Raw genomic sequence first — 57,671 nt, forward strand, 5'->3', positions numbered from 1 at the left:
CCGCGGCCGTGCGCTGCTCGTGCCCGTCGTCGATCCGGCGCACCCAGGGCACGACGCGTCCGTAGGCGAAGCGCATGCGCAGAGCGGAGCGCATCCGCACGCGGCCGGAGACCCCTTCGACGATGCGGACCATGGTGGGGCTGCCGACGCCTTCCGTGAGGTGGCGCGGGGGCATGAAGTCGATGACCCGGACGGAGCCGCTGGGGGTGTCCCACTCCTGTTCGAGGATGAGGGAGTCGCCGCGGTAGCGGCGGCGGTCCGCGGGCGGGGCGGGCGCCGCGGCGCCCGCCGGGACGCGCCGCGCGCCGGTGTCCTCGAACAGCGCGTCGCCGCGGTGGTGCGGCTCCTCGACGGGTTCGGCGGCGGGCGAGGAGCCGGCCGGGCCGATCCTCCAGAAGCCGTGCTCATCGGTGCCGAGCAGCCCGGCGAAGACCGCCGGGGAATCGAAGCGGGGCAGGCACAGCCAGTCGACAGCCCCGTCCCGACTGACCAGGGCCGCGGTCTGCATATCGCCGATGAGCGCGTAGTCCTCGATGGGGGCTGCCACGTGGTTCTCCAGTTCACAGGGGTGTTGCGAGGGGATGCGGGGTCGGCGCGGTGCCTTGCGGTGCGCCATGCGTGCCGTGGGCACCTGTCGCCGGTGCGCCGGCTCCTACGGCACGCTCTTGATGGGCAGGACAGCCAGTGCTCCGAGTGCCGAGGCGGTCACCGCGGCGATGAACAGGGCGGTGTAGTTCGGCCCGGCGTCCCCGATGGCCAGCAGCACGGTTGCCAGCGCGGGGACGAGGAGGGCGGGCAGCTGATAGGAGAGCGCGATGACGGCCAGGCCGGTGCCGGCGTCGGTCGAGTCCGGCAGCAGCTCGGTCATCATGGCGACGTCGACGGAGACGAAGGCTCCCTGGCCCATTCCGGCGAGGGCGATACCCACGGTGAAGAGGGTCAGGTCGTGAGCGAGGAGGCTGATCAGCAGTCCGAACGCGGTGAGGAGCGCGGAGCTCCACACGATCGTCCTGCGTTTTCCGGTGCGATCGGAGATCCAGCCGAACAGCAGGGTGGTGACGACGCTGAAGGCGAAGAACACGCCCAGCACGGTGCCCTGTCTGGAGGGGGCGTCCTCGGAGGCGATGCCGAGCCGGTCCGTGAGGAAGTACAGCAGATAGGTGATCACCGAGACCAGGGACATGGTGACGAGAAGCCGGCATGCCCAGGCCCAGGCGAAGTCCTTGTGCCGTAGCGGGTTGATCCAGTAGCTGCGCAGCAGGCTGCGCCAGTCCACGGGCACGGGCTCGGTGCGCACGATGTCGTCGAGTACCAGCACCAGGCCGATACATGCGACGAGTGAGATCGCGGCCGGTATGCCGAACCAGTACAAGGGGTTGCCGGGCAGTGCCCCCACCAGGGCACTGCCGACGACCGGTGCGATGCCGGTGCTGAGGCCGAACGTCGCCGCGACGCGGGCGCGGATCCTGGTCGGGATCTGATCGGCGAGCAGCGCGTTGAGCGCCATGCTCGTGGCGGCGAACCCTGCCTGGGCGAGCCCCCAGCCGGCGATGATCACCGAGACATGAGGCGCCAGTGCGAGGACGAGCATGCCGGATGCTCCGACCAGGGCGCCGCCGAGAATGTAGGGCCGTCGGATACCGGCGCGGGCGGTGGAGACGTCGCTGAGGCGGCCGAGCGGCGCCGTGATCAGGACGACCAGTACGCCGCCCAGGGCTATGGTCAGGGAGAGCATCTGGGTCTTGTGCGCGGGGTCCAGTTCCGACAAGCGGAGCGGGATGCTGACCGTCGGCGCGGAGATGCCGGCGAGTGCGACGCCGAAGTAGGCGAACACGAACAACGGCAGGAACAGCGCGGGCTGTCGGCGGCCCCGGAACGCCACCGGTGCGGCGTCCTGGGCCTGTTCTGCTATGGGGGAGACCATCGTCCTGCCGTCCTCAGTCGTGGAGCGTGCGCAGGACCGCGGCGACGGCCGCCTGCGCGGTGCGTGCGGTCAGGGACACCCGCTCGTACAGGCCGCCCTCGTGGGGCAGGCCCACCAGCCGCAGCGCTGCCACCGGCACCCCGGCAGCGGCGAGGGCGGCGGCGTAGGCCTCGCCGTCGCCACGGAAGGGATCGCACTCGGCGGTGAGGATGTAGGCGGGCGGCAGATCGCTGAGATCTTCGGCGAGCAGCGGTGAGACGTAGGCGGTCCGGCGGTCTTCGACCCGGGGGACGTAGTCGTCGATCATGCGCTCCAGGACCGCCCACTGCTCCTGTGTGAGCTCGATGGCATCGCGGTCCGTGTGGGAGAGCGTCAGGTCGAGTCCGGGCACTTCGAGGATCTGCAGCCGCAGCGGGTGCCGTGCCCGGTCGCGGTTGACGTGGGTGAGCGCGGCCACCAGGTTCCCGCCCGCGGACTGCCCGGAGAGTGCCATGCGCGCCGGGTCGACGCCGAGCGCACCGGCCTCGCGCACCAGCCACTCCAGAACGGCGTAGCCCTGTTCGAGCGCTGCGGGGTAGGGGTGCTCCGGAGCGAGCGCGTAGGAGATCGCCGCGACAACGATGTTCGCCTCGGCGGCCCGCACGGCACAGTGGGTGGCGACGCTGGGGTGATGGATGCCGCCCTGGCGCCAGCCGCCGCCGAAGAAGTGCAGGCAGACCGGCAGGTTGAGGTCGGCCGCCGGCTCGCGCGGGTAGTACAGGCGCACGAGCACGTCCGGGTGGCCCTCCACGGGCACGATGTGCTCGCGGACCGGCAGTTCGGGCCCGCTCGCTCCGAGGTGCGGATACACCGCCTGCTCGTAGTCCAGAGCGGCCTTGCGCAGTTCCTCGATGTCGTCCGTCGCCGGGGGGCCGGGGACGCCGAGCGCGGCGAGGGCCCGGATCAGGTGGGCGTCGATGGGCATGATGTGTCTCCGATCAGGAAAGGGGGCCCGTTGTACGGCGGGCCCGGTCGTGCAGGAAGTCGATGACGCGGCGCTGCCACTCACGTGCGGTCGCGGACGTCCCGGTGATCGACGTCGAACCGTGCAGGTGCCCGGGAGCGCGCCAGGTCAGGGTCGGCACACCGGCTTCGGCGAGCCGGGCGGCGTAGCGCTCGCCGCTGTCGCGCAGCGGATCGAACTCGGCGGTGAGGACCAGTGCCGGCGGCAGCGCGGTGAGGTCGGCGATCTCGGCAGGCGCCGTCCAACGGCCGGGCGCCGGATCAGCCGTGCCCAGATAGGCCGCACGGATTTCGGAGAGGTCCCCGAAGTCGGACAGCGCGCTGAACCGGCGGTAGGAGTCGTCCTGCTCGATGTGCAGGCTCGCCCCTGGGACCTCCAGCACCTGGTGGTCCAGCGGCAGGCCGTTGTCGCGGGCGTGCGCCGCGACCAGCCCCGCGAGGTTGCCGCCCGCCGAGATGCCGCCGATCCCGATCCGGCCGGGGGCGATCCCGAACCGCGGCGCCGACTCGATGAGCCAGCTCAAGACGTCGACGCAGTCCTCGAGTCCGGCGGGAAAGGGGTGTTCGGGGGCCAGCCGGTACTCCGCGGCGAAGATTTCGGCACCGCTGGCCACGGCCCGGTGGCGGAGCAGCCGGTCGTTGACCACCTCCCGGACGCTGCCCAGGACGAAGCCGCCGCCGTGCAGGGACAGGTGGCCGAGCCGCGGCCGGTCGTCCCCCGGGGGCTGGTACCTCAGGACCGTGACCTCCCCGGCCCGGGTGGGGACGCGGTACTCCGTCACCGCGCACTGCGTGTCGCCGGTCAGCGTGAACCGTCTGGCGAGGGCGTCGGAGAGCTCGTGTGCCGCGCTGCGGCGCAGGGCCGGATCGGGCGATCGCAGCTCGGGGATGCCGCCCGCGATCTCCTCGACGGCGACGAGCCAGTCCACGACGGCCGGCTCACATCCCACGGCGCGAGCCAGGTCGGTGACATCTACCATCGAACCTCCATCGAAGTGCTTCGACGAAGACTTTAAGCGCCGGTAGAGCGCCTGGTCAACAGCCGAATCACCCGCGCCGGACTTGTTCGGCTAGGGTGCTCACGTGGGACGTAGCGACGTGACGATCTATCAGGTGGCGCAGGCCGCCGGCGTGAGCATCTCGACGGTTTCGCTCGCGCTGAACCACCCGGAACGGGTCAGCCCGAAGACCCGCGACCGGGTCATCACGGTCGCGGGCGAACTGGGATACCGCTCCGGCGCCACCGTGTCCGAGCGCGCCCGCCGCCGCAGCGGCCGGATCGCCGTGGTGGCGCCGTTCAGCAGCTATGCGACGTACCGGACGCGCCTGGTCGGCATCCTGGAGACCTTCGGTCCCCACAACATCGAGGTCGTGGTGCACGACGCCCCGCCGGCCACCGAGTCCACCTCTCCGCTGCTGGAGACCCTGCCCGTCCGCGGCGATGTCGACGGACTGCTGATCATGGGCGTCCCACTCGGCCAGGAGGGCGCCGACCGACTCCACCGCTGGGGACCGCCGACTGTGCTGGTCGACTCCGTGAACGCCGAGTTCACCAGCGTCACCTTCGACGACGAGCAGGCCGGATACCTGCTGGCCACCCACCTGCTCGGGCGTGGCCACCAGCGCCTGGCCTACCTTCACGAGCCCTACCAGGCGACGGCCTTCACCTCCGCCGGCCTGCTGAGACTCAACGGAGTGGCCCGCGCGCTGCGTGAGGCAGGCAGCACCGAACCCGGCATCGAGGAAATCGCCCTGGCGGGCAACGATGTGCCCTCAGCCCAGGCCTACGCCGCCGAGTTCGCCCGCCGTGCCGAACGGCCGACTGCCGTCATCGCCCACCACGATCTCCTCGCCGCGGGCTTCCTCTCGGGGCTGCGCGCCGCCGGGATCAAGGTGCCCGACGAGATCGCCGTGGCGGGCTTCGACGACGGACCGCTCGCAGAGGCCCTCGGACTCACCACCATCCGGCAGCAGTTCGCCGAATCCGGCCGCCATGCCGCGGAACTGCTGCGCTCCCTGATCGAGAAGCCGCAGCAGACTCCCTTGCGCACACTGCTCGTTCCGCAGCTCATTGCCCGCGAGACCACCTGACCGGGCGTTTCCCGAATCCCGGGCGTCCACGACCGGGCGTCTGGGCCGCCTACGGCACGTGGCTGACCGGCGCGGCGCGTCCGGTCAGTGGACGGAGCGGTCGTTCTGCGCCCAGTGCCGTTCGCGCAGTTCGCGCTTGAGGATCTTTCCTGCCGGCGAGAGGGGCAGGGCCCGGGTGAACTCGACGGTACGGGGCGCCTTGTAGCCGGCGATCAGACTCTTGGTGTGCTGCCGGAGCTGTTCCGCGGTGAGCGTGTGTCCTGCTCTGAGGACGATGACCGCATGGACCCGTTCGCCCCAGTCGGCGTCCGGTACGCCGATGACGGCGCAGGCGGCGACGGCCGGATGCTGGGCGATCGCGTTCTCCACCTCGGCCGAGTAGACGTTCTCGCCACCCGAAATGATCATGTCTTTGAAGCGGTCGACAACGAATACGTAGCCCTCGTCGTCCATGTAGGCGCCGTCACCGGTGTGCAGCCAGCCCTGGCGCAGGACCGCGGCGCTCTCCTCGGGCCTGCCCCAGTAGCCCTGCATGACGTGGTCGCCCCGCAGGGCGATCTCACCGACGGTTCCCCGTTCCACTTCACGGCCCGCAGGGTCGACGATCTTCACCTCGCCGTGCGCTGCCGCGCGCCCGGCCGAGCGCAGCCGCCGTCCCGCGGCGTGATCCGCCCCGGTGAGCAGGGTGGCGATGGGTGCCGCTTCGGTCATGCCGTAGGCCTGCACGAAGTCGACGCCGGGGAAGGCGTCCATGGCGCGCTTGAGGACCGGCTCGGGTATGGGGGACGCCCCGTACACGATGGACCGCATGCTCGACAGGTCGTACTCGTGCAGACTCGGGTGGTCGACGAGAGTCTGGATCATCGTGGGCACGAGCAGCGCGGACGTGGTGCGGTGCGTCTGGATCGCCGACAGCACCGCCTCGGGTGAGAATCCCGGCAGGATGACGTGGGTGCCGCCGACGAGGTTCTGCGCGTTCCACAGGGCGAGGTCGGCGAGGTGGAACATGGGGGCCGAATGCAGCATGCGCCCGCCGGAGGCGGCGATCCCGCCGCTGACCTGGCTGCCGAGGGCCGACAGCGCCATGTTCGAATGGCTGAGCATGACGCCCTTGGGCGTGCCTGAGGTGCCGCCGGTGTAGAAGATGCCGGCCAGCGTCTCTCCCCCTTCCTCGCTGCCCGTCTCGGGGGCCGCCGCGGCGTTCTCGAGCAGATCCTCGTAGCCGAGCATTCCGGCGGGAGTGGGGGCGTCGCCGCAGTGCACGACCGCGGCGACGGGGGCCTGGAGGTGGGCGACGTGGTCGGCGAACGCGTCGTCGACGAACAGGACGCGGACACCGCAGTCGCGCAGCGCGTAGTCGATCTCCTGGGTGCTCCAGCGGATGTTCAGGGGAACGACCGCGGAACCGATCCACCAGGTGGCGAACAGATACTCGTGGTACCGGTCGGAGTTGTGAGCCAACATCGCGACCCGGTCGCCCGGTTGGGTACCGAGGTCCTGCAGGGCACCGGCAAGACATGCGATCCGGTCGACCGACTCGCGCACGGTGCGGACGCGGTCACCGCACGCGGTCAGCGGGGCGTCGGGGGACTGCTGGAGCATACGGCGCAAAGGCTGAGTGAGGTGCATTGCGCCTCCCTTCTCGAGTTGAGTCATCGCACACTCCTGACCGGCAGGATGGCGAGGGCGGAGATCAGGACGAGCGCGGTGGCGAGTCACGCTGAAATCAGCCGTCCGGCCCGGTGGCGAGCACAGACAGGGACAGGCGCCGGCGCCTCGGCTGCGGGGGATCGGGCCATTTGGCTAATTACGATTAACTTATGGCCTCGCGTGGCGAGCTTGTCAAGGGTGTCGCCGAGCGCGAATCCCGATCAGTGAGCGGTCAGCATGCACGTTCGTTCCGGCTACCACTCATTAACATCTCGGGATGCTCCAAACGTCAGCAGCCCCGGAGTGGGGGCGGGCGGACGTCGCCCTCACGCTGAGTTCACCGACCTCGACCCACGGTGATGCCGCCCGCGGAGCGGCTGCGTCGGCCGGTCGTGCGCCTGGAGCTCGTCCCCTCTGCACGCCCCTTGACTCATTCTGAACCCCCACACTACAAAGTTAATGCTGATTAGCCGGAAGGGGAGAGGTGTAAGGCGAAGGGGGCAAGGCTGGAACCGTCCTCCCGCATCGTGCGGATGACCGTTGCCGACAGGGGTAACCGCCTACTCGGCCGAGGTCGATCACGCTCGACCCCAACCGACTCACCTCAGTGCTGTGAATCCGCGTAAGCGCGACGACCGGGGAGCCGCTTCAAGCCATCGTCGCGACAGCGACCGACACCGTCGAACTCGCGCGCCCACCACACCGCGCTGACCGCCTTCCGATACGCCACGCTGTCCGACCACCAGCACGCCTCAAATGTCGTTTTCTCGAATGTATGGGACGCATATGCACAAAAAACGTCGCCGCGTTGTGAGCCTCGTCTGCGCCGCAATGGTGGCCACAGCGCTGATGCCGGACCGAATGGCGGCGGGTGCGGACGAGCCGCCACCCCGTATCGCGCTCGCCTCGACTCCAGACCGAGGCCAGACCAGCGGCGGGGACGCGCTCGTGCGGATCACGACGGACGGCCATCAGGACCCGGTGGTCGTGAAGGTGAACGGTCGCGCAGCCAACGGATTCCGGCGGCAGCCGGACGGGAGTCTGCTGGGCCTGGTCACCCGCCTGAAGAACGGCAGCAACAGCATCACCGCCGAGTCCCGGGGCCTCACCTCGACTCGTACTGTCGTCAACCACCGGTCCACCGGCCCCGTCTTCTCCGGCCGGCAGGCCACACCCTTCTACTGCGAGACGACCGCGTTCGGTCTCGCCCCCGCCGAACAGCCGTCCTGCTCCGCGCCCACCAAGGTCGGCTACAAGTACCGCAGCAAACTCGGGGTCTTCCTGCCTCTCGCCGACCCGGAGCAGCGTCCGATCGACCTCGCCACCGCGACCGTGCGCGGGCGGACGGTGCCGTACATCATCCGCGTCGAGACCGGCACCATCAACCGCGCCGTCTACGAAACCGCCGCTCTCCACGACGGCTCCGACCCTTCGCCCCTGAAGCGGAACAAGAGTTGGAACGGCAGGCTGATCTACACCTTCGGCGGTGGCTGCTCGGGCGGACACCACCAGGGTGCGCAGACCGGCGGGGTGCTCAACGACACCTTCCTCTCTCAGGGCTACGCGGTCGCCTCCTCCACCCTCAACGTGCTGGAGACCAACTGCAGCATCCCGCTCTCTGCGGAGACGGCGATGATGGTGAAGGAGCATTTCGTCGAGACCTACGGACCGGTGAGACACACCATCGGCTGGGGCGGGTCCGGCGGCGGCATTCAGCAGTTCGGCATCGCTGACGCCTACCCGGGGATCCTCGACGGGATCATTCCGATCGTCGGCTTCCCGGACCCCTTCACGCTGGAGAAGAGCGTCGCGGCCGACTGCAAGCTGCTCACCCACTACTTCGCCGGTGCCGGAAGCTCATTCACCCCCGAGCAGCGCGACGCGGTGACCGGGATGCTGGAGTACGCCAGCTGCATCGGTGCGGAGAACATCGACACCCGCACCCCGACCAAGCGCTGCGACAAGTCCATCCCGTTCACGGCCCTGTGGAACGCCGAAGCCAACCCTGGCGGTGTGAAGTGCACGATGATGGAGGCCTACGCCAACCAGTTCGGCCGCGACCCTGAGACCGGCTTCGTGCGCAGCACCCTGGACAACGTCGGAGTGCAGTACGGCCTCAAAGCACTCAACAGCAAGCAGATCAGCCCGGCCCAGTTCATCGCGCTCAACTCCGCCATCGGCGGATACGACTACAAGGGCGCGTTCGTGGCGCGGCGTTCCCAGGCGGACCCGAAGGCACTGAAGGCCGCCTACCGCGACGACCTGCTCAACAGCATGCGGCTGGGGCTGCGCAGCGTGCCGATCATCGATCACCGCATCCACACGGACAGGGTGCCCTTCGACGTCCACACCGCCCACTGGTCCTACGTCACGCGGGCGCGGCTGCGGGCAGCCAACGGGACGTCGGCCAACCATGTGATCATCGAAAGCAAGCTGACCGTGGGCGAGAGGCAGACCGCTGACGCCTATGTGGTGAAGTCGATGGACCGCTGGCTGACCAACATCGAAGCCGACGGGTCCTCGCGCAGCAAGCAGGCGAAGGTCATCGCGAACAAGCCCACCGGGCTCTCGGACGGCTGCTACCTGACGCCCACCAAGCGGGTGCACGCTCCCCTCACCTATCCAGCCAGCGGGCCATGCGCGGAGGAGTACCCCATCAGCGCGGACCCGCGGCTCCAGGCCGGCGAGCCGCTGGCCGAGTCCACTCTGAAGTGCGCGCTGCGTCCGGTGGACTTCGACGACTACCGAGTGAGCTTCACCGAAACCGAGAAGGCACAGCTGCTCGATGCCTTCCCGACGGGTGTATGCGATTACACCCGGCCCGGCCCCGGCCAGAACGAGCGGCCAAGCACCTGGAGCGACTACAGCGACCGCTGAAGCAGCCACACCCACCGCAGCACGTCCCGCCGGTCCCGAAGACCGGCGGGACTGTGTCATGTGCATGGGTGCCCGATCTTCTGATTGTGAATGAGGACTAGTAAGACGCAGAACACATCCTTGGCATCTACCTTGCTGCTTCTGAAGAGCACAGTGTAAAAGTGATCCGTGACTAGCCAGGAGGGCATGATGACCGAGAGGGTTTTCGTGGCCGGGGTCGGCATGGTGCCGTTTGCCACCCCGAGCAGGAGCGCGAGCTACGACGTGCTCGCCGAGCACGCGGTGCGGGCGGCGTTCACCGACGCCGGTGTAGACCTCGCCGCGGTGCAGCAGGTGTACGCCGGCTATGTGTACGGCGACTCGACGAGCGGGCAGAACGCGGTGTACCGGGTCGGCATGACCGGGGTGCCGGTGATCAACGTCAACAACAACTGCTCGACCGGTTCTTCGGCACTGTTCCTGGCCCGGCAGGCGGTGGCCTCGGGGGCCGCGGACTGCGTGCTCGCGCTCGGGTTCGAGCAGATGCAGCGCGGTGCGCTCAAGGGGCACTGGGACGACCGGCCGAGCCCGTTCGCCCGGTTCGACGACATCGTCGACGAGGTACAGGACGAGGCCGCCCGTGAGGTTCCGATGGCGCCCCGCTACTTCGGCGGAGCGGGCGTGGCCTACAGCGAGAAGTACGGCATGGATCCGGCGGTGTTCGCGCGGATATCGGTGAAGTCGCGCAAGCACGCCGCGGCCAACCCGTACGCCGTGTTCACCGCACCCGTGACCCTGGAGGAGGTGCTGACCTCGCCGAAGATCTTCGGGCCGCTCACCCGCCTGCAGTGCTGCCCGCCGACCTGCGGGGCCGCAGCGGCCATCGTGGTCGGCGAAGAGTTCGCCCGCGCCCACGGGCTGCGTACCGACGTGGCGATCACCGCACAGGCGATGGCCACGGACACGCCGAGCTCGTTCGACGGGGACCTGATGCGGCTGGCCGGCTACGACCTGACCGCGTCGGCGGCCCGGCAGGTCTACGAGTCGGCGGGCGTGGATCCGCGCGACATACCGGTCGTCGAGTTGCACGACTGCTTCACCACCAACGAGCTGATCAGCTACGAAGCGCTCGGGCTGACCGATGAGGGAACCGCGGAGCGGTTCGTCCTCGACGGCGACAACACCTACGGCGGACGCGTGGTGACCAACCCGTCCGGTGGCCTCCTGTCCAAGGGGCATCCGCTGGGCGCGACCGGGCTGGCTCAATGCGCGGAACTGGTCTGGCAGCTCCGCGGCGAAGCCGGCGACAGGCAGGTGGACGGCGCCTCGCTCGCCCTCCAGCACAACATCGGTCTCGGCGGTGCGGCCGTCGTCACGCTTTACCAGAAGGTGGGCTGAACATGGCCATCGACGCGGACGCCGCACTCGCCTACCGGTTCGAGCCGCAGGTCGTGACCGTGGAGCGCGGCAGGCTCGCCTTCTTCGCGAAGGCCACCGGGCAGCGCGACCCGGTCTACAGCGACCTGGACGCGGCCCAGGCGGCCGGCCACCCGGACCTGCCCGTACCGCCGAGCTTCTACTTCAGCCTCGAGCTGGAACGTCCCGACCCGTTCGACTATCTCACCGCGCTGGGCGTCGACCTGCGCAGGATCCTGCACGGCGAGCAGTCGTTCACGTACCACGCGATGGCGTATGCAGGGGACCGCCTCACGCTGCGCTCGCGCGTGGTGGACCTGACCGTCAAGAAGAAGGGCGCGCTCGAAGTGCTGACCAAGTCGACGAGCGTGCTGCGCGACGATCAGATGGTGGCCGAAGCCGTCACCGTGATCGTGGTCCGCAACCCGGAGGGCGACCGATGACCGTGACCGTGACCAAGGACGTGGCCGTGGGGACGCAGCTCCCGCCGCTCACGGTCGAGCCGATCTCCCGCGCGACGCTCGCCCTGTTCGCCGGAGCGTCCGGCGACCACAATCCGATCCACATCGACATCGACGTGGCCCGCTCCGCCGGAGCGGAGGACGTGTTCGCCCAGGGCATGCTCTCCATGGCCTATCTGGGCCGGATGCTGACCGACTGGGTGCCGCAGGGGCGCCTGCGCGCCTGGCGGGTCCGCTTCTGCGCGATCACCCCGGTGCACGGCCGGCCGACGTGCACCGGGCGGGTCGTGTCGGTGAACGCCGCCTCGGAAGCCACCATCGCCCTCGAAGTCACCCTCCCCGACGGGACCGTCACCCTCGCCGGTGACGCCGTCGTCGACCTCACATGAAGGAAGAGCACACCATGGGAAAGCTGGACGGCAAGGTCGCCATCGTCACCGGTTCCGGCCGCGGCATCGGCGCCGAGATCGCGATGAAGCTCGCCGCCGACGGCGCCGCCGTCGTGGTGAACGACCTCGACGAGCGGCCGGCCAAGGAGACCGTCGCCGCCATCGAGAACGCCGGCGGGCGGGCGGTCGCCTGCACCGGCAGCGTCACCGACCCCGAGTTCGCCGAGCGCTTCACCCAGACCGCGGTGGACCGGTTCGGCGGACTCGACATCATCGTCAACAACGCCGGGTACACGTGGGACTCGGTGATCCAGAAGATGACCGACGACCAGTTCGACGCCATCGTCGACGTACATCTGAAGGCGCCGTTCCGCATCCTGCGGGCAGCGCAGCCGATCATCGCCGGGCTGGTCAGGCAGGCGACGTCCGAGGGCGCGCCGGTGCCCTGCCGGAAGGTCGTCAACATCTCCTCCATCGCTGGCCTGGGCGGCAACGCGGGGCAGGCCAACTACGCCGCCGCCAAAGCCGGCGTCACCGGGCTGACCAAGACGCTGGCCAAGGAGTGGGGGCGCTACAACGTCACCGTCAACACCGTCGCGTTCGGGCTGATCACCACCCGGCTCACCCAGGCCCCCGCCGACGGACAGGAGAGCATCGACGTGGACGGCAGGCAGATCAAGGTCGGCGTCAACCCGGAGCTGCTCGCCACGATGGAACGGATGATTCCGCTCGGGCGGGCGGGCACTCCCGCCGACGCAGCCGGCGCCGTCTACCTGCTGTGCACCCCCGAGTCCGACTACGTCAGCGCGCAGACCCTCGTCTGCGGCGGTGGCTTCACCATCTGAGACCCCGAGGCAGACCATGCGACGAGTCCTGTTCGAATCCGAGCACGAGGCATTCCGCGACAGCGTCCGCAGCTTCATCGACAAGGAGATGACCCCCAACTACGGGGCATGGGAGCGGGCCGGCATCGTCCCGCGCCAACTGTTCACCGCGGCGGGGCGCCTAGGCCTCTTCGCCTCCGTACCCGAGCAGTACGGCGGCGCCGGCATCACGGACTTCCGGTTCCACACCGTGTTCTGCGAGGAGGCGGCCCGCGCGGGCGTCGCCCCGGCCGCGGTCGGGCTGACCCTGCACGCGGAGGTGTGCATCCCCTACTTCCTCGGGCTCGCCACCGACGAGCAGAAGCAGCGCTGGCTGCCCGGCCTCGCCGACGGCACCCTGATCGCCGCGATCGCCATGACCGAACCGGGGACGGGTTCGGACCTGTCCGGCATCCGCACCCGAGCGGTGCGCGACGGCGACGAGTACGTCGTCAACGGCAACAAGACGTTCATCACCAACGGCATCAACGCCGACCTGGTGATCACCGCCGTGCGCACCGGCGAACACCCGCACAAGGGCCTCAGCCTGCTGGTGATCGAACGCGGCATGCCGGGCTTCGAACGCGGCCGCAACCTGGAGAAGGTCGGCATGCACGCGCAGGACACCGCCGAGCTGTCGTTCACCGACGTGCGCGTGCCGGTCGCCAACCTGCTCGGCGCCGAGGGCGAGGGCTTCTACGGCCTGACCCGCAACCTGCCCATGGAGCGGCTGGGGATCGCGGTCGCCGCGCTCGCGCAGGCCACCGCCGCGGTGGAGTACACCATCGACTACGTCCGCCAGCGCACCGCCTTCGGCAAGCCGATCGGCGCCCTGCAGCACACCCGGTTCCGGCTCGCCGAGCTCGTCACCGAGATCGACGTCACCCAGCAGTTCCTCGACCGCTGCGTCATCGAGGCCAACGACGGCACGCTGAGCCCGGTGGACGCGGCCAAGGCCAAGTGGTGGGCGACCGAACTGCAGGGACGCGTGATCGACGCCTGCGTCCAGATGCACGGCGGCTATGGCTATATGCTCGAATACCCGATCGCCAGGGACTGGATCGATTCACGGGTCTCCCGGATCTACGGAGGCTCCACGGAGATCATGAAGGAGATCATCGGCCGCTCCCTCGAACTCGGCTGACACTACCGAGGAGGACCCGATGCCCCAGCCCTCGCCGGCACGGCGCGGCACCCGTCCCCGCAACCGGCGCGAGCTGATCCTCGCCGCCGCGGCCGACCTCTTCGTCAAGCAGGGATACTCGAAGATCGCCATGGCGGATCTCGCAGGCGCGGTCGGCATCACCCCCTCGGCGCTGTACAGGCACTTCAAGGGCAAGCAGGAGATTCTCGCCACGGTCCTGGCGGCCGGGCTGGAGCCGGTCCAGACCCTCATGAACGCACTGGACCCGGCCGATCCGGCCGCCATGGCCGACCTGGCGAGCTGCGCACTCGACACCCGTTCCCTGAGCCTGATGTGGCAGCGCGAGGCACGCAACCTCGCTCCCGAGGCGTACCAGCCGCTCAGAGACGACATCCGCACCATCGGGCGGCAACTCACCGGCTTCGTCCACGAGGCCAGGCCCGGCCTGGCCGACGCCGACGCCGACCTGATCGCCTGGTCGGTCATCGCCGTGCTCACCAGCCCGTCCTTCCACCGCCTCGACCTACCGCGCCCGGCCTACGAGCAGTTGCTCGCCGAGCTCGCCGGTGCCGTCCTGGCCACCGACCTGCCCGTCACGCTCGCCTCCCCACCCTCCACGTCCAGCCCCGCGGGCCTCACCCCGGCCTCACGCCGCGAAGAACTGCTCGCCGAAGCCGTGCGCATGTTCGCCACGCACGGCTACGCCGAAGTCGGCATCGAAGACATCGGCAACGCCGTCGGCATCGCCGGCCCCAGCGTCTACAACCACTGGCCCACCAAGCTCGACCTGCTCATCGCCGCGCTGCGCCGGGGAGCCGCGACGCTCGCGATGGACGCCGCCTCCACCTACCGGCAGGCGACCGGTCCCGCCGACGCCCTGCGTCGGCTGCTGCGCTCCTACGTCGCGCTCAGCCACACACATCCCGAGATATTCGGTCTGCTGATCACCGATCTCGACCACCTGCCCGACACCGAGCTGCACGCCATCAAACAGGCACAGCACGAGTACGTCAGCGAGTGGGTCCACGTGCTGCGCCTCGACCAGCCGCACCTGGATCCGGTCGCTGCGCGCATCCGCGTGCACGCCGTGCTCGGTCTCGCCCACGACACCGCGCGCACCTCCCACCTGCAACGCAACCCGGCCGTGCCCGCAGCCGTCGAAGCCATCGGCGCCCGCCTGCTCGGCCTGCCGGCCGTCCGCTGACCGCGTACTGGTCCGATTGGCTCCGACAAGACTTCCGGCGTGACCACCGCTCGGCCTCGTAAGGGCTACGACCAATTCACTTAGCGAGGTCGTCTCCGCTTGACATGCCGAAAAGATGTCGTGAAACTCTGATCTCGGAGGCTAACGGTGATTCGCAAACCGCGGCCTCCCGAGGTCGGCGGGCAGCGCCGGCATGAGCCCCCCGATACCCGCCCAGCCCCCGCCAGCCTGCTGTGGCTGTGCTCGGCGGAACCAGCGGAACCGGCCCAAAACCGGGGCCACGCTCTTACCAAGCCCCCACGCATGCACGGCAACTACGTCGACAGGCCGCTGCACACCCACCGGCTCTACCCGAACCGGCCGAGAGTCCCGAGGCAATGCGGTACTGGCGTACCGCTCGAAGTACCGCTTGGAGTCTGCGATGCCCGTTGACCGCCTTCTGCCCACCTCGGAGGCCGAGGACCTGATCATGCTGACCAGGGAACTCGCCGACAAGGAGCTCGCGCCCAGGGCGGACGATCACGAGAAGGGCGAGATCTATCCGGAAGGCCTCTTCGCCACCCTCGGCCGAGCCGGACTGCTGGGACTTCCGTACCCCGAGGCGTTCGGCGGCGGCGACCAGCCCTATGAGGTCTACCTCCAGGTCCTGGAAGAGCTCGCCGCCCGGTGGGCGGCCGTCGCCGTGGCCACCAGCGTGCACACCCTCGCCTGCCACCCGCTCAACGCCTTCGGCACCGACGCGCAGAAGGAGCGCTGGCTGCCGGCCATGCTCGCCGGCGAGGCCATCGGCGGCTACAGCCTCTCCGAGCCCCAAGCCGGTTCCGACGCCGCCGCGCTGACGTGCAAGGCGGAGCCGGTCACGGGCGCGGGCGGCGAACTGACCGGCTACCGGATCACCGGCAACAAGGCCTGGATCACGCACGGCGGGAAGGCCGACTTCTACAGCCTGTTCACCCGCACCGCGCCGGGCAGCCGCGGCATCTCCTGCTTCCTGGTGCCGGGTGCGGTGGAAGGCCTCAGCTTCGGCAAACCGGAGGAGAAGATGGGACTGCAGGCAGTCCCGACCACCTCGGCCATGTGGGACGGTGCCGTCATCGACGCGGACCGCCTGATCGGCACGGAGGGGCAGGGCCTGCAGATCGCGTTCAGCGCGCTCGACAGCGGCCGCCTCGGCATCGCGGCCTGCGCCACCGGGCTCGCCCAGGCCGCGCTGGACGTGGCCGTCGGCTACGCCAACGAGCGAACCGCCTTCGGCCGGAGAATCGTCGACCACCAGGGCCTCGGCTTCCTCCTGGCGGACATGGCCGCCGCCGTCGACTCGGCCCGCGCGACCTACCTCGACGCCGCCCGCCGCCGCGACCTCGGCCGGCCCTTCGGCCGCCAGGCGAGCGTCGCGAAGCTGATCGCGACGGACGCCGCGATGAAGGTCACCACCGACGCGGTCCAGGTGCTCGGCGGCTACGGGTACACCCGTGACTTCCCGGTCGAGCGCTACATGCGTGAGGCGAAGATCATGCAGATCTTCGAGGGGACCAACCAGATCCAGCGGCTCGTGATCAGCCGCGAGCTGGCCCAGTGACCACAGACTGATCGACAGTTCCCAACCACGAGGAGCTCCATGGACATCGCCGGATCCGCCGCACTGGTCACCGGTGCCGCGTCAGGACTGGGTGCGGCGACGGCGTCCGCGCTGGCCGCGCGCGGCGCGACTGTCTACGGCCTGGACCTGGACAAGGCCGTGGCCGCTGCCGGTCCGCAGCCCGACGGCGTCACCCTGATCGCCGCGGACGTCACCGAGGAAGTGCCGGTCCGCGACGCGCTCGCCCGCGTCCACGACGACGGCGCGCGGCTGCGGCTCGCGGTCAACTGCGCCGGGATCGCCCCCTCCGCCCGCGTCCTCGGCCGTGGCGGCCCGCACGATCTGGACCTCTTCCACACCGTGCTCAAGGTCAACCTGCTGGGTGCCTTCAACGTGATGCGGCTCGCCGCCGAGGCGATCGCCCGGCAGGAGCCGGACGCCGACGGCCAGCGCGGACTGATCGTCAACACCGCGTCCATAGCCGCGTTCGAGGCTCAAACGGGCCAGACCGCCTACGCCGCCTCCAAGGCCGGCGTGGCAGGCATGACCATCACCGCCGCCCGCGACCTGGCCCAGCACGGCATCCGCGTGGTGACCATCGCACCCGGCATCGTGGACACCCCGATGATGGCCGGCTTCAGCGCCGAGGTCCGCGCCGGCCTCGGCGCGAGCGTGCCCTTTCCGCAGCGCCTGGGCCGCCCGGACGAGTTCGCCCGCCTGGTCACCATGGTGGCCGAGCACGACTACCTCAACGGCGAGACGATCCGGATGGACGGCGCCTTGCGCATGAGGAGCCGGTAGGGGCCGAGCACGGCTCCCCCCTGGCACAGCGAGCAGGTTTTCGCTGAAGCGGTCTGAGACCGTCCATGACCTGAGAAGAGACCGTCGATGCACGACCCGACACCCAACCCCCTCGACGACCTCCCGCATGCGACACCGCCCGCACCCCTGCGCGTCGTCGTGGCGGACGACAACCCGGTCGTCCGCGCCGGGCTGGGGGCCCTGCTCGCCGACCGGGCGGACATCACGGTCGTCGCGGAGGGCGTGGACGGCCGCTCCGCCTGGGAGGCCACCCGCGAACACCGCCCCGACGTGGTCCTGCTCGACATCCGCATGCCCGGCATGGACGGCATCTCCGCACTTCCCTACCTGGTACCGCTGGCCCCGGTCCTGATGCTCACCTACAGCCACGAGCCCGAAACGGTCCAAGAGGCCCTGCACCGCGGCGCGCGCGGCTACTTGGTCTACGGCGAGTTCACCACCGACCAGCTGGTGACGGCGATTCGGGACACCAAGGGGAGCAAGGCCCACCTCACGCCGACGGCGGCAGGGGCACTGCTGGCCCAGCTGCGCCGGGGTCGGGCCCAAGGCTTCGAGCAGGACCGGGGGCAGGCGCCGGGACCGGCGACGGGCCCACGACCAGGAGGACCGCACGATTCGAGAATCCGCCACCAGGCCGTCGACAGATGGAGATTCGAACTCAGCAGGAGGGAGGCCGAGATCATGGACCTCATCGCGTCCGGCATGACCAATCAGCAGATCGCCGCCACCTGCTTCATAGCGGAGAAAACCGTCAAGAACCACATCAACCACATCTTCGCCAAACTGCACAGCACCAGACGGTCCGAGGCCGTCGCGAAGTGGCTGGGCATGGCCCCCGACCCGGCGTCACGATGGCCGAGGTGACCCGAGACGGCACTCGCGGAGAGGAAGGATCCGCGATGAACGGCGACGTCAGCCCTGCCGGCCCGGCTTCACCCCGGCCCGCCGACGTCGTGTTAATCAGGAGTAGCCTACGCGGGTGAGTACACGTCCGGCCAAGCGGCCCGCCAACCGTAAAGCCGAGATCCTGCGCGTCGCCGCGGCGCAGTTCCAGGAGCGGGGATTTCACGCGGTGGCGCTCGGCGACATCGCGGGTGCGGTGGGGATCTCGGCGCCCGCACTCTACCGGCACTTCCGAGGCAAGCACGACCTCCTGGCGGCTGCGGTGGCCGACGGATTCGCCGTGATGGACGCGGCCGTCCGGGACGCCGAGTCGCTCGACGCGGCAGTGCGAGCGATGGCCGAGCTGTCCGTCGAGCGGCGGGAGTTGGGGGTTCTGTGGCAGCGGGAGGTACGGCACCTCCCGGAGCCTGTTCGTGCCGAGATGCTGCAGCGGTTCAGAGGCCTGGCCGTACGGCTGCAGGGGTTGATCTCGGACCGCCGCGGCGACCTCGACGCCTCGGACGTGAGCCTGCTGAACTGGGCGATGCTTGCCGTGCTCGGCAGCCCGTCGCACTCCAGGGCCGGTGTGAGTGACGGCCGGCTCGTCGAGCTCTTGGAGGGCGCCGCGCGGACGCTGCTCGCGGCACGCCTGCCCGCGCACTGCGGCGATCCGGGCGGGCGGGGTGCGGCGGCCCTGGGTGTTGCTTCCGCGTCTCGCCGGGAGTCGCTGGTGGCCGCGGCGACCCGGCTCTTCGGGCGGCAGGGGTTTCACGAGGTCGGACTGGGAGAGATCGGCGCCGCGGCCGGGATCGCCGGGCCGAGCGTGTACAAGCACTTCGCGAGCAAGAGCGATCTGCTGTACGCCGCGCTCAACCGGGGCGCCCAGGCGCTGCAACTGGCCCTGGCCGAGGCCCGGACGTCCTCCGACACACCGGAGGAGGCCCTGACTTCGTTGCTGCGCGCCTATGTGGGCTTGGTACAGACCCACAAGGACCTCTTCATGGCGCTGGTGACCGAGGTGATCCACCTCCCGGACGAGCAGCGGCACGACGTGCGCCGAACGCAGCATGACCACGTCATGGAGTGGGTGCGACTGCTGCGGGCCTGTCGTCCCGAACTTTCCCAGGCCGAGGCCCAGGTGCTGGTCCACGCCGTCCTGGCCATGGTCAACGATGTCCAGCGCACGAGGCACCTGCGGAGCCGGCCGCGGCTCGCGGACGAGTTGTTCGAGCTGGGCCGAGCGGTACTGCTCCCCGCACGTTAACCGGCATTGCCGTCGCACAGTCCTTGACAGTACTGCCGTGCACCCCCGTAAGTTAATGGCCATTAGCCAATTGGTCATGCTTTAGGAGAGCAGTACATGCACGTTGAGACACGTCTTCGGGCCGGCAGAGTCCGGGGGCTGGCCAAGGACGGTCACGCGGTCTTCCGCGGCATCCCGTACGCGCAGCCTCCCGTCGGCCCGCTGCGTTTCGAGGTTCCGCAGCCCGCACTTCCGTGGGACGGCGTCAGGGACGCGACCGTCCCCGGGCCCGGATGCCGGCAACCCACCGCACCGGCTGACTCCCTGGCCCGCCACTACGGCCCGGCCACCACGGGCGGTGACTGTCTGACGCTCGACGTCTGGACCCCCGACCCGAGTGGCGCGGTGACCGGTCTGCCGGTGATGGTGTGGATACACGGCGGCGGGTACGCGACCGGCGCCGGATCCGCTCCGATCCACGAGGGCTCCTCGTACGCCCGCGACGGCGTGGTCTATGTGGCGATCAACTACCGCCTCAACGTGGAGGGTTTCCTTCCGGTCGCCGACCGTCCGACCAACCTGGGACTGCGTGATCAGGTGGCCGCCTTGGTCTGGGTGCGCGAGAACATCGCCGCGTTCGGCGGCGACCCGGACAACGTCACGGTGTTCGGCCAGTCCGCCGGCGCTGTCAGCGTGATGAACCTGCTCGCGATGCCCTCCGCGCGGGGCCTGTTCCGGCGGGCCATCGCGCAGAGCGGCTGCTCGATGGCGGCCGTGCCGCTCGCCCGGGCCCGCCAGGCGACCGACCGTCTGGCCCAGCTCCTGGGGGTGCCGGCGACGGTGGACGGATTCGCCGGTGTCGATCCCGTCACGACACAGGCAGCGGTGATGCGGTTCCTCTTCGAGTTCAACGACGTGGACAAGTGGGGTGCCGAGTCGTTCCTGGTCAGCCCCTACCGGGCGGTGATCGACGGGGACTCCCTGCCGCAGGACGTACCGACCTCGCTGGCCGCGGGCGCATCCGCCGACGTCGAGCTGATGGCCGGCACCACGCGGGACGAGACCACGGGCTTCCTGGCGATACTCGGCCGACTCCACCTCGACGAGCGCTTCGCCGGGCAGGCCCTGGACGCCTTCGGTCTGACCCATGACGATCTCGACGTCTACCGCAAGGCATCCCGCCCCGACGCAGACCTGCCCGAGCTGATCCAGGCGGCCTGGACCGACTACGCCTTCCGCATCCCGACGCTGCGCCTTCTGGAAGCCCACCAGGGGCAGCACCACGCCTACGAGTTCCACTGGCAGAGCCCCGCACTGCCGGCCGGCTGGGGCGCCGACCACGCGCTGGAAGTGCCCTTCGTGCACGACAATCTGGCGAAGTTCCCCAGGGAGTCGGGCCTGCTCGGCGAAGACCCGCCGCAGCACCTGGCCACGGCCATGCACAAGGCGTGGATCTCCTTCGCCCACGGCCGCGGCCCCGGATGGGAGCCCTACGACACGAAGGACCGCGTGACCATGCGCTTCGATGCCGAGAACAGCGGCCCGGTGCCGGATCTGGCCGGTGCGGAGCGGCAGCTGTGGCAGGGCAAGAGGTCCTGACCGGGCCACCGCCCTCGGAGCGGCAGTCGCCCTGATCGCTGGTTTTCGGACGACTCCAGCCGAATCCTCCTGGCACGCGAAACGGCCCGCCACACTCGACAGGTGCCGCATCGCATGGTTCGAGGGGAGACGAGATGACCGTGTTCTTCACCCTGCTGGGCGACATCGGCATGCGGGTGGCGACACGGTCGGTGAACCTCGGCCCGGCGCTGCAACGAGCCGTGCTGGCCGCACTGCTCGTGGACGCCCCGCACGCCGTGCCCGTGGACCGGCTGGCCGAGCGCGTCTGGGGAGAGCGGCTGCCCGCCCGCTTCCGCGAGTCGCTGTACAGCTACCTGTCCCGCCTGAGAACGGCCCTGTCCTCCGCGGACGAAGCGACGCGGATCATCCGGGAACCGGGAGGCTACCGGCTCATCGTGAACCCGGACGCGGTCGACCTGCACCGGTTCCGCGCACTCGTCGCGGCAGCCCGCGCCGAACAGCACGATGACACCACCGCCGACCTGTTCGCACAGGCGTTGAGGCTGTGGCGCTCCGAGCCCTTCGCCACCATGGACACACCATGGTTCAACGCCCTGCGCGACTCCCTCGGCCAGGAGCGGATCGCGGCGGAACTGGACCGCAACGAGACCGAGTTACGCCGTGGCCGACACGCACAGATCCTCCCCGAACTGCACCGCCGGGCCGAGGAGCAGCCACTCGACGAGCGGCTGGCCGGCCAGCTCATGCTGACGCTGTACCGCTGCGGCCGTACCGCCGAAGCACTGGACCGCTACGAGACCATCCGCGTGCGCCTCGCCGAGGACCTCGGCATCGACCCCGGCGCGCCGCTGCGACGGCTGCACCAGCAGATCCTGACCGCTCACCCCTCCCTGGACCACCCGGTGCCGCGCCCGGACACCGCCGACGTACTCGTGCCGCGTCAACTCCCCGCTCCGGCCGGCATGTTCACCAGTCGCGGCCATGAGCTGGAGCGGCTCGACCGCGCCCTGGGGGAGCAGCGGAACGGCGGCATGGTGGTGATCTCCGCGATCGGGGGGATCGGCGGCGTCGGAAAGAGCTGGCTGGCACTGCGGTGGGCCCACCAGAACGCCGGGCTCTTCCCCGACGGCCAGCTCTACGTCAATCTCCGCGGCTTCGACCCGGCGTCGGCCCCCATGGCGCCGGCGGCCGCGGCACGCCGGTTCCTCGACGCCCTGGGCGTCGACCCCAACACCGTTCCGGCCGACCCGGAAGCCCTGTTCGGCCTCTACCGCAGCCTCCTCGCGAGCAAGTCCCTCCTGATCGTCCTCGACGACGCCCGCGACGCCGACCAGGTCCGGCCGCTGCTGCCGGGCAGTCCCTCGTGCACCGTACTGGTGACCAGCCGCAACAACCTCGCCTCGCTGGTCACCACGCACGGCGCCCAACTGCTCCGCCTCACCGTCTTCGACCCGCCCGAAGCCCGGGCCCTCCTCGCCCGCCGCCTCGGCGCCGACCGGATCGCGGCAGAACCAGGGCCGGTCGCGACGCTCATCGAGTGCTGCGCCGGTCTTCCGCTGGCCCTGGGCATCGTGGCCGCGCGGGCGGCGGCACACCCCGACTTCCCGCTCGCCGTGCTGGCCGACGAACTGCGCGAGACCACCGGCCGCCTCGACGCCCTCGAAGCCGGCGATCTCACCGCGAGCCTGCGCGGTGTGTTCGCCACCTCGTACCAGGCTCTCACTCCCGAGGCCCGACGGCTGTTCACGCTGCTGGGTCCCGCGCCCGGCCCGGACGTCGGCCTCGCCGCCGCGGCGAGCCTCGCCGGGCTACCGCCGGCCCGCACCCGTGCGCTGCTGGCCGAGCTGGAGACCGCACACCTGGTCGAGCAGCACCGCCCCGGCCGGTACCGGATGCATGACCTGCTCCGGCTCTACGCGACCGAGATCAGCGACGGCGAACCGGCCGAAGCCGGTGCGGCGCTGGACCGGGTGACCGACTTCTACCTCCACACCGCCTTCGCCGCGAACCGTGCGCTCGACGGCCCGGACACACCGTTCCGCCCCCGCCTCGCCCCACCGGTCCCCGGCTGCACTCCGCTGGAGGCGGCGGACGGCAGCACCGCACTGGAGTGGTTCACCGCCGAGCACCCCTGCCTGCTCGCCGCCCAGGACACCGCGCTGGCCCGGGGCAGACACGATGTCGTGTGGCAGCTGGCCTGGACACTGATCTCCTTCCACCTGGGCGGGCACCACCTGGAGGAGTACCACTCGCTGTGGCACACGGCCCTGACCGCCGTGGCACACCACGACGACCAGGGACCGCGGATCCTCACCCACTGGCGGTACGGCCACGCCCGCGCGCTGAAAGGCGAGTTCACCGACGCGCTGAACCACCTCGAAGCCGCGCTCAGCCTGGCCGAGGACAGTGCGGACACCGCGGCCCAGGCGCACATCAACCGCACCCTGGGCTGGGTATGGGAGCAGAAAGGAGACTGCCACCACGCCCTCGACCACGCCGTGCGCGCCCTCGACCTGTACCTGACCCTGGACAACACCGCCTGGCAAGCCAACCAACTCAACGCGGTGGGCTGGCTGCACGCACAACTGGGCCAGTACGACGAGGCACAGTCCCACTGTGCGGAGGCCTTGGCGCTGTTCCGTAAGTCGGGCCGGTCAGGAGCCGAGGCCTCCACCCTGGACAGCCTCGGCTACGTGGCTCACCTGACCGGGCAGTGGGAGAGCGCCCTGGGCCACTACGAGCAGGCCCTCGACCTCTTCCGCTCCATCGGCGACGCGTACAACGAGGCCGACACCATGGCCCATCTCGGCGACACCCACGACGCCATGGGTCACTCGGGCCCGGCACGCACCGCCTGGAGGCAGGCGCTCGGCCTCTACCGCGCCCAGAACCGTGCGGGCGGCGCCGAGCGGATGGAACAACTCCTGGCGGAAGAGGAAGAGGAAGAGACGGTGGCGGAGGCGGAGGAGGACAGGGCCGCACCCCCGTGACGGCCACGTACGCCGCCTCCGGACCGGTCCGTCAGCGGGCTCGCCAGTACTCGTAGCCCACGTCGCTGGTCAGACCGCCCTTGCCCGCGCAGTAGGCGTAGGACCAGACATTGGTCGCCCACTTCGTGTCGCCGTACACGGTCTGGCCGTTGCGGCACACGGCCGTCGCACGGAACTTGTAGTTGCCGTTGCCGCTGCACTTGACACCGAAGGTGTTGCCCTGCGGGTCCAGCCACACATCGGCCGGGCAGTCCAGCGCCGCCACCCCCTTGGCGGAGGCGGGCTCCGGCGAGGGTGCGGCGGCGGCCGGCAGTACCGCCGCACCCAGCAGCACCGCGGAAGCGCCGGCCAGTCCGACCAGCATTCGACGTGCAGGCATGCGTCAACTCCTCGTCTCGGGATGCGGGCCCCGAATGCTCCCCATCCGGGCCCCTTCATCTGCCTGCCACCAAGGTCTCCGACGCGCCGTGGCCAAACCTTGGACAGACCTTGGCCCGCCGGACCTCCGATCCGAAGCTTCAGTGGGTTTCGCTGCCGTCGGGCCGTGCGCGGGCGTCTCCGCCTACCCGGTCGCCGCGGGCGCGGGCGCGGGGCAGGACGTGACCGGCGTGACGGAGTCGGCCTGGGCCAGGTCCACCGTCGTGGCGACGCCGTCGACCTTCAGCACGACCGTTCCCCGGCGGGCCGAGACCACCTCGCCGCACAGGGATGTCGCGCCCTGCCGGACCATCAGCCCCGGCGGACCCTTCGGCGGGGCGTACCAGGTCACGCCGACCGCGGACACGAGCAGTGCCGTGCACAGGCAGGTCAGCGCGATCCCCGCGCGCAGGATGCGGGCACTGGCCAGTGCCTCGTCGTGGTCCTCGACCTCGAGCGGCCGCCCGCTCGCCTCATCGGCCTCCGACAGCCACCGGGCGTACGGCCGTCCGTGCGCCGCACGCAGCAGGCAGAGCGCGCCGGCGCCGCCCACGCCCAGAGCCGCCAGCAGCAGCAATCCGGCTACCGTGGACCAGCCGGGGGCGAGCTGCCCGACGTCGCTGCGGCCCTTGATCAGGCTGAACCCGACGAGTCCGGCCAGGATCGCGCCGAGCCCGTTGCGCCAGGCCACGGCGACCTCACGTACGCGCTCCAGCTCCCGCCCCAGGGCCCGCCGCACCGCCCTGGCCCGCCGGAGCTGGGCGGCGCTGGGCGTGGGGCCGGGCAGCAGGCCGCCGCTCACCCACCCGCTCCCGCCGGGAGCGTCAGACTCCAGAAGGCACCGCATCCGGACGTGCCGTCCGGGGAGCCTTCGTAGACCGCCTCGGCCGTGCAGAACATCACGACCGGACGACCGGGTGCGGGATCCGCGCCGGTGCCGTCCCGGAACAGCTCCTTCACCAGCATGAAGTCCATCTCCTGGCCGCAGCGCGGGCACGGCCCGGACAGCACCAGCGCCGAGCCGAAGTCCTCCAGGGTGAAGGTGTCCGCGGCGCGCTGCGCGAACTCCGGATCGGTGCCGTGCTGGTAGCGCGGGGACGGTGGTGTGCTCATCGGTGCTCTCCCGTGGGTGCTGTCCAGGGTGCCCGGGTCAGGGACTCGTGCCGGCACGGCCTGTACCGGTGCCGACATGGCCTGTATAGGTGAAGGCCCCCCAGTCGGAGAGCGATTCGAAGGGGCGGGCGGGGGCCGGCGGGGGAGGAGTGGGCGGTGCTGTGGTGGCACCCGGCCCGCGCAGCACGCGCAGCCGCTTGGCCAGCGTGCCGTGCGGCAGGTCCCGTAGCCCTGTCTGGGCCGCGCGCAGCGCCTCCGCAGGCGGTGCCCCGTCGGCCCAGCGGCCCACGAAGTCGGTCATCACCAGGCAGGCGGCGAGGTCGTTGACCGGCCAGGCCGCCGACACCACGCCCCGGGCACCCGCCCCGATGAGCGTGCCCGGCAGGCCGACCACTTCATCGGGCAGCTCCCGCCCCGCCACCGAGGTGGCGCAGGCGGACAGGATCACCAGGTCGAGTGCGCCGCGCAGGTCCAGCAGGTCCCTGACGGCGAGGCGCGCGCCGCCGCCGAGGACGAGTGCGGAGGAGAGGGGATCGGCGGGGTCGGCCTCGGCGTGGCAGGCGAAGTGGGCGACGCCGCCCCCGTCCCGCAGCCAGCCCAGCACCCGCTCGGGCGTGGCTTCCTCGTCCACCAGCAGCAGGGACTCGGCGAACCGGCCGGCGGCGGCCCGTACCTCCCGCTCGGCGAAGGAGAGTTCGCGCAGACCCGTGCCGCGGCCCACTGCCACTCCCAGGTACCGGCCCGCCCGGGCGGGTGCGCCGGCAGGCAGTACGCGCAGGCAGGGGGCGAAGCCGACCGCGTGGCCGTCGAGGAGGAAGCGGGGCGGCCGGCCGGCGCCGGGCGCGGCGTACGCCGTCTGCCACGGCAGGTGCACCAGCTCGCCCACCGGAATCAGGGTCACCGGCGTGCCCTGTTCGGGCACCACCTCGGACAGGACGTGCTGCCAGGCCCACTGTGCGAACGGGTCGAGCCGCGTGATGTCGTTCCATGACCCGTCCTGCCAGGGGGCGAGTGGGGGCGACCCCAGGCCGTCCAGGGCCGTGGCCCGCACGGTCGAGCCCGCCACCGTGAAGGCCACACCCGAGTCGGGGCCCGGAACCAGATAGACGACCGTGCCGCCCTCGGTACGCGCGTCGTCCGTTCCGACCGTGCCGGCAGCGTCCGTCGAGGACGGGTACTGCTGAGCCGGTTCGGCCGCCGTCTCCCGCAGCCGCAGACGCTCGGCCAGCAGCAGCGCGCGGGTGCGCTCCAGACGGGAGACCGCGCCCGCCGCGTCGCCGGACCGCCAGGCCGCCAAGGCCACCGCCGCGGGCAGCCCGCGCGAGGTGCGCAGCCAGGTCTCCTTCGCCGCGCGCTGCCCCTGCTCGGCCACCAGCCGTCCCACCGCCTGCTCGGCGAGGTCGAAGGCGGCCACGGCCTGCGGAAACCGCTCCAGCCGAGACTGCCACAGGCCCCACTCCATGGCGCCTTCCGCCGCCGCGGCCGGATACCGTTCGCGGGCCGCCTCGTAGCCCTGCCGGTAGAGTTCCTCGGCCTCGCGCAGCAGTTCGTGGTCCCCGGTCAGCGCATGGCGCAGACGGGTCAGTCCGGCCAGTACGAACACCGCCGACACCCACACCCGCGACACCGGGCCGGCCTCGGCGCGAGCCGCCTCGGCATGGCCTGTCGCCTCCTCGGCCAGCGCGACCGAGCCGGTGCGCTCCGCCTGCGCGCCCAGCGCGAGAGCCAGTCCGATACGGGCGTTCACCTCAGGACCCGCCTCCGGCCCGTACCGGGCGAGAGCCTCCCGCTGAGCGGCCACCGCGCGGGCCAGGTCCCGCGGATCGTCGGTGGCCTCATAGCGCGCCTGGTGGGCATGGCCGAGATTGCTCAGGACAGCCCGGTGTTCGACCGGTTCCGCCGGCAGCGCGGCAGCGGCCGTCAACCGCTCCACAGCCTCGTCCAGGTCGGCGGCCGTGCCACGCCGCTCGTACCGCTGGTGCAGGGCCACCGCCAGCCCGCTGTGGGCGGTGACGCTGTGCGGCGACCCCGGGTGCCGCCGGTCGACGGCCTCCTGCCACAGCTCGATGGCCTCGTCCAGATCGCTCATCCAGCCGCGGGCGAGGAACCGTTCGTACAGACCCGCCGCGAGATTCCCGGCCGTCCGGGGCCGGTCGGGGAGCCCGCCCGGATCGGCCAGCGCCCGGCGCAGCAGGTCCACGCCCTGCTCAAGGGCCGCCGGCTCGGAGGTGAGGCCCGCGAGCCGCACAAGGGCACTGCCCCACGCGTCGCGGAAGGAGGCGACCAGCAGGCCGCCTCCGGCCGGAAGATGCGACGCCGCCGCCTCCAGCTTGCGGCAGGCCTGCTCCAGTTCCGCCGTACCGCCGCCCCCGCCCTGTGTCTGGCGGGCGATCCGCGCCTCGGCTGCGGCGGCGATGGCCGCGACGTACAGCGGCGACCCCGGCTGCACGCCGACGGCCGCCTCCTCGGCTGCCTCGACGGCGCGGTCGAGGAGGTCCAGCCCGTCGGCGGCACGGGCGGCGGCTTCCCTGAGTACGACGGCGAGGTTGAGCTGGGCTCCGGCACGCGCGGCGGAACCCCGCCGCAGCCCTTCCACAGCCCGTTCGAGTGCCGTACGGGCGTGCGCCAGGTCGTCGGGGGTACCCCGCAGGCGGTACCGCTCGAAGAGGGCGATGCCCAGGTTCACCGAGCGAGCCGCCGGACTCTCCGACTGGGCGAGCGGCGCCGTGGGGTCGAGCAGCCGGATCACCTCGTCGAGGTCCTCCACCGACTTCGACCACAGTGCCCGTACGAGCAGGGTGCGGGCGAGTCCCTTCTCGGGAGCGGCGCGGAAGGCGGGGTCGTCCCCGGCAAGGTCCAGCGCCTGGCGAGCACGGTCCAGGGCCTGCGCCAGCAGGTGTTCGTCGTGGCCCAGCTCGGCCTGTTCGCGCAGACATTCGCCCAGCAGGTCGACGGCGGAGATCCAGGCGTGGAGTTCCTCCGGGTGACCGTCCCCCGGCGGAGGCGGCGGCTCGCCCGCTGCGTCGAGCTCCCTCTCCAGCAGGCCCCTGGCCGTCTCCAGATCGGCAGGGTCCCCGACGGCGGTGAAACGGTCGGCCAGACATCGCCCCAGGTGCGCCGCGGCCATGAGACGCGGCCAGGTGCCTTCGGTGGCTACGGCCAGCACCGAGCGGAAGAGGCCGATCGCCTCCTGGACGTCGTCGAGGTCCCCCCGTTCGGTGAACCGGGAGTGGAGGGCGACACCGAGACGGAACTCGGCGTCGGGCCGGTCGTCGCTGCCGTCGTCGAGCTCCGTCACGGCGGCGCCGAAGTGGAGCACGGTGCCGTCCAGATCACCCAGCCGCTCGCAGACCGCACCCACCATCGCGTACCACAACTGCCGTTCCAGCGGCCCGAGATCGTGCGGCGGCCCCTGCGCGGCCCTGTCCCGCACCGGACCCAGGACCTGCTCGACAAGCTCCGGTGGCGGCACCCGCAGCTCCATCAGTTCCGCCAGCGACAACGGCACTTGGCCCCCCTGCGACGTCCGCACTTCGCCCCGGCTCCGTGGCGTGATCCTACGGTAGCGGCGAGTCGTCGACATCCGGATCGGCTCGGCTCGGCGACGAGCTGAGCGCGGCCGGACAGGCGCAGGCGCGCCGCCGCGGGCGCGTCCGATTGCAGCCCATCTCCCCGGGACATGGGAGGGCGTGGACGTACACTCTCCGCGTGCCATCGAAGGGGCAGTTGTCAACGGGCGTCAATCGGTTCCGATTTGCTGTGCTCGGTCCGCTTCGGGCCTGGCGCGGTGACGTGCAGGTGGACCTCGGACCGGTTCGGCAGCAGGCGCTGCTGACGGCGCTGCTGCTGCGGCCGGGGACGACCGTCAGCCGGCAGCAGCTGCTCGACGGGGTATGGGGTCCGGAGCCGCCAGGCAGCGGTGCCAAGGTGATTCCGGTCTATGTGCACCAGCTGCGCAGACGTCTGGACCTTGAGGGAGCGAGCCCTTCCGGCTCCCTGATCCTGACCGACCGGGGTGGCTACCGCTTCGATCCGCGCGACGTCCAGACGGACCTGGCTCGGCTGAGGGAGATCGCCGTCGAGGCGCACGCCGCGCGGGATTCCGGTGACCTGACCGCCGCGGTGAGCGCGTGGTCCACTGCTCTGGACATGTTCCACGGCGAACCCCTGGCCGGGATTCCCGGGCCGTTCGCCGAGGCCGAGCGCCTACGGCTGTCGGAATACAGGCTCGCGTTGGTGCAGGACAAGGTGGAGTGCCAGCTGCGACTTGGCCGCCACGCCGAGGTCGTCGGAGAGCTGTTCGCCCTGTCCGAGACCCATCCGCACAACGAGTCCCTGGCCGCCCTGTTGATGCGTGCCCTCTGGGCCGGCAACCGGCAGGCCGATGCGCTGTCCGTCTTCACGAAGGTGCGCCGCCGCCTGGTGGAGGAACAGGGGACGGAGCCGGGCGATGCACTGCGGCGGGTCCACGAGGCGGTGCTGCGCGCCGATGAAACCCTCCTCATCGGCACTTCGCCGAGGACACGCCCACCGACGGACCAGGGGCCCACAGCCGTTCGCCCACGCCGGCGCGTGCGTGACGAACTGCCGGTCGACATCAGTGGTTTCACCGGACGGGACCACGAACTGGGTGTGCTCCTCGGGCCGACCGACGGACAGGCGGTGACGGTCCGTGCGGTGGACGGTATGGCCGGGGTCGGCAAGAGCGCGCTGGTGGTGCGTGCCGCGCGAGCCATGCGAGACCGGTTTCCGGACGGCTGCTTGTTCGCGGACCTCCGAGGTCACCGCGAGGGGCGGGAAGCAGCGGACCCGCAGCGTGTGCTGCGCCGACTGCTGCGGGCAGTCGGCGAGTTCGGTGAAGGCGACGACGACCGGGCAGACGACCTTGACGGCCTGGCGGCGTCATGGAGAGCGGCGACCGCGGCCCTCCGGCTGGTCCTGGTGGTCGATGACGCATCCGCCGCAGGACAGGTGCTCCCCCTGCTGCCCGCCGGTCCCGGCAGCCTCGTGCTGGTGACCAGCCGCCATCGGCTGGCCGGGCTGGACGCCGACCGAAGAATCTCGCTGGCCCCGCTCGACATGGACGAGGCGGTGGCCCTGCTGACCCACACGGTCGGCGGTCCGAGCTCCGATCCGGAGCGTGCGGCGGTGCGCGAGCTGGCCCGTCTCTGCGACCGGCTGCCGCTGGCGCTGCGTGTCGTCGGGGCTCGGATGCAGAGCCGTCCGGTCTGGGCCTTGCAGCGCATGGCGGCCCGGTTGGCCGACGACGAACACCGCCTCGGTGAGCTCGCCGTTGACGGCCGCAGCGTGGAGGGGGCCTTCCGGGTCTCCTACGAGCAGCTTCCGGAGGCGGAGCGACGGGCGTTCCGCGTGCTGGGCCTCTCGCCGACCGTGGAGTTCGACCGGCTGGCAGTGGCCGCCATGCTGGGCATCACGCCGTCCGACGCCGAGCGGGTCCTGGAAAGTCTGGTCGAGGCGAGCCTCGTCCAGCAGGCCGTCACGGGCCGCTACCGCCTGCACGACCTGGTCGCGGTCTACGCCCGGCGCGTCGCCGCCGCGTACCCCGCGGAAGTCGCGGCGGCCCGGACCGGTGTGTTCCGGCTTTACGTGGTCGCCGCCCGCCGCGCGAGCGACTGGGGCCCCTTCGCCTTCCCGACCGGCCCGCAAGCGGACACCGCGCCTTTCGCCGACTGGGAGGAGGCGTCGGCGTGGCTGGACGCGGTGGGCGGCGAACTGGTCGACGTGGTCGCCCAAGCGGCAGCCGTGGGCCACGTGGACGACGCCGGCCGGCTCGCCGAGGGACTGTGTGACTACCTCACCCGGCAAGGCCGGTACCACGAGTGCCGGGCCGCCGCCGAGACCGTGCTGCCGCTCACGGACCAGGCTGCCGACCGGCGAATGCCCTCCGCACTGCGCACCTGCCTGGGCATCGCGTACGGGCTTCAGGGCCACTACGAGCAGGCGCGCCGCCGGCTGAGTGATGCCTTGGAGATCAGCCGCCGAACCGGAGATGTGATCGAGCAGGCCCGGGCTCTGGGCTCCCTCGGGATTTTCGCGAACGCGGCGGGGGAACCGGCCGAGGCCGCCGTGCTCCTGTCCGAATCCGCGGGCCTCGCTCAGGGTGCGGAGGACGACTGGTTCATGATGATGTACCTGGCCAACGTCGGCGCCATCCACCATCAGGTGGGACGGCACGAGAGGGCGCAGGAGTGCTATGAGGCGTCGGTACGGCTAGCCGAGAGGATCGGCAGGCCCAGGATTCTGAGCAAGACGCTCTTCCGCATGGGGACGCTCCAACTCGACCGCGGCCGGTACCCGGAGGCTGCCGACGCGCTGAGCAGGGCCGCCGGACTCGCCGAGCGCGTGGGTGACATCCCGCTGTACGCCGCGGTCCTCGGCAGGCTCGCCACCGCCGAGGAGTGCCTGGGCAACGCGGCCGCGGCGGCGGAGTTCCACTCCCGGGCACTCACGGCGGTCGGCGAGCGGCCCGGCGCCAGGCTGAAGGCCGAGATCCGCAACCGGTTGGGCTGGCACCAGGCCGAGACGGAAGACATCGTGCAGGCACGCGACCGGTTCGAGCGGGCCGTCGCCAGCTCCCGTTCCCGTTCCCGCTCCCGTTCCGCATCCGCTTCCGCATCCGCATCCGGAGAGTCCGCGTAGACAGGCGGACGTGCGCCGCTGCGGTGGTCGGCTCCTCCCGGGACCGCCGTATCCGACCGCCGAACCAGGATTTCATCCTCTTTTGAACGCCCCTCGCCAGGATGAACACATCTCCAGAGCGACCCGCAACGAAGAGGACCGGCATGGGGCTGCTACACGCGTGGAATCGATCGGCTGGGGGTGTGTCAGCGTGCAGCCGTTCCTCGCGTCGGTGCACATCGCTTTCATCCGGAGCGCGTGAGGACGGCGACGCCCATACCCGCATCCGTACGAACAGTGGAAAGTGAGGGAGTGGAACGATGGACACACGAAACCCCGGCGCGCCCTGGGGCACCACCCGCATGGCTCCGTACGCCGAGACCGGCGCGGCTCCCCTGCGCATCCCGGTGATCGACCCGGAAACCCAGATCACCGGCTTCGTCGACGAACACGGCCGTACGACCGAACTGCACAACCACCACACCGGCAGCAGCACGTCGAGCTCCACGAGTACGGGCTACGCCGACAGCTACGACTCCGACGACTCGTCGGACTCCGACCACGACTGATGACGGCAGGACCGAGCGGGTCGGTGCTGGTGCTGACCAACCCTCATGACGTGACAACCGACGTGGTACTGCGGATCCTCGCGGAGCGCCAGGTCCCGGTGGTCCGTCTCGACCCCGGCACCGACCTGCACGCAGGCGCCTCGCTGACCGCTGCGTACCGCACGGGCGATCAGCGTGGCACCCTGCGCACGCCGAGCCGCGAGCTCGACCTCACCGAAGTGCGCTCCGTGTGGACACGTCGTCCGTCACCCTTCGACGGCCCGCCCGAACTGGACGGGCAAGAGCGCCGGTTCGCGGCCTCGCAATCCCGATGGGGCGTCGGCGGCATCCTCGCGTCGCTCCCCGGAGCCCACTACGTCAACCACCCATGGAGCAACCGGGCGGCGGAGCACAAGCCGGCCCAACTCGCCGCCGCACAGCGCAGTGGTCTATCGGTCCCCAGTACGCTGATCACCAGCGACCTCGAGCAGGCACGGACCTTCGCCTCAGAGCAGACCGGCGGAGTGGTCTACAAGCCGCTCTGGAACACCCCCTACGCGATTGACGGCCAAGCACAGCAGGTGTGGGTACGCGAGGTGCTCCCGCACGAGATAACCGCCACGGTGGCCCTCTGCCCGCACCTGTTCCAAGCCAAGGTGGCGAAGGCGTTCGACGTACGTGTCACGGCTGTCGGCAACCGGCTGTTCGCGGTCCGGATAGACAGTCCCGATCTCGACTGGCGGCAACGGCAATCCCTGATGGAGTGCACACCGATCGCCGTCCCCGACCGGGTCGGGCGTTCGGTGTCCGCCTACCTCGGCATCTTCCGACTCGCCTTCGGCGCGTTCGACTTCGCCGTCACGCCGGCCGGCGACTGGTACTTCCTCGAGTGCAATCCCAACGGACAGTGGGCCTGGCAACCCGAACCGGTCACCGACGCGATCGCCCATGCCATCGCCGACCAACTTCAGAAGGGCGCCGACGAGTGAGCGGGCCCGCCCCCGGTCAAGCGGAGCCGAGAGCTCGGGGGAGCGGTGAGGGACGGGGAGACAACTGACCCCGAACCGCGGCAGTTGCCACACAAACAAGCGACCCAAGAACCCTGGACCGCGTCCGCGAGATCGCGGCTGCCGTGCTCCACTCCGGCGACGGCGGGCAGCAGTGACTGCCGCAGACTCCGTATCGCCGATCCCGGTCGCGCCCGCCGGCCTGAGTCGCAGAGCCCAGAGGTTCGTCGAGATGGACGGCATCCGTGTCGGCCGGCAGGACATCCGCCGACACCGCGATACGTGGATCGGGCAGGGCATCCCCGCTGCGGCGACCGACCGGGCCGTCGCCTTCCAGGACCGCTGGGGCGGCCTCGCCCTGCCGCCGGCCCCGTTCTACGAAGGCGGCCCACGCATCCTGGACGCCGACTGTCCCGAAGGGTCGCAAGCACAGGGGTGGTCGTATCCGGCGGGGAGCGGCCGGGTCTCCATGGCCTACGGATTCATGATCGGCCCCGACGGGGCGTTCGGGATCGACGCCTACCGCTGGACGCCCCTGCATGCCGGCACAGAAGGGTGGGTGGAGTCCTTGGCGCTCGCCGCCCATGCCCGTCGCTGGGCCAAGACCGTCACAAGGATCACGGGCAAGGCCGTCGAGGCATTGGACCTCAAGGGCTACGAGCCGGTGTCCGAAGTGCAGGGGGTGACCGACAGTTGGTGGCGGGGCAAGGACTCGCTCATCGCCCTGTACAGAGGCGAGGCCGTGGCCCTTGACGCACCACGATGCCTTGAGGCTCACATCTACGGCGGTCTCGACGAGTGGGGTCTGCACGGCGGCTGACTGTCGGGCGGACCCGCCGGATCTACTTGGCCGTGAGGGCCAACCACCACGCTCGCCGATCCGTAATGCGCCGAGCAGGTCGGGCAGGGGCAGCGCCGCCCCGTCGACGCCGGGGATCCGGGCAGCGACATACCTATGCGCCCGCAGGGTAGAGGGCACCGCGTTAGCAGCGTCGTACGCGCGTTCGTATGCCGGTGCTGTGGTGCTGTCGGGAGCCCGACCGCCACGATGTGGCAGGGGTGACCTTGGTGGCCGATAGTGAAGGAAAGGGCTTCTGTCGTTCGTTCGGAGCAGCCATGGACCGCTATCCCCCGACCGCCGATCACGGCCGCGTCGGCGATCCGCAGACGGCGTTCACACATCTGACCCAGATCATGGCTGCCACCACCCTCCACGACGCCCGCTACGACGCCCTCGACGCAGAGAACTGGCGCTGACCCATGGCGGCGCACGCGCGTACGACGGCACAACCTCGGCTGACCGCCGACGAGTTCGGCTCGCTGTACCGGCGCATGAGGTCGCGGTCGTCCTGGGCCGAGGGTGAACGGGGTGCGCTGGTCGCGCTCACGCCGGACCGCGTGCGGGACGCGGCCCGCGAGGTGCGCACGGGCCGGACGGTCACGCTGTCCGCCCCGGTGGAGACCTCGCCGGCGCCCGACGATCCGGAGCCCGCGACCCACCGGATGACACAGTGGCCCGGACGGTCCGCCGACCACGCGAGCGGACTCGACTTCGCCATGGACAGCTTCGCCATGAACGTGCACGGGGACGCAGACAGCCACATCGACGCCCTGTGTCACGTCATCTACGACGGGACCCTGCACGGGGGCATCCCCGCGAGCACCGTCACCGAGGACGGCGCCGAGGCGCTGGGGATCGAGACGGCCCGCGACGGCATCGTGGGGCGCGGCGTGCTGCTGGACGTCCCACGGTCGCGTGGGGTGCCGTGGCTCGAACCGGGCGATCACGTGAGCGCCGACGACCTGGCCGCGGCCGAGGACGCCCAGGACGTCCGAGTGGGCGAGGGCGACCTGCTGTGCGTTCGCGTCGGCCACCGCCGGCGACGTGCCGAGCTGGGTGCCTGGCGGGTGGCGGAAGCCCGTGCGGGTCTGCATCCGACCGCCCTGGAGTTCCTCGCGGACCGACGGGTCGCCGTGCTCGGCGGCGACGGGAACAACGACACCGCCCCCAGCTGCGTCGACGGCGTCGACTTCCCCGTACATGTGCTGGCGATCCACGCCATGGGACTGCACCTCCTGGACTATCTGCAGTTCGAGGACCTGGCGCGGGTCTGTGAGGAGGAGGGGCGGTGGTCGTTCCTCTGTGTCATCGCCCCCCTGCGGCTGCCGCACGCCACCGGGTCACCGGTCAACCCGATCGCCGTCCTGTGAGATCGCCGTGCGAGCAGCGTCCGGCGTCCCGGTGGTGATCGTGGTCATGGGTGTCTCGGGAGCGGGGAAGACCACCGTCGGCAAGCTGCTCGCGCAGCGACTGGGGCTTCCGTACCTGGAGGCGGACGACCTGCACCCGGCCGCGAACCGCGCCAAGATGGCGTCGGGACATGCCCTCACCGACGAGGACCGCGAACCGTGGCTGAGGGCGCTCGCCGACTGGATCAGGCAGGTGACGGACTCGGGCCGGGGCGGAGTCATGGCGTGCTCGGCCCTCAAGCGCGAGTACCGGGACCTGCTCCGCCAGGCCGGGGCGGGCGTATGGTTCCTGCACCTGGAGCTCGATCCCGCGTCCGCCGCCGAGCGGGTGGACCGACGCGCAGGTCATTTCATGCCGCCTGGTCTGGAGGGCTCCCAGTACGCGACTCTCGAGCCGCTGCGTCCGGACGAGCCGGGGATGACCGTCGACGCGACGGCGGACCCGCGGTCGATCGTCGACGAGGCCGCCCGGGCCGTCCCGGGAAGCGGAACGAACAGGTCTGTGCCGGGCTTGGACCGGGCCGTCGATACGGGGGGCCACGAGAACCTTCGAACCGAGTGTACGAACATGCCAACCGTCCGGCGGGGGGAACTCAGAACGGGTACTGCTCATGGCTGACAGCCGGCACTACGACGTCATCGTCATCGGCACGGGAGCGGGAGGCGGGACGCTGGCCCACCGGCTGGCGGCCACCGGCAAGCGGATCCTGATCCTCGAACGCGGCGGCTACCTGCCGCGAGAGCGGGACAACTGGGAATCCACCGCGGTCTTCGTCAAGGGCAAGTACCGTGCCCCGGAGTTCTGGTACGACAGGCACGGAAACGAGTTCCCCCCGGAGGTCAACTACTACGTCGGCGGGAACACCAAGTTCTACGGCGCCGCGCTCTTCCGGCTCCGCCCCGAGGACTTCGGGGAAGTGCGCCACCACGACGGCATCTCACCGGCCTGGCCGATCCGCTACGAGGATCTGGAGCCCTACTACACCGAGGCCGAGCAGCTGTATCTCGTCCACGGGCGACACGGCGAAGACCCCACCGAGGGCCCGACGAGCGGTCAGTATCCGCATCCGCCCGTCGAGCACGAGCCGCGCATCCAGCAGTTGAGCGACGACCTGGAGAAGCGGGGACTGCACCCCTTCCACCTGCCCATCGGCGTCAACCTCACCCAGGACGAGGACGGCAGGGCCACCCACTCCAGCGTCTGCATCCGGTGCGACCGGGTCGACGGCTTCCCCTGCCTCGTCGACGCCAAGTCCGATGCCCAGGTGATCTGCGTCGACCCCGCGCTGAAGCACGAGAACGTCACCATGGTGACCGGCGCTCACGTGCGCCGCCTGGAGACGGACCCGTCCGGGCGGACCGTCACCGGTGCCGTGGCCGAACTCGGCGACGGGACGACGGAATCGTTCAGCGCGGACATCGTGGTGGTCGCCTGCGGTGCGGTCAACTCGGCCGTCCTGCTGCTGCGTTCGGCCAACGACAAGCATCCCAGAGGCCTGGCCAACAGCTCCGACGTGGTGGGACGCCACTACATGCGGCACAACAACCTGGCCTTGATGGCGGTGTCCAAGGAACCCAACCCGACCAAGTTCCAGAAGACGCTGGCGATGAACGACTGGTACCTGGGTGCCGACGACTGGGACTTCCCGCTGGGCGGCATTCAGATGCTGGGCAAGTCGGACGCCGACCAGATCCACGGCGAGGCGCCGCATTGGGCGGGGATGGTCTCGCCCGACATGCCGTTCGAGATGCTGGCCCACCACGCCGTCGACTTCTGGCTGTGCGGGGAGGACCTGCCACTTCCGGACAGCCGCGTCACCCTCGACGCGGACGACCGCGTCCATCTCGCCCTCGACGAGAAGAACAACATCGCCGGGCTCAAGCGCCTCCGCCACAAGCTCCAGGGAATGCTCGGTCACCTGGGCATGCACGAGCACCATCTGCTGCCGCACAGCCTCTACCTGCACAAAGGCATGCCGATCGGAGCCACGGCGCACCAGGCCGGCACCGTGCGGTTCGGGACGGATCCGGAGAGTTCCGCTCTCGACCCCGACTGCAAGGCCCACGACCTCGACAACCTCTACGTCGTGGACACCAGCTTCTTCCCGAGCATCGGCGCGGTCAACCCGTCGCTGACCGCAATGGCCAACGCCCTGCGGGTCGGCGATCGCATCGCCGCCCGGCTGGGTTGACGGGGCTCGACGCCTCTTGGGCGACCTCGGTCGCGCTCTCGGGCGCGCTCACCCCGCCCCTTACCGCCAGGAGCTTCAGCCACCTGCGCGTGGACGACCACCGGCTGGAACGACTGCCCTGGCGGGCGTCCGTGCGCGACCGACCGGGGGAACGCCCTCGCCCGAGCGGCGCAACCACCGGCAGATCTGGATGCGGCCCCTCGTCGGCGATGGTTGCGTGACCTGCGGGGACCCCTCGGCCGCCGCCCCGGCCGTGCAGGGCAGGGCAGCAGCAGAGGAGGCGGTCGGCAGTGAGTTCCACCGAGGGTGCACAGAACGGCCTGATTCCCGTCCACCTGCTCCGGGGCCAGAAGGCGCTGGTGACCGGGGCCAACTCAGGGATCGGCAAGGCCACGGCCATCGGGCTGGGCAAGGCGGGGGCGGACGTGGTCGTCAACTACGTGGCCGGCCGGGACGAGGCCGAGAAGGTCGTCGAGGAGATCACTTCGTTCGGTGTGCGGGCTGCCGCGTATGAAGCGGACGTGTCCGACGAGGACCAGGTCGTCGCCATGACGGAGCGGATGGTCGAGGAGTTCGGCACCATCGACATCCTGGTCGCCAACGCCGGCCTGCAACGGGACGCACCCTTCACGGACATGACGCTCGCCCAGTGGCGCAAGGTGCTCGACGTCAACCTCACCGGGCAGTTCCTCTGTGCCCGTGAGGCCACCAAGGAGTTCCTGCGCCGGGGCGTCGTCCCCGAGGTGTCACGCTCCGCCGGGAAGATCATCTGCATGAGCTCGGTGCACCAGCTCATCCCGTGGGCGGGCCACGTCAACTACGCCTCCTCCAAGGGCGGCGTGCAGATGATGATGGAGACCCTGGCCCAGGAACTCGCCCCGAAACGCATCCGCGTGAACGCCATCGCCCCCGGCGCCATCAGGACCCCCATCAACCGCAGCGCCTGGGAGACCCCGGACGCCGAGCGGGACCTTCTGCGGCTGATCCCGTACAACCGGGTCGGCGACCCGGAAGACATCGCTCACGCCGCGGTCGGCCTCGCCTCCGACCTCATGGACTACGTCGTCGGCACCACCCTCTACGTGGACGGGGGCATGACCCTGTTCCCCGGATTCGCCACCGGCGGCTGACCCAGCCGCCCGCGCAGTCGACGGTCGATGCTCGATGGTCGACGGCCGGCTTTCGGCTTTCGGCTTTCGGCGGAGACTATCCGGAGACACATTGCACACCGCGATTCACCTGCTGGCGGATGCGCCGGCGCAGATGATGCCGGCCAGATCGCTCATGGCCTTCACCCTCGCCTCCCACATCATTCTGGTGCCGTTGGGCGTGGCGCTGCCGCTGATCACGCTCATCATGCACGGCTACGGCCTGCGCAAGGGCGATGCGACGGCACTGCTGCTGGCGCGACGGTGGTCGGCCGTGATGGCGGTCCAGTTCGCGATCGGCGTCGTGACCGGCACGGTTCTGTCCTTCGAGTTCGGACTGCTGTGGCCCGGTCTGATGGGCCGATGGGGCGATGTGTTCGGGATCGGGTTCGGCGTGGAGGCCTGGGCCTTCTTCCTGGAAGCGGTCCTGATCGCCATCTACCTGTACGGCTGGCGCCGGCTCAAGCCCCGCACCCACTTCCTGCTCGGGCTCCCCCTCCCCGCTGCGGCGCTGCTCGGAGCCTTCGGCATCCTGGCCGCCAACTCCTGGATGAACACGCCACGGGGCTTCACCCTCGACGCCAAGGGCAACCCCACCGACGTGAACGTCTGGAAGGCGATCTTCACGCCCATGTTCGGGCCGCAGTACTGGCACTTCGTGGTGGCCATGCTGGTGACCGCCGGCTACGTCGTGGCCGGTGTATACGCCACCGGGTGGCTGCGCGGACGCCGGGACCGCTACCACCGCCTCGGCTTCACCGTGCCGTTCACCGTCGCCGCGGTCTTCACGCCCATTCAGTTCATGCTGGGCGACTCCATCGCCCGGCAGGTCTTCCACGAACAGCCCGTCAAGTTCGCCGCGATGGAGATCGTCTGGGAGACCGACACCCATGTGCCGGAGTACCTGTTCGGCCGCCTTCACCCGGACGGCACCATCTCCGGCGGGATCAAGATCCCGCAGCTCGACTCCATCCTGGCCGGCTTCCGACCCGACACCAAGGTGACCGGACTGACCTCCGTACCGGCCTCCGACCGGCCGAACGCCACCCAGGCGACCATCGTCCACTGGGCCTTCGACCTCATGGTCGGGATCGGCAGCCTGCTCGTGCTGCTGGCCCTTTGGTACGCCCTGATCTGGTGGCGCCGCCGTCGGCTGCCCGAGTCGAAGTGGTTCTACCGCGGCGCCGCGTGCGCGGGCGTCGCCTCCGTCGTCGCCGTCGAATGCGGCTGGATCACCACCGAGGTGGGACGCCAGCCGTGGATCGTCTACGAGAACATGCGCGTCGCCGAAGCCGTGACCTCCACCCGCTCCTACGCCCTGTGGATCATGTTCGCGCTCGTGATCGTCGTGTACGTGTTCATCTTCGGTTCGTTCCTCGTCGTACTCCTGAAGATGCGCACCCGCTGGCGCCTGGCCGATGCGCGAGCGGCGGCAGGGCTCCCTGCGGAGGGGCCGGAGACGGACACTCCGTACGGACCCCGGCCCACCGTCCCAGCCGGTGACTCCGGCGGCTCATCCGGAAGGACCGGGTCATGACGGCGGACGTCATCGCCGTAGTGCTGCTGCTGGCGATCACCGCGTACACCTGCGCGGGCGGCACCGACTTCGGGGCGGGCTTCTGGGACCTGACGGCCGGGGGAGCGGAGCGCGGCAAGCGGCCGCGATGGCTCATCGACCACGCGATGGCCCCCGTCTGGGAGGTCAACAACGTCTGGCTGATCTTCGTCCTGGTCATCATGTGGACCGGCTTCCCGGTGCTGTTCCAGACGGTCTTCTCCGCCATGTGGCTGCCGCTGGCCCTGGCCGCCGTGGGCATGGTCCTGCGCGGCGCCGGATTCGCCCTGCGCAAGCCCAGCCGCCGACTGGCGGGCCGGCGGCTGTACGGCGCCGTGTTCGCCGTCTCCTCCCTGCTGACCCCGTTCTTCCTCGGCGCCGCGGCGGGCGGCGTGGCCTCGGGTCGCGTGGCCCCCGGCACACCCGCGGAAGCCGACGCCTGGACCAATCCCACGTCCCTCCTCTTCGGTCTGCTCGCGATCGCGACCACGGCGTTCCTGGGTGCCGTGTTCCTGGCGGCGGACGCTCGCCGCTTCGACGCGCCGGATCTCGACGGCTACTTCCGGAGGCGCGCGTTCGGCGCTCTTGCCGCCGTGGCGGTGCTGGCCGTCGTGACGCTGTTCGTCACTCACGACGACGCGCCGCACGTGTGGCATGGGCTCACCCATGGCGCGGGTCTGGTCTTCGTCGTCCTGGCGGGAGTCGCCACGGTCGGCAGCGTGGGCCTGCTGCTGCGGAGCAGCGGAGCCTGGTCACGGCCGACGGCCGTCGCGGTCGTCGCGGCGGCGGTGATCGCCTGGGGGCTGGCCCAGCGTCCGTACCTGATCCCCACGTCGCTGACCGTGGCCGAGGGAGCGGGCGCTTCGAACACCCTCCAGTGGCTCGGGATCGTCACCATCGTGGCCTTGGTACTGGTCTTTCCCGCGGTCGCCTTCGTGTACTGGCTCGACACCCATGGCGAGCTCGAACCGCTCACCGATGCCGAACTGCGGCGCGGCGATGCCGGCAAACAGGAGTGATTCCCGGGTCTCACCCTCGCGTGGGACGGGGGCGCGGCCGCGGTGAACGAAGAGCAGATCCTGCTGGGCATCGGCCTGACCGTCGTGCTCGCGGTGGGCTCCCAGATCCTGGCGAGCCGCTTGCGTGTTCCTTCCCTGATCATCCTGCTGCCGGTCGGATTCACCGCGGGGGCCCTCACCGACGTCGTCCACCCCGACCAACTGGCGCCGGACTTCAACTCGCTGGTGTCGCTCGCGGTGGCGGTCATTCTCTACGACGCGGGGCTGGGCCTCGAGCTCCCTCACCTCAAGGGCGAGACGCGCAGCGTGGTGCTGCGGCTGATCGTCCTGGGGATCCCCATCACCTGGGGAGCGTGCCTGGGGCTGATCTTCGCGCTGTTCGACGTCCCGTTCACGGTGGCGGCGATGACCGGTGTGATCCTCGTGGTCTCCGGGCCGACCGTCGTCGGCCCGATCCTGGAGCACGTCAGACCCACGGATCGCCTGCGAAGGATCCTGACCTGGGAAGGTTCCTTGATCGACCCCGTCGGGGGCATTCTCGGTGCGGTCGTCTTCCACATCATCGTCCGGTCCCAGGAAAACCGTGAGTTCCGTTTCGGGATCTTCGTCGGCGGCATGGCCGTCGGGCTGATCGGCGGTGTGGTCGGCATCACGCTGCTGTGGCTGGCACTGCGGCGACTGCGGCTGGGCGGAACGCTCGGGACACTCGCGCAGTTGGCGAGCGTCGTCGCGGTCTCCGCCGGATGCGACATGGTCTTCGACGACACGGGCCTCATCGCGGCCATCGTCATGGGTATCGCGGTGGCGAACCTGCCCGGATTCGACATGCCGGCACGACGACCGTTCTTCGAGACCGTCGTCGAACTGACCATCGGTCTGCTGTTCATCTCGATCTCGGCCACGGTCGAGCCGAAGTCCGTCGCACCGGTGATCCTGCCCTCGCTCGCCCTCATCGCCGTGCTCGTCGTGGTGGTCAGACCGCTGGTGGCCCTCTGCGCGGCAGCCCGGACGGACCTCGGCTCCGGGGAACGCGGCTTCGTCGGGTGGATGGCGCCCCGCGGCATCGTCGCCGCCTGCACCGCCTCCACGTTCTCGACCTCGCTCGTCGACAAGGGAGTGCACGACGCCGACAAGATCCTCCCGATCACCTTCCTCGTCATCGTGGGGACGGTCCTGGTCTACGCGTTGACGGCAGGGCCCGTGGCCGCCAGGCTCGGCGTCGCCCGGTCGACGCGCACCCGGCCGCTGCTCGTCGGCGGAAGCTCCTGGGCGATCGATCTCGCGCGGGCGTTGCGCGCGGCGGGACTGGACGTGCTGATGTGGGCCGGTCCCGCGACGGAACGGGAGCGGATCATGGAATCGGACATCGAACTGGCCGCGGGAGAACTCTTCGCCGCGATCACCAACCCCCAAGCCATGCTGGAGGGGGTCACGGCAGTTCTCCTGCTCACCGACGACGACGACTTCAACGCGCTCGCCTCGGTGGTCATGCAGGACAGGGTCGAAGGCCCGGTCTATCGCGTCGCCCCACCGCCGGGCAGCCAGGGTGTCGTCGCCCCGTACACCGGCGGGCACGTCCTGTTCGGGCCCGATCTCGGCGGGCGCACGCTGACGTCCCGTCACGAACGAGGCGCCCGCTTCCGTGTGCAGTCGGCTGCCGAGGCGGTTCCGCCCGGACACGAGACCCTGTTCGTCGTCCGCGCCGAGGGCCTGCTCGAGCCAGTCACGGAAGGGCAGGCAGCCTCGTTCACGAGGGCGGACACCCTCGTCCTTCTAGGGCCGGCCGACACCGATGCGCTACCCGACCGGAGCACGTGAAGACCGTACTGACTCGCGACTCGACACCCGGCCCGGCCGGTCCGTCGCGCTGACGGTGTGAACCCGCATCGCGGCCTCGCCGTCACCTCTCCGAGGCCGCGGCCCGTCGGCTCGCGCGACGCCCGGGGCGACCTTTCGACGCCGGTCATGCTAGGCAACGCCCCGTGTCCGGAGGCGCCAGGTGCCGCCCCCGGTGATGCCGTGAGATGGCAAACCTCGACCCGCCTCGCCCCTGGCCGCGACGGCCCTCAGTCCTCCTGCTCGTTGGGCATCACCTTGGTCACCTTGCCCGTGTGGTCCGCCGTGAGATAGCCAGTCTGGCTGTGCTTGTTGGAGAGGTAGGCCGACATGCCCATCGGGTCGCCGAAGGTCGGGTCGGCTCCCTCCACCACCAGGTACCGCGTGGTGATGTCCTTCACGTTCAGTTCCCGCTCGGCCCGCTCGAACAGGGCGGGGACGGCGTCCCAGTCGAAGTCTTCGGCGCTGAACGGGCTCTCCACGGGGCTCACCGACCCGCTGATGATGCCCTTCTGCGCACCTTCCCCCGGCCGATAGGTCCAGGAGTCGTAACGGGTCTTGCTGCCGTCGACCATGACCTCGGCGGAGACGTACTCCGGGTAGACGACGAGGCGGCACATACGGTCCGTGCCCGTTTCGGCCTTGAGTGCCGCCACGGCGCTGCGGATGCCGTCCGGGGTCAGCAGGTCGGCCTCCGTCGCGCCCTCACCGGAGTCCGCCGCGTCTTCGGAGCCGTCGCTGCCCGCTGGGACACCGGCGGTGTCGGTCGGAGCGGGGGAGCGGGAGCCGGCGACGGGGTTCGGCGACTTCACGCCCTGGTCCTTCGCGTCGTCGCCGCCGTCAGGAAGGAGCGTCCACACCAACACCCCGACGAGCACCGTGGAGACGATCGAGGAACCGACGGCGGCACGGCGGATCCGCCGCCGCATCCGCGCCTCGCGGTCTCCCTGGCCGACGACCGTTACCGAACCTGGCAGCGGGTGGTGCTGCGGCTGCCCGAGCGGCGGGGTGTCGCGGACGGAGTGCGCGCTCGGGAAGGGCGGGTTCGGCGTGTGCTGCGCGTGCGGCGCGTATGGAGAGGACTGCGACGACGACTCCGGGGGAGCTGTCGGTGTCGGGGCGGTGTGGGGAAGCGAACCGGAGGACGGTGCCGCGCCAGCCGTAACCGGGCCGGCGGGTCTCCGCGCCGACGCGTCCGGCGGGGCCAGACGGAATGAGGTCGTGCCGGTGCGATCGGCTGCCGAGTCCGGCGTCGGTCCCTCTGCCGCCTCGGCGAGCATGGCGTCCACGGTGGCTGCGTCCGGTCGCCGAGCCGGGTCCTTCGTCAACGCCGCGTCGAGGAGGGGCCCGAGAACTCCTGCCTGCCGGGGCGGCGGCAGTTCCTCGTTCAGGACGGCCGCCAGCGTGGCCAGCGTACTTCCTCTGCGAAGCGGGTGGTGGCCTTCGACGGCCACGTACAGCATCATCGCGAGCGACCACAGGTCGGATTCCGGGCCGCCCTCGCCACCGGAGACGCGCTCCGGGGCCATGTAGTCAGGCGTGCCGATGATGGAACCGGTGGCGGTCAGAACGGTCGACTCGCGGATCGCGGCGATGCCGAAGTCGGTGAGCACGGGACGCCCGTCGGTACGCAGCAGCACGTTCGCGGGCTTGACGTCCCGGTGCTGGATTCCGACCGCATGCGCGGCGCGCAGCGCGCCAAGCACCTCGCGGCTCAGCCGGGCCACCTCCCGCGGCTCCATCGGGCCGCGGGCGAGGCGGTCGGCGAGGGAACCTCCGGTGACCAGCTCCATGACGAGCCATGGGTACGGGTACCCGGCGCCGTCCACCACATGATGGATGGTGACGACGTTCGGGTGCTCGACGCGGGCCAGCGCCCGGGCCTCGCGCAGCACCCGGGCACGCAGAAGCGCCGCGGCCTCCGGGTCGTACTCGGCGAGCCCCGGGTCGGGCGGACGCACCTCCTTCAACGCGACGGCGCGATCCAGTACGACGTCGCGCGCCCGCCACACCGTGCCCATGCCGCCACCGCCGAGCCGCGCCTCCAGCTCGAACCGGCCGTCGATCACCCGTCTGCCGGGCTCCCCCTCGTTCATGGCGTGGAGCATACGAGAACGGAGTGACGGCGAACGCAGCACCTCGCTCATCGCACGTCATCGCACGTCGCCGGTCTGCGGGAGTACGAAGCCGATGGCCGCGGCCGGTGCCAGCGAGGGGGCGATGCCGGTCAGCGGCGGCAGGATCAGGCCGGTCGCGCCGAGTATTTCGACCGCTCCCAGCGCCCTGAGGGCGGACAAGGGCACGCGGTCGACCCAGGCCATCATCGGTCGGAGCTGATCGCGGCTGCGGATCAGCTTCAGCGTGCCTGCGTAGAAGTAGAAGAGCGCGAGCAGTCCCGCAACGATCCAATAGGCGATGTTCATCGTTGCCCGTTCATGGTTCCCGTGCACGGGCCACCGGTTCACGGGCCACCGGTTCACCGGGACGGGTCGATTGCGTCGCTTGCCAGAAGAGCCCTGGTGAAGGCCCGGTCCGTGTCGCGCGCGCCTTCGGTTCAGTCGTGGTCGGTGGCGGGCTCGGTCGCGTAGCGGCGCATCACGTCGACGTTGGCTTGCGGCGTCAACGGCCGGCCGTCGGTGAGCACCTCCTGGAGGTCTCGGAAGTACTGCACGTACAGGTCGGGGGTGAATGTGCTGAGCATGACGGCGGGTTGGTCGGTCGGGTTGGCGAAGGTGTGCGGGGTACCGGGCGGAACCACCACGAGCGTGCCCGTGGTGGCGTCGTAGTCCTCGTCCCCGACGGTGAACCGCACGGTGCCTGAGAGGACGTAGAAGCCCTCGTCATGCCGGGCATGACGGTGCTGCGGCGGCCCCTGGGTGTGCGGGGCGAGGACGGACTCGGTGATCGCGAGACGGTGCCCGGTGTGGCTGCCGTCCTCCAGAACGCGCATGTGCGTGGTGCCCAGAGCGATCGTCTCGCCGTCGCCGGGACCCACCACCGATACAGCTGGGTCGGTCTGCGGCTCGCTTGTCTTCGCTTCTTCGTTCATGCCCACGAGTGCACCGCCGGGGACCTCCCGGTGTCCAAGACCCATCCCGCGGCGCCGATACCTCGTGGGTAATGTTGCAGCGTGGAGCTACGGACCTTGCGGTACTTCGTGGCCGTCGCCGAGGAACTCCATTTCGGCCGGGCCGCCACCCGACTGCACATGAGCCAGCCGCCGCTGAGCCGGGCGATCAAGCAGTTGGAGGCCGATGTCGGGGCCCAGCTGTTCACCCGCTCGCCTACGGGGGTCACGCTCACCGCGGTGGGCTCTGTGCTGCTCGACGAGGCGCGAGCCCTGCTCGGCCACGCCGACCGCGTCCGGGTACGCGTGAGCGCGGCCGCCGGCGTCACGACCCTCACCATCGGCATCCTGGGCGACGGCACCGACCCGGGAACGGCCAGGCTGGCCGCCGCCTACCGCCGACGCCACCCCGGCATCGACATCCACATCCGCGACACCGATCTGACCGACCCGACCTGCGGGTTGCGCGCCGGACTGGTCGACGTCGCGCTGACGCGAGCGCCGTTCGACGAGACTGCCCTGACGGTGCGTCCACTGCGGACCGACCCGGTCGGCGTGGTCCTGCGCGCAGACGATCCGCTGGCCCGCCGCGACGAACTGCGGCCGGCCGAACTGAGCGACCGCCGCTGGTTCCAGTTTCCCCAGGGCACCGACCCCATCTGGCAGTCGTACTGGAACGCCGGCAGGCCGCGCGAGGGCCCAGTGGTGCGCGCCGTCCAGGAATGCCTGCAGGCCGTACTGTGGAACGGCACGGTCGGCCTGGCCCCGCTCGGACACGACCTGCCCGCGGAGCTGGCCGCGGTGCCGCTGAACGACATGCCGCCGAGCCAGGTGGTGGCGGTGTGGAACGAGGGTGACACCAACCCGTTGATCCGGTCCTTCATCGAGATCGCGACAGCTGCGTACGGTCACTGAGCACCGGCGGCCGGCGCTGCACTGCCGCGATCCTCGGCCGCCGGGCCGCTTCCCCACCCCCTTCCCGGGCAGCCCGGCACCCAGACCCACGGCGCCGGGTGCACCGGCCGGGCTTGTTGCCCAGCCGTGCGCCGACCGGTCAAGTGATCGCCTGCGTGGTCCCGTCAGGCAGCGCGCAGGTGTAGCCGGCGTAGGGGCGTGCAATGACCTGTCCGCCGGCAGCCGTGCAGTCGTCTCTGGAGATGCTCGGAGACGAGACGGCCCCGGCGCTGACGGCGCCGACAGCGCTCACAGTGCCGACGGCGCTCACACCGGCAAGGGTTGCCGCGGCCAGGACGAGGCCCAGGATTCTTCGCATGCGCATGGCTTCCTCCTCCTCTCAGGCGCCTTCGTTCGGCCTTCGGGAAGGACAAGCCTCAAGACGACGGCGCCCTCATACTCAGCATGGGCGCTCCGAATGAGGCCCGCGAGGCGAGGCTGGGCGCCACCGTGAGCGGCTGCCGCACGCGCTCCTCTAACGCGGTTCGTGGGCCGCCGCCCGGCAGGCCCCGGTCGCGGCGCCGCCCGCCACTCCGGCCCCGGTCAGTCCGGTCACACAACCCTGCAGGTCTCCGACCACGCCACGGCTGCAGGCCGCTGTGACGGCGGCGGAATCGGTGGCACCGGCCAGCTCGGCCATCTGTGTGCAGGCGGGGATGTCCGCCCGGACCGCGGGAGCGGCGAGGACCACACCGCCCAGGGTGAGGGTCAGGCCGGTGAGGGCACCGGCGATACGGATCGACGTGCGCATGGGACGCACCTGCCTTCCGGGTTGGTCGCGCGGTCCTGGTCAGGGTGGGCCGGATCCACGCGGCAAGGCCCACTCGGACCTCCACTCACGGGCCCCTCACTCCAGCGTTGCATCCTCTCCCTCGCCCGTCCTGGGCACCCGAGGGACGGCCGCGCTGAGTAACTGCGATTACGCGAAGCGCGGTAGCCGGCCCGTCCGGCCGACCAGGTGGACGGCCGGCCCAGCGTCCCCCCGACCTGTCCCCTGCACACCGGCGGAGACGGTCCACCACGGGACCCGGCGGGATCGACGTCGAGACCACCGCTGAGCTTCCGCCGGTAGGCCTCGCGCTGGCTCCGGGGCTGTTCGAGGGAAACAGTGGACAGTGCCGCGTGCCGAGTGATCTCCCAACGCCTACGCCGCAACCCTGTCCCTAGGCACATCAGCTATTGGTACCAGGGAAGAAAGGCGGTCGAGTGAAGCTCACCAAGCGGTTGGCCACGATCAGCACCGCTGCGACGGCAGCGGCCCTCCTCAGCGCCGGTGGCGCCCAGGCTCAAGACGACGGGGGACTCCTCTCACTTGTGGGTAACTCGCCTCTCCTCCAGGTCTGTTACCCAATGGGACAGGTCGGACAAGGGAACTCCTTCACCGGCACTCAGAACATCAACTGCAGCCAGAACACTGAGGTGACGTCACCCACGAACGGCAATGGAGGCGGTGTGACGGGGGCCGAAGTCGCCATCGGGGAAACCCGCGTTGCCCCTGGCACCTCCGGAACTGCCATCGCGACCTGCCCAGAAGGCAAAGTCGCCACTGGGGGAGGCTTCGGCAGAGCGGGAGGCCCCCCTGTCCGCTACACCTCCTCGTTCCCCCTCGTGGAGGACTTCGACACACCCCCAACTCAATGGGCGGTCAACGCTGACAACGAGAACCCGCCCGGGTCCGAGGTGTCCAGGTACTGGGCGTACGCGGTTTGCGTCGACGCCGCCGAGTAAGCGGATTGTGACGCCAGCCCGAGCCAGAACTGGACGCTGCCGTCGACGGCGACCGACATGCGCTGCTCGCGCCGTACCTCCTGGCCGTCGTCCGCCTGGTCGAGCCGGGCAGCGCCACCGTCGACACACGCCATCGCCGAGTCGCTGTACGCCGAGTTCCGCGAACCCCGTAGGCGCCGCCCCTGCTGCTGTCCCGGGTGCTGGTCACCGAGGCGATGACCCAATCCTTCGCCAACACCCCCGTCGACGTGCAACGCGACGCGGGGACGCCGCACCGCCGGCGGTCGTCCTGGCCCGCGTCCTGCGCAACCTGGTGCAGTCCGACCCCGAACTGCACCAGGAACCGGCGCCTGTGGCAAGAACTGCCCAGTCGCACACCTGGGCAGCCGACGCAGTACGACGCGGTCACCCTGGACACCCCACTCACCTCCATCTGACGGCACGTCGCCCGCCCCCGGCCCGTCGTAGACCGCACCGACGGAGTAGACCCTCCCCCCACCCTTGGCCGGAATCAGTACCGCCCCCGCGCATTCAGATGGATTTCCACGCCGCCCCCGCCGGTCCGGATCAAGCAGATATCGCAGGCGAATCGGCAGACGAGAAAGCTGCACACCGACTACCGATAGATCAATTCCTCCCTGAGGATGAACGACAAACACGCCTTCTCAACGGTGTCCGATAGCAGCGCTATTCGACTCGGTTTCCTTCTGCTTCAGTGAGACGCGTTGTGTGACGCACCTATGGAGGAGGCCACATGGCCGAAGTCAAGAAGGTCGCCCGTCCCGCGGTCACCGCGTCGTCCCGTCCCTGCGCTTTCGTCTCGCCGGACAAGGGCAACGCTCCGACCATCACGCCCGCCCGCAAGCAGGCTGAGGTCGTCTCGGCCCCCGCTGAGCAGCGGAAAGAGTGTGCGTCGGCCTAAGGGCTGAGGCTCCCCGGGGCCCGCCCGCAGGCCGGGCAGGCCCCGGTCTGTGCGCTGCCGCGCGCCGCGCTCCGTCGAGGGCCCACCAGCGCGCCGTACGTCCGCATCGGAAGTCGTGAGACGCAGGGAGAAAACTCAGCCATGCAGAATTCCGTCTACCAGTCCTCGCGCTACGTCCGTACCCTGCGCGCCGCGGGCGACCGCGATTTCACGTCATTCGGAGGCCGGCTCGCTTCCTACGAGGGCGACGACCGAACCATGGCCTTTCATTCACTCTTCGGAAATGCCCGGCTGATCGACCGGGACATCGTCGAACTCCTCAAGGACGCCTCCCAGGGCATCAGCTGGGAGCGCCTGCGCGAGCGGGTCGACGAGGACTCGCTGCGCGACCTCGTCGAGGCCCGTTTCCTGGTCGAGGCAGGTCACGACGAGGCCCGGGAGATCGACAGCCTGCTGGCGAGCCGGCAGGACGCGCTCAGCAGCGGTGTGTTCCACTCCTCCATCCAGCTCGTGCTCACCAACGCCTGCAACTTCTCCTGTCAGGGCTGCTTCGCGTACAACTTCGACGGCGGCGTCGAGGAGCGCAACACCTCCGGCGAGTCGGTGAAACCCGGCCCGGTCCTGGTCGAACTGCGCCGCTCCCGCGAGGACGCCGGCCCCGTCCGCCAGGACTCGGGCCCCACCCTCGCCAAGGGCGACTGGAACCACGGCTCGGACACCGGCCGCAACCCCTCGATGCACATGTCGCGCGAGGTCGCCGAGAAGACCATCCAGGAGGCCATCGACCTGCGCAAGGCCAACGGCGGCGGCCATCTGACGGTGTCGTTCTTCGGCGGCGAGCCCACCCTGGCACGCGGCACCATCCTGCACGTGCTGCGCACCTTCGGCGACAGCCACGACGGCGTCACCCTCTCCTACGACCTCACCAGCAACGGCTCCCGCATCGACGACGAACTGCTGGCGGCGCTCGCCAGGCACCGCGTCGACACCACCGTGTCCATCGACTACCTGGTCCCCGAGACCGGCGAGTTCCGCGGCGGCCAGCAGCAGCGCACCCCGTGGGCCGTGGTCCGCAAGGCGATCCTCGACATGAAGGCCGCGGGCGTCCCGGTCAGCATCACCACCGTGCTGTCCCAGTACACCTGGGACAAGTGGGGCACCCCGCTCATCGACTTCGTCGCCGAGGCCGGCCTGGACAGCCTCGACGTCATCGTGTCGTTCCAGGCCAAGGAGTTCTTCGACCGGCACAGCCCGCACGAGGTGGCGCAGCGGCTGCTGGCCGCCGTCGACTACGGGCGCGAACGCGGCGTACAGCTCAGCGGCTACTGGTACCAGACCTTCCAGATGATCATCGACGAGGCCAAGTGGGCCGAGCAGGCCGACTACAAGACCTGCCCGGCGGTCGGCCGCCAGCTGTCCATCGAACCCAACGGCAGCGTCTTCGCCTGCAAGGCCACCGCCCGCAAACTGGGCACCATCGACGACTGGCGCGGCATCTTCACCTCACCCGCCTACCAGGACTACGGCATGCGGGCCTACACCAACGGCCCCGGCTGCCAGGGCTGCGAACTCCAGGGCACCTGCTCGGGCGGCTCCGCCGGAGCGCTGGAGGAGGAGAACGGCTCGATCCAGGTCATGTCGCCCGGCTACTGCGCCTACATGCGCGAGGTCGTCCAGGGCCTGCTGGAGCGCCACCACGCCCACAGCCTCGCCGGCCTCTCCTGACCCGGGTTCCCCGACGTTCCGCACCGGCCCGCCCCGCGCGGGGCATCCGCACCGGCCCGCCCCCCGCGCGAGGCGGGCCATCGAGCCACGACCCGGAACCGCCGCGCCGGTCCGGGCCCAGGAAGGGTGACTGGTTCCTTGGCAACCATCGGTATGCACTTCGGTCATGACGCGGGCGCAGCGCTCACCGACGCGGCCGGCTACCGCGTCATCGAGGCCGAACGCCGCCTCGGACTGCGCCATGTCTGCGGCGGCAACGGCGGCTTCCCGCAGGCCGCCGCCGAGTGGCTGGCGGAGCTGCGGCAGCGGGCGGCGAGCCCGGTCACCCGGATTGCCGTGGCCGACTGGTACACACCGATGTGCCAGGTGCTGCCCCCCGCACTGGTCGAACTCGTCAACGACGACGCCCGCTGGACGGCCACCGGCGGCACGGGCCTCGCCGACGCGGTCACCCGCGTCATCAAACCCCTCGACTGGCCCCTGGCCGCGGGATTCGGCGACATCACCCTGACCGCCGTACGCCACCACTACGCGCACGCCGCCCTCGCCTACTACACCTCCGGTGCCCGCAAGGCCCTGGTGCTGGCCCTGGACGGGACCGGCAACTACGCCGAGTGCGGCATGGTGTGCCTCGGCGACGGCGACCAGCTCACCCCGGTGATGTCCTTCACCAACCGCACCGGACCGCGCTTCGGCCTGGTCTACGAGGCACTCGCCCGGCGCGTCCACGGCAGCCAGTTCGACACGGGCAAGCTGCTCGGGCTGACGGCCACCGGGGAGACCGACGGCTCGCTGCTGCCGGTGCTGCGCGCCATGCTCGTCCCGCAGTCCACCCGGCGCGCCTCACCCGACCTGTATGAACGGCTCGACGAGGACCACCTGACCGGCACCGCGCTGCGCTACGCCGACTCCTGGTGGGAGTACGACCCGGACAGCGGCGGATATCTGGACGCGGGCCTCGCCGACTCATCGGACGACGACGTCGTGCACTCCTTCGGCTCCGTCTTCCCCGACGAGATCCGCACCGCGGACGGCCGCACCGTCCAGGTCGGGACCTCCCCCGACGAGCGGGTGTGCAGGGACCTCGCGGCCACCCTGCAGACCGCCGTGGAGCACGACCTGATCCGGCTGGTCACCGGCATCAGCCGACGGTTCCCCAGCTACACCACCCTCTGCTACGCGGGCGGCTGCGCCCTCAACATCACCGCCAACAGCCGTCTCGCCGAGTGCGGCCAGTTCACCCGGGTGTCCGTCCCCACCTGCTGCGACGACTCGGGGATCGCGCTGGGCGCCGCCCTGGCCGTCGCCGACCCCGCCGACCGCCCCGCCCTGACGGGCCGCTCGGACTGGGCGTCCCTCGCCTACGCCGGACCGCCACTGGAGGGCCTGGACGCGGAGGACGGCCACCCCCCGGTGCCGCTCGACGACCTGCCCCGGCGCCTCGCCGGCCTCGGACTGACCGCGCGCCGCCCGGCCGACGACGAGGACTTCCTCCAGAGCGTCGCCGACCTGCTGGCCGACCGGCGGTGCGTGGCCTGGCTGGAGGGCGGACTGGAGACCGGACCACGGGCCCTGGGCCACCGCTCCCTGCTCGTCTCCGCCCACTGGAACGGCGCCCGCCGGTACGTTTCCCAGACGATCAAACACCGCGAGTGGTTCCGGCCGGTCGCGCCGATCTGCCCCGAGGAACTGGCCGACCAGTACTTCACCGGGCCCCTCGACCACACCGAGACCATGCTGTTCGCGGTGCGCGTGCGGCCCGACCGGGCCCGGCGGCTCGCCGAGGCACGGCACATCGACGGCACGGCCCGCCTGCAGACCGTACGGCCCGACACCCAGCCCCTGCTGCACCGGCTGTGCCACGCGCTCGCCGCCCGCACACAGCTGCCCGTACTCATCAACACCAGCGCCAACGGGGGCGGCCGCCCCATCCTCAACCACCTGGACGAGGCACTGGAGTTGCTCACCGAGACCGAACTGGACGCCGTGGCGCTGCCCGAACACCGCCTCATCATCCAGTGATTCCAGATCCAGTGCTCCGAGATCCAGTGATCCGCAACCAGCGGTCCGCATCCAGTGGTCCGCACCGAGTGATCACGCCATACGCCGCCGTCCACCACCCGAACCCGCTCCCCGCCCGCACAGGAGAGTGCCCGTGGCCGCCACCCAACTGCGAGACATCCACAAGACGGAACCGCTGCGCGTCCTGTCCCCCGCGGACTGGGACCACTGGACCAGCCGAGGCTATGTGATCGTCCGTCAGGCCGTGGCGCCCGAGACCGTCACCGCCCTCACCGAGGCCCTGTACGCCTTCCTCGACATGCGCCCCGACGACCCCGCCACCTGGACCTCCCCGCACACCGGCAACGACCGCCTGCCGGGCCACAGCGGGCTGGTCGAGATGTACAACCACCAGGCACAGTGGGACGTCCGCCAGACCCCGCGGGTGTACGAGGCCTTCGCCGACATCTGGGACCGCCCCGACCTGTGGGTCACCATCGACTTCGCCAACGTCAACCCGCCCAACCGGGGACCTCGAGCCTTCGACGGGTTCATCCACTGGGACGTGGACACCTCCACCGACCCGCTCCCCGTCAGCTGCCAGGCCGTGCTCTCGCTGACCCACGGCGACGAGGAGATCGGCGGCTTCCAGTGCGTCCCGGAGATCTTCACCGACTGGGAGAAGTGGGTCGGCGGCCAGCCCGCCGACCGCGACCCCTTCACCCCCGACATCACCGGCTACCGGATCACCACCCCGGAGGTCGCACCCGGTGACCTGATCATCTTCAACAGTCTGCTGCCGCACGGCGTGCACCCCAACGTCTCCGCCGACCGGGTGCGCATGGCGCAGTACCTGACCATGGCGCCCGCCTGGGAGGAGCACACGGAACTGCGGCAGAACCGGGTGCGGTTCTGGCAGGACCGCGTCCCGCCCCATCCTCCCGAGGGCGGGGTGCGCAAGGCCGAGGCCGACCTGTACGGGCCGGCGAGACTGACCGACCTGGGCGAACGGCTGCTGGGCCTGCGCACGTGGAGCGAGGGGGGCGTTGTTGGGCAGCACCGCCCGCTCTAGAACCCGGCCGGCCGGCCGGGCCGACCTGGGCCGCCCGTTCCGCTGGCTGTGGGCGTCGGCGGCCGCCTCCAACGCCGGTGACGGCATCACCCGTACGCTGCTGCCGCTGCTGGTGGTCGCGCACCACCCCGACCCGGCGGCGGTCGCCGGGCTGACCGCCGTCAACATGCTGCCCTGGCTGCTGTTCGCGCTCCCCGCGGGCGTGCTCGTGGACCGCGCGGACCGGCGGCGGATCGTGCTGGGCAGCAACCTGGTCCGCGCGGCCGCCCTGCTGGGCGCGGCCCTGGTGCTCGCCGACGACGGCCCGCTGGCCGCCCTGTACGCGCTGGCGTTCGTGCTCGGCATCGCCGAGACCCTTGCCGACACCGCCGCCCCCGCGATGCTGCCGCGCCTGGTCGACGAGCGGCACCTGGAGCGCGCCAACGGCCGGCTGTCGGCGGCGCAGATCGTGCTCAACGAGACGATCGGACCGCCGGTCGCCGGCCTGCTCATGGGCCTGACCGCCGCCGTGGCGCTGGCCACCGGCGGGGCGCTGTACGCGGTGGCAGCGCTGCTGCTGCTCGGCCTAGCCCCGCTCGCCCGCACACCCCACGAGCCGGGACAGGGCGAGCCGACACCGGGCGAGCAGGCATCCCGCAAGCCGACACCGGGCGAGCAGGCACCCCACGAGCCGGCATCGGACGAACGGGCAGGCGGAGTGCTCGGCGACATCCGGGCGGGACTCCGCTTCGTCCTCGGCCATCGCCCCCTGCGGCTCACCCTGGCCGCCAGCGCCCTGTACGGCGTCGTGTTCTCTGCCGCCTTCTCCATGCTGGTGCTGTTCAGCGCCCGCACCCTGGGGCTGGGCGAGACCGGTTACGGACTGCTGCTGACCGCCGGTTCGCTGGGCGCGGTCGCCGGCAGCTGGCTGGCCCCCCGGGCCGCCGACCGGCTGCCCACCGTCCGGCTGGCCCGCTGGTCCCTGGCCGCGTCCGGGGCCGCGTACGTCGCGCTGGGCCTGAGCCGCCACCCGGTCCCGGCCGCGCTGGCGCTCGCCGCGAACGGCGTCTTCATGATGGGCTGGAACATCCCCGTGATGTCGCTGCGCCAGCGGCTCACACCCGAGGACCTGCAGGGCCGGGTGATGAGCGTGTCCCGGCTGTGCGCGTGGGGCGGCATGCCGGTCGGCGCCACACTCGGCGGACTCCTCGCCGCGGCCGTCTCCGTCCCGGCGGTGTTCCTCGTGGGCGGGGCCGTCCTGTCCGCGGGCGCGCTGCTGCTGCTCGCGCCCCTGCGCGACGACCGCGCTCCCGACCCCGGCCCGCCGAAGCACGGTGACCTTCCCGACAAGTGACGTTCCCGACGAGTGACTCTCCCGACAAGTGACTCTCCCGACAACCCGATACAAGTGACCTTCCTGACAAGAGGTGACCCTTGGACGCACAGCTCTACGACACGGTGATCGTCGGAGGCGGCCCGGCCGGCCTCAACGGAGCTCTCTACCTGGGCCGTTCACGCCGCCGAGTCCTGCTGATCGACTCGGGTGACGCCCGCAACATGGCGGCGGGCGTCATGCACAACGTCCTCACCAACGACGGGGCGACCATCGCCGACTTCCGCGCCCGCTCCCGCGCCCAGCTCACCGCGTACGACGTGACGTTCCGCGACGACGAGGTCGTGTCGGCCGAGAGCGACGGCGACCACGTGGTGGTCACCACCAAGGAGTCCGGCACCTTCCGCGCCCGCACCCTGCTGTACGCGGCCGGAGTGCGCTCGGTCCTGCCGCCCGTCCCGGGCCTGGCGGACCTCTGGGGCAGCTCGGTCTTCGAATGCCCGTACTGCCACGCCTGGGAGGTCCGTGAACGCAGCTACGCCGTCTACGGAGGGACCGTGCCCAGCGAATGCCTGGCCTCGACCCTGACGGTGTGGTCCGACGACATCACCTACCTCACCGACCGGCGGGAGCTGCCCCAGGACGAGCGGGACCGGCTCACCGCGGCCGGCGTACCCGTCCGCACCGAGGGCGTCAGCGAGCTGAAGCCGCACCCCGAGGGCGTCGAGGTCGTCTTCGAGGACGGCCGTTCCACCGCCTACGGCGCCCTGTTCCTGCACCTGGACATCGAACCCCGGGTGGACCCGCTGCGCCCCTGGCTCCAGGCGCCGGACCTGGAGTCCGTACAGACCGACGACCGCGGCCGCACCAGCCTGCCCCGCCTCTACGTCGCCGGAGACCTCGGCCGGAACATGCAGCAGGCCGCCATGGCAGCGGCCAGCGGAGGCCTCGCCGCCATGGCCATCAACGCCGACCTGATCCGGGAGGACCGCCCCGGCTCCCTGCCCGAGCCACCGCCCCCCACCCCGGCCCGCTGAGCAGACGCACCCCTCACCACAGCCACACAGCG

Annotated in this window: 47 protein-coding genes and 1 pseudogene (1 of these 48 cut by a window edge); 33 read left to right on the forward strand and 15 right to left on the reverse strand. The window is 70.7% G+C overall.

All coding sequences use genetic code 11. From position 1 onward, the window contains the following. The 4 genes from AMK31_RS31800 to AMK31_RS31815 form a co-directional block, all read right to left on the reverse strand. Window positions 1-547: the 5' end (the start) of a glycoside hydrolase family 15 protein gene (locus AMK31_RS31800; RefSeq protein ID WP_073944158.1), read on the reverse strand. It extends 1,349 nt beyond the left edge of the window; only the first 547 of its 1,896 coding nucleotides appear in the window; the start codon lies at window positions 545-547; the stop codon falls past the left edge of the window. A 105-nt stretch (window positions 548-652) separates the two neighbouring features. After that, a complete protein-coding gene (locus AMK31_RS31805; protein ID WP_079187007.1) occupies window positions 653-1,924 on the reverse strand; it encodes an MFS transporter in 1,272 nt (423 codons plus the stop codon). Between the two features lie 13 nt (window positions 1,925-1,937). Then, entirely contained in the window at window positions 1,938-2,888 is a 951-nt protein-coding gene (locus AMK31_RS31810; RefSeq protein ID WP_079187008.1) for an alpha/beta hydrolase, read from the reverse strand. Window positions 2,889-2,901: 13 nt separating this feature from the next. After that, window positions 2,902-3,906, reverse strand: coding sequence for an alpha/beta hydrolase fold domain-containing protein (locus tag AMK31_RS31815; protein WP_073944159.1), 1,005 nt, complete (start codon window positions 3,904-3,906; stop codon window positions 2,902-2,904). Between the two features lie 103 nt (window positions 3,907-4,009). On the opposite strand from AMK31_RS31815, the gene AMK31_RS31820 reads away from it, so the two are divergent. Continuing rightward, window positions 4,010-5,017: a LacI family DNA-binding transcriptional regulator gene (locus AMK31_RS31820; RefSeq protein WP_073944160.1), complete on the forward strand. Its 1,008-nt coding sequence runs from the start codon at window positions 4,010-4,012 to the stop codon at window positions 5,015-5,017. An 84-nt stretch (window positions 5,018-5,101) separates the two neighbouring features. Here AMK31_RS31820 and AMK31_RS31825 read toward each other — a convergent pair whose 3' ends face one another. Next, on the reverse strand, window positions 5,102-6,673 hold the full coding sequence (locus AMK31_RS31825) for an acyl-CoA synthetase (protein ID WP_338013057.1): 1,572 nt from the start codon (window positions 6,671-6,673) through the stop codon (window positions 5,102-5,104). Window positions 6,674-7,516: 843 nt separating this feature from the next. Here AMK31_RS31825 and AMK31_RS31830 point away from each other — a divergent pair. The 13 genes from AMK31_RS31830 to AMK31_RS31890 all read left to right on the forward strand — a co-directional run bounded on the left by AMK31_RS31830 (window position 7,517) and on the right by AMK31_RS31890 (window position 24,097). Further along, complete coding sequence (locus AMK31_RS31830; protein ID WP_198948606.1) at window positions 7,517-9,544, forward strand: DUF6351 family protein; 2,028 nt, start codon at window positions 7,517-7,519, stop codon at window positions 9,542-9,544. A gap of 189 nt (window positions 9,545-9,733) precedes the next feature. Further along, window positions 9,734-10,921 (forward strand): lipid-transfer protein, encoded by a 1,188-nt coding sequence (locus AMK31_RS31835; RefSeq protein WP_073944236.1) that lies wholly within the window; start codon window positions 9,734-9,736, stop codon window positions 10,919-10,921. A 2-nt stretch (window positions 10,922-10,923) separates the two neighbouring features. Then, a complete protein-coding gene (locus AMK31_RS31840; protein WP_073944163.1) occupies window positions 10,924-11,382 on the forward strand; it encodes a MaoC family dehydratase N-terminal domain-containing protein in 459 nt (152 codons plus the stop codon). Continuing rightward, window positions 11,379-11,789: a MaoC/PaaZ C-terminal domain-containing protein gene (locus AMK31_RS31845; protein WP_073944164.1), complete on the forward strand. Its 411-nt coding sequence runs from the start codon at window positions 11,379-11,381 to the stop codon at window positions 11,787-11,789. Before AMK31_RS31840 ends, AMK31_RS31845 begins: the two co-directional genes overlap by 4 nt. A 14-nt stretch (window positions 11,790-11,803) precedes the next feature. Beyond that, the gene (locus AMK31_RS31850; protein ID WP_073944165.1) at window positions 11,804-12,634 is read left to right on the forward strand and encodes an SDR family NAD(P)-dependent oxidoreductase; all 831 of its coding nucleotides are present in this window, start codon (window positions 11,804-11,806) and stop codon (window positions 12,632-12,634) included. A 16-nt stretch (window positions 12,635-12,650) separates the two neighbouring features. Beyond that, entirely contained in the window at window positions 12,651-13,796 is a 1,146-nt protein-coding gene (locus AMK31_RS31855) for an acyl-CoA dehydrogenase family protein (RefSeq protein ID WP_073944166.1), read from the forward strand. Window positions 13,797-13,815: 19 nt separating this feature from the next. Beyond that, window positions 13,816-15,000: a TetR/AcrR family transcriptional regulator gene (locus tag AMK31_RS31860; RefSeq protein WP_073944167.1), complete on the forward strand. Its 1,185-nt coding sequence runs from the start codon at window positions 13,816-13,818 to the stop codon at window positions 14,998-15,000. A gap of 421 nt (window positions 15,001-15,421) precedes the next feature. Beyond that, window positions 15,422-16,579 (forward strand): acyl-CoA dehydrogenase family protein, encoded by a 1,158-nt coding sequence (locus tag AMK31_RS31865; protein WP_073944168.1) that lies wholly within the window; start codon window positions 15,422-15,424, stop codon window positions 16,577-16,579. Between the two features lie 39 nt (window positions 16,580-16,618). Then, window positions 16,619-17,380, forward strand: coding sequence for an SDR family NAD(P)-dependent oxidoreductase (locus tag AMK31_RS31870; RefSeq protein ID WP_073944169.1), 762 nt, complete (start codon window positions 16,619-16,621; stop codon window positions 17,378-17,380). Window positions 17,381-17,467: 87 nt separating this feature from the next. After that, window positions 17,468-18,265, forward strand: a complete 798-nt coding sequence (locus AMK31_RS31875; RefSeq protein WP_073944170.1) for a response regulator transcription factor — start codon at window positions 17,468-17,470, stop codon at window positions 18,263-18,265. Between the two features lie 115 nt (window positions 18,266-18,380). Beyond that, complete coding sequence (locus tag AMK31_RS31880) at window positions 18,381-19,547, forward strand: TetR/AcrR family transcriptional regulator (RefSeq protein ID WP_073944171.1); 1,167 nt, start codon at window positions 18,381-18,383, stop codon at window positions 19,545-19,547. 96 nt (window positions 19,548-19,643) lie between these two features. After that, window positions 19,644-21,125: a carboxylesterase/lipase family protein gene (locus AMK31_RS31885; protein ID WP_073944172.1), complete on the forward strand. Its 1,482-nt coding sequence runs from the start codon at window positions 19,644-19,646 to the stop codon at window positions 21,123-21,125. Window positions 21,126-21,259: 134 nt separating this feature from the next. Then, window positions 21,260-24,097 carry an AfsR/SARP family transcriptional regulator gene (locus tag AMK31_RS31890; RefSeq protein ID WP_073944173.1) on the forward strand — a complete coding sequence of 946 codons (2,838 nt, stop codon included), beginning with the start codon at window positions 21,260-21,262 and terminating at the stop codon, window positions 24,095-24,097. 31 nt (window positions 24,098-24,128) lie between these two features. Here the strand turns inward: AMK31_RS31890 and AMK31_RS31895 are convergent, their stop codons facing one another. The 4 genes from AMK31_RS31895 to AMK31_RS31910 form a co-directional block, all read right to left on the reverse strand. Beyond that, window positions 24,129-24,476: a hypothetical protein gene (locus AMK31_RS31895; RefSeq protein WP_143204280.1), complete on the reverse strand. Its 348-nt coding sequence runs from the start codon at window positions 24,474-24,476 to the stop codon at window positions 24,129-24,131. 183 nt (window positions 24,477-24,659) lie between these two features. Further along, on the reverse strand, window positions 24,660-25,316 hold the full coding sequence (locus tag AMK31_RS31900) for a hypothetical protein (protein WP_079187009.1): 657 nt from the start codon (window positions 25,314-25,316) through the stop codon (window positions 24,660-24,662). Then, window positions 25,313-25,627: a hypothetical protein gene (locus tag AMK31_RS31905; protein ID WP_073944176.1), complete on the reverse strand. Its 315-nt coding sequence runs from the start codon at window positions 25,625-25,627 to the stop codon at window positions 25,313-25,315. The genes AMK31_RS31900 and AMK31_RS31905 overlap by 4 nt, the downstream gene beginning before the upstream one ends. A gap of 37 nt (window positions 25,628-25,664) precedes the next feature. Further along, window positions 25,665-29,135, reverse strand: a complete 3,471-nt coding sequence (locus tag AMK31_RS31910; protein ID WP_073944177.1) for a CHAT domain-containing protein — start codon at window positions 29,133-29,135, stop codon at window positions 25,665-25,667. Window positions 29,136-29,386: 251 nt separating this feature from the next. On the opposite strand from AMK31_RS31910, the gene AMK31_RS31915 reads away from it, so the two are divergent. The 12 genes from AMK31_RS31915 (at window position 29,387) to AMK31_RS31965 (ending at window position 43,803) form a co-directional block, all read left to right on the forward strand. Next, window positions 29,387-32,287, forward strand: a complete 2,901-nt coding sequence (locus tag AMK31_RS31915; RefSeq protein WP_073944178.1) for an AfsR/SARP family transcriptional regulator — start codon at window positions 29,387-29,389, stop codon at window positions 32,285-32,287. A gap of 299 nt (window positions 32,288-32,586) precedes the next feature. After that, complete coding sequence (gene tgmA / locus AMK31_RS31920) at window positions 32,587-32,835, forward strand: putative ATP-grasp-modified RiPP (protein ID WP_073944179.1); 249 nt, start codon at window positions 32,587-32,589, stop codon at window positions 32,833-32,835. After that, window positions 32,835-33,803 (forward strand): ATP-grasp ribosomal peptide maturase, encoded by a 969-nt coding sequence (gene tgmB, locus AMK31_RS31925; protein ID WP_073944180.1) that lies wholly within the window; start codon window positions 32,835-32,837, stop codon window positions 33,801-33,803. The genes tgmA and tgmB overlap by 1 nt, the downstream gene beginning before the upstream one ends. A 172-nt stretch (window positions 33,804-33,975) precedes the next feature. Further along, complete coding sequence (locus AMK31_RS31930) at window positions 33,976-34,641, forward strand: hypothetical protein (protein WP_073944181.1); 666 nt, start codon at window positions 33,976-33,978, stop codon at window positions 34,639-34,641. A gap of 296 nt (window positions 34,642-34,937) precedes the next feature. After that, a complete protein-coding gene (locus tag AMK31_RS40780) occupies window positions 34,938-35,078 on the forward strand; it encodes a hypothetical protein (RefSeq protein ID WP_158074564.1) in 141 nt (46 codons plus the stop codon). A 3-nt stretch (window positions 35,079-35,081) separates the two neighbouring features. Continuing rightward, on the forward strand, window positions 35,082-36,032 hold the full coding sequence (locus AMK31_RS31935; protein ID WP_198948607.1) for a cyclase family protein: 951 nt from the start codon (window positions 35,082-35,084) through the stop codon (window positions 36,030-36,032). Between the two features lie 7 nt (window positions 36,033-36,039). Beyond that, the gene (locus AMK31_RS31940) at window positions 36,040-36,690 is read left to right on the forward strand and encodes a gluconokinase (RefSeq protein WP_338013058.1); all 651 of its coding nucleotides are present in this window, start codon (window positions 36,040-36,042) and stop codon (window positions 36,688-36,690) included. After that, the gene (locus tag AMK31_RS31945; protein WP_073944182.1) at window positions 36,683-38,263 is read left to right on the forward strand and encodes a GMC oxidoreductase; all 1,581 of its coding nucleotides are present in this window, start codon (window positions 36,683-36,685) and stop codon (window positions 38,261-38,263) included. The genes AMK31_RS31940 and AMK31_RS31945 overlap by 8 nt, the downstream gene beginning before the upstream one ends. A gap of 335 nt (window positions 38,264-38,598) precedes the next feature. Then, window positions 38,599-39,393, forward strand: coding sequence for an SDR family oxidoreductase (locus tag AMK31_RS31950; protein WP_073944238.1), 795 nt, complete (start codon window positions 38,599-38,601; stop codon window positions 39,391-39,393). A 136-nt stretch (window positions 39,394-39,529) separates the two neighbouring features. Then, on the forward strand, window positions 39,530-40,948 hold the full coding sequence (locus tag AMK31_RS31955) for a cytochrome ubiquinol oxidase subunit I (RefSeq protein WP_198948612.1): 1,419 nt from the start codon (window positions 39,530-39,532) through the stop codon (window positions 40,946-40,948). Further along, window positions 40,945-41,985: a cytochrome d ubiquinol oxidase subunit II gene (locus AMK31_RS31960; RefSeq protein ID WP_073944184.1), complete on the forward strand. Its 1,041-nt coding sequence runs from the start codon at window positions 40,945-40,947 to the stop codon at window positions 41,983-41,985. The genes AMK31_RS31955 and AMK31_RS31960 overlap by 4 nt, the downstream gene beginning before the upstream one ends. Window positions 41,986-42,027: 42 nt before the next feature. Next, on the forward strand, window positions 42,028-43,803 hold the full coding sequence (locus AMK31_RS31965) for a cation:proton antiporter (protein ID WP_073944185.1): 1,776 nt from the start codon (window positions 42,028-42,030) through the stop codon (window positions 43,801-43,803). Window positions 43,804-44,051: 248 nt separating this feature from the next. Here the strand turns inward: AMK31_RS31965 and AMK31_RS31970 are convergent, their stop codons facing one another. The 3 genes and pseudogenes from AMK31_RS31970 to AMK31_RS31980 form a co-directional block, all read right to left on the reverse strand. Next, window positions 44,052-45,917 carry a serine/threonine protein kinase gene (locus AMK31_RS31970; protein WP_073944239.1) on the reverse strand — a complete coding sequence of 622 codons (1,866 nt, stop codon included), beginning with the start codon at window positions 45,915-45,917 and terminating at the stop codon, window positions 44,052-44,054. 63 nt (window positions 45,918-45,980) lie between these two features. Next, window positions 45,981-46,244, reverse strand: a pseudogene (locus tag AMK31_RS31975) (DoxX family protein); the annotation flags it as partial. 131 nt (window positions 46,245-46,375) lie between these two features. Further along, entirely contained in the window at window positions 46,376-46,870 is a 495-nt protein-coding gene (locus AMK31_RS31980) for a cupin domain-containing protein (protein WP_198948608.1), read from the reverse strand. Between the two features lie 96 nt (window positions 46,871-46,966). On the opposite strand from AMK31_RS31980, the gene AMK31_RS31985 reads away from it, so the two are divergent. After that, on the forward strand, window positions 46,967-47,803 hold the full coding sequence (locus AMK31_RS31985; protein ID WP_073944187.1) for a LysR family transcriptional regulator: 837 nt from the start codon (window positions 46,967-46,969) through the stop codon (window positions 47,801-47,803). A gap of 139 nt (window positions 47,804-47,942) precedes the next feature. On the opposite strand, the gene AMK31_RS31990 is transcribed toward AMK31_RS31985, so the two are convergent. The 3 genes from AMK31_RS31990 to AMK31_RS32000 all read right to left on the reverse strand — a co-directional run bounded on the left by AMK31_RS31990 (window position 47,943) and on the right by AMK31_RS32000 (window position 49,704). Then, window positions 47,943-48,167, reverse strand: a complete 225-nt coding sequence (locus tag AMK31_RS31990; protein ID WP_073944188.1) for a hypothetical protein — start codon at window positions 48,165-48,167, stop codon at window positions 47,943-47,945. A gap of 150 nt (window positions 48,168-48,317) precedes the next feature. Then, the gene (locus AMK31_RS31995; protein WP_073944189.1) at window positions 48,318-48,593 is read right to left on the reverse strand and encodes a hypothetical protein; all 276 of its coding nucleotides are present in this window, start codon (window positions 48,591-48,593) and stop codon (window positions 48,318-48,320) included. A gap of 883 nt (window positions 48,594-49,476) precedes the next feature. Continuing rightward, complete coding sequence (locus AMK31_RS32000; protein WP_073944190.1) at window positions 49,477-49,704, reverse strand: hypothetical protein; 228 nt, start codon at window positions 49,702-49,704, stop codon at window positions 49,477-49,479. A gap of 620 nt (window positions 49,705-50,324) precedes the next feature. Between AMK31_RS32000 and AMK31_RS40785 the strand changes: the two genes are divergently transcribed. From AMK31_RS40785 to AMK31_RS32025, 6 genes are all read left to right on the forward strand, one after another. Further along, window positions 50,325-50,492: a hypothetical protein gene (locus AMK31_RS40785; protein ID WP_158074565.1), complete on the forward strand. Its 168-nt coding sequence runs from the start codon at window positions 50,325-50,327 to the stop codon at window positions 50,490-50,492. 141 nt (window positions 50,493-50,633) lie between these two features. Next, window positions 50,634-52,217, forward strand: coding sequence for a radical SAM/SPASM domain-containing protein (locus tag AMK31_RS32005; RefSeq protein ID WP_073944191.1), 1,584 nt, complete (start codon window positions 50,634-50,636; stop codon window positions 52,215-52,217). Window positions 52,218-52,355: 138 nt separating this feature from the next. Further along, window positions 52,356-54,239: a carbamoyltransferase C-terminal domain-containing protein gene (locus AMK31_RS32010; RefSeq protein ID WP_241842789.1), complete on the forward strand. Its 1,884-nt coding sequence runs from the start codon at window positions 52,356-52,358 to the stop codon at window positions 54,237-54,239. 133 nt (window positions 54,240-54,372) lie between these two features. Further along, on the forward strand, window positions 54,373-55,290 hold the full coding sequence (locus AMK31_RS32015; protein ID WP_073944193.1) for a phytanoyl-CoA dioxygenase family protein: 918 nt from the start codon (window positions 54,373-54,375) through the stop codon (window positions 55,288-55,290). Continuing rightward, a complete protein-coding gene (locus AMK31_RS32020) occupies window positions 55,268-56,623 on the forward strand; it encodes an MFS transporter (protein WP_073944194.1) in 1,356 nt (451 codons plus the stop codon). The genes AMK31_RS32015 and AMK31_RS32020 overlap by 23 nt, the downstream gene beginning before the upstream one ends. Before the next feature lie 80 nt (window positions 56,624-56,703). Then, a complete protein-coding gene (locus AMK31_RS32025; protein WP_073944195.1) occupies window positions 56,704-57,639 on the forward strand; it encodes an NAD(P)/FAD-dependent oxidoreductase in 936 nt (311 codons plus the stop codon). Window positions 57,640-57,671: the final 32 nt, after the last annotated feature.

The sequence above is a fragment of the Streptomyces sp. TSRI0107 genome (genome assembly GCF_001905845.1).
In the GTDB taxonomy this organism is placed as follows: domain Bacteria; phylum Actinomycetota; class Actinomycetes; order Streptomycetales; family Streptomycetaceae; genus Streptomyces.

What these genes read in the sequence shown, in the direction of transcription:
- AMK31_RS31850 (WP_073944165.1), top strand. Translation starts at nt 11,804, where the DNA reads ATGGGAAAGCTGGACGGCAAGGTCGCCATCGTCACCGGTTCCGGCCGC.
- AMK31_RS31825 (WP_338013057.1), bottom strand. Translation starts at nt 6,673, where the DNA reads ATGACTCAACTCGAGAAGGGAGGCGCAATGCACCTCACTCAGCCTTTG.
- AMK31_RS40780 (WP_158074564.1), top strand. Translation starts at nt 34,938, where the DNA reads ATGGACCGCTATCCCCCGACCGCCGATCACGGCCGCGTCGGCGATCCG.
- AMK31_RS31995 (WP_073944189.1), bottom strand. Translation starts at nt 48,593, where the DNA reads ATGCGCACGTCGATCCGTATCGCCGGTGCCCTCACCGGCCTGACCCTC.
- AMK31_RS32000 (WP_073944190.1), bottom strand. Translation starts at nt 49,704, where the DNA reads ATGGCGTGTGTCGACGGTGGCGCTGCCCGGCTCGACCAGGCGGACGAC.
- AMK31_RS31890 (WP_073944173.1), top strand. Translation starts at nt 21,260, where the DNA reads ATGACCGTGTTCTTCACCCTGCTGGGCGACATCGGCATGCGGGTGGCG.
- AMK31_RS31885 (WP_073944172.1), top strand. Translation starts at nt 19,644, where the DNA reads ATGCACGTTGAGACACGTCTTCGGGCCGGCAGAGTCCGGGGGCTGGCC.
- AMK31_RS31860 (WP_073944167.1), top strand. Translation starts at nt 13,816, where the DNA reads ATGCCCCAGCCCTCGCCGGCACGGCGCGGCACCCGTCCCCGCAACCGG.
- AMK31_RS31955 (WP_198948612.1), top strand. Translation starts at nt 39,530, where the DNA reads ATGCCGGCCAGATCGCTCATGGCCTTCACCCTCGCCTCCCACATCATT.
- AMK31_RS31935 (WP_198948607.1), top strand. Translation starts at nt 35,082, where the DNA reads ATGGCGGCGCACGCGCGTACGACGGCACAACCTCGGCTGACCGCCGAC.
- AMK31_RS31980 (WP_198948608.1), bottom strand. Translation starts at nt 46,870, where the DNA reads ATGAACGAAGAAGCGAAGACAAGCGAGCCGCAGACCGACCCAGCTGTA.
- tgmB (WP_073944180.1), top strand. Translation starts at nt 32,835, where the DNA reads ATGACGGCAGGACCGAGCGGGTCGGTGCTGGTGCTGACCAACCCTCAT.
- AMK31_RS31870 (WP_073944169.1), top strand. Translation starts at nt 16,619, where the DNA reads ATGGACATCGCCGGATCCGCCGCACTGGTCACCGGTGCCGCGTCAGGA.
- AMK31_RS31895 (WP_143204280.1), bottom strand. Translation starts at nt 24,476, where the DNA reads ATGCCTGCACGTCGAATGCTGGTCGGACTGGCCGGCGCTTCCGCGGTG.
- AMK31_RS31865 (WP_073944168.1), top strand. Translation starts at nt 15,422, where the DNA reads ATGCCCGTTGACCGCCTTCTGCCCACCTCGGAGGCCGAGGACCTGATC.
- AMK31_RS31990 (WP_073944188.1), bottom strand. Translation starts at nt 48,167, where the DNA reads ATGCGCATGCGAAGAATCCTGGGCCTCGTCCTGGCCGCGGCAACCCTT.
- AMK31_RS31805 (WP_079187007.1), bottom strand. Translation starts at nt 1,924, where the DNA reads ATGGTCTCCCCCATAGCAGAACAGGCCCAGGACGCCGCACCGGTGGCG.
- AMK31_RS31830 (WP_198948606.1), top strand. Translation starts at nt 7,517, where the DNA reads ATGCCGGACCGAATGGCGGCGGGTGCGGACGAGCCGCCACCCCGTATC.
- AMK31_RS31970 (WP_073944239.1), bottom strand. Translation starts at nt 45,917, where the DNA reads ATGAACGAGGGGGAGCCCGGCAGACGGGTGATCGACGGCCGGTTCGAG.
- AMK31_RS31905 (WP_073944176.1), bottom strand. Translation starts at nt 25,627, where the DNA reads ATGAGCACACCACCGTCCCCGCGCTACCAGCACGGCACCGATCCGGAG.
- AMK31_RS31845 (WP_073944164.1), top strand. Translation starts at nt 11,379, where the DNA reads ATGACCGTGACCGTGACCAAGGACGTGGCCGTGGGGACGCAGCTCCCG.
- AMK31_RS31810 (WP_079187008.1), bottom strand. Translation starts at nt 2,888, where the DNA reads ATGCCCATCGACGCCCACCTGATCCGGGCCCTCGCCGCGCTCGGCGTC.
- AMK31_RS40785 (WP_158074565.1), top strand. Translation starts at nt 50,325, where the DNA reads ATGGCCGAAGTCAAGAAGGTCGCCCGTCCCGCGGTCACCGCGTCGTCC.
- AMK31_RS32005 (WP_073944191.1), top strand. Translation starts at nt 50,634, where the DNA reads ATGCAGAATTCCGTCTACCAGTCCTCGCGCTACGTCCGTACCCTGCGC.
- AMK31_RS31945 (WP_073944182.1), top strand. Translation starts at nt 36,683, where the DNA reads ATGGCTGACAGCCGGCACTACGACGTCATCGTCATCGGCACGGGAGCG.
- AMK31_RS31835 (WP_073944236.1), top strand. Translation starts at nt 9,734, where the DNA reads ATGACCGAGAGGGTTTTCGTGGCCGGGGTCGGCATGGTGCCGTTTGCC.
- AMK31_RS31815 (WP_073944159.1), bottom strand. Translation starts at nt 3,906, where the DNA reads ATGGTAGATGTCACCGACCTGGCTCGCGCCGTGGGATGTGAGCCGGCC.
- tgmA (WP_073944179.1), top strand. Translation starts at nt 32,587, where the DNA reads ATGGACACACGAAACCCCGGCGCGCCCTGGGGCACCACCCGCATGGCT.
- AMK31_RS31875 (WP_073944170.1), top strand. Translation starts at nt 17,468, where the DNA reads ATGCACGACCCGACACCCAACCCCCTCGACGACCTCCCGCATGCGACA.
- AMK31_RS31840 (WP_073944163.1), top strand. Translation starts at nt 10,924, where the DNA reads ATGGCCATCGACGCGGACGCCGCACTCGCCTACCGGTTCGAGCCGCAG.
- AMK31_RS31960 (WP_073944184.1), top strand. Translation starts at nt 40,945, where the DNA reads ATGACGGCGGACGTCATCGCCGTAGTGCTGCTGCTGGCGATCACCGCG.
- AMK31_RS31855 (WP_073944166.1), top strand. Translation starts at nt 12,651, where the DNA reads ATGCGACGAGTCCTGTTCGAATCCGAGCACGAGGCATTCCGCGACAGC.